The following is a 57671-nucleotide window of genomic DNA, read 5'->3' on the forward strand; positions in this document are numbered from 1 at the left end:
CGATCAGCCAGAAGGACCGGGTGATCGCCACCTCCGCCGGCAGGACCGGCACCAGCGCCGGCTCCTCCGCGGCGATGAAGGCCGGCAGCATGCACAGGCCGGCGCCGGACAGCGTCGCCTTCAACTGGGCGACGAGGCTGCTGCTCTTGATCCGCGGCACCACCTCGCCGATCGTCTCGGCATAGTCCAGTTCGGGGGCGAAGATCAGGTCGTCGATGTAGCCGATGAAGGCGTGGCCGCGCAGGTCGGCGCGGCTGCGGATCGGCGGCCGGGCGTCGAGATAGGCGGCGGTGCCGTACAACCCCAACCGGTAGTCGGTCAGCTTCCGCGCGAACAGCCGCCCTTCCTGCGGGCAGGACAGGCTGATGGCGATGTCGGCCTCGCGCTTCGACAGGCTGAAGACGCGCGGCATGGCGACCAGCTGCACCTCCAGCTCCGGATGGCGTTCGCACAAGCTCCCGATGCGCGGTGCCAGGAAGCAACTGCCGAAGCCGTCGGGCGCGCCGATGCGCACCGCGCCGGCCAGCGCCAGATCGCCGTCGGCGATCATGCCCTGGGCCAGGAAGGCGGCGCTCTCCATCACCTCGGCGGTCTGCTTCAGCCGTTCGCCCTGGGCGGTCAGGGTGAAGCCGCTGGGGCGGCGTTCGAACAGGGTGACGCGCAAGGCGTCCTCCAGCGCGGTGATCCGGCGGCTGACCGTGGTGTGGTCGGCGCGCAGGCGCTGGGCCGCCGTGGTCAGCGTGCCGGCGCGCGCCACCGCCAGGAAGAAGCGCAGGTCGTTCCAGTTGAAATCGGCCATGTCCGCTTTTGTGCCGCCATCCGTCCGTTTGCAAGACCCCAGCCCCGGGGCCGGTCGAAACCGGGCCGAACTGTCCCATCAAACCCGCCCGCCTGACAAGGGCATGGGCCGCCCACCCTCCCGCCTGCGGCGACGCGACGCCCCCGGCCTCATCGCCCGGAAGGAGCCCACCCCAAAGGGGTACCGCGCCTTTCGACCGACCGCCCCCATTTCGCGCGGACGAACCGACCGCCGATAGCGTTTATCTGTTGGGGAGCGTCATGCGACGAACGATAGGGACGAGCGATGCCGGGGAACGGCGGAGTGTGGGGGCGACGGAGGGCGGCGGCGGCATGGATGGCGGCGGCCATGATCCTTGGCCCGGCGGCGGCGCTGACCGGCGCCGCGGAGCCCCTGCTGTCCGCGCCCGACCTGTCGGCGCCAGCCACGGCCCCGATCCCTGCCCCGGTCCCTGCTCCCCTGCCCGCCCCAGCCCCGGCGCCACCGGTTCCGGTCGCGAGCGTCCCCGGCCCGGCCCGCACCGGCGCGGTGGATTGCTGGCTGCTCGACCAGAGCCGGTTGGAAACGGCGACCGACCACGGGCTGTGTGCCGACGCCTTCGCCCGCGGGCCGGAAACCGCAGCACTGCCGGAAGCCCCGGCCCTGCCCGTTCCCGCGGTGACGCCGCCGCGCAAGCCCACCCCAACGGAACAGCGCGTCCGCCGGTCAGGCCGCAGCGGGACCACCGCCACGCGCTCATCCCCGGCACGGGCCGGCAATGGCGATTTCGCGAGCAACTTCCGGCATGACTTCAACGCGCTGACCACCCTGCTGGGCAGCGGATCGGCGCCACGCCGGGTCGACAGCGTCATCGTGCCCGGTTCCCACAACTCGCACGGCCCCTGACCCCACAGCCCTCAGGCTTCGTCGCCGGCGGCGTCCGTGGTCGGGAACTGGTCGACATCCTCCGCCTCGACGTCGATGGTGACGCCGGTCCGGCCGGCGTGGTGGTCGGGGTCGACACCGTGATCGCGCCGCAGCTCGTCACGGATTTCCGCCATCCGGCTCTTCAGGCGGGCGTATTCGGCCAGCAGCTGGCGACGGCGGTCGTTCGGCGTCACACCCTTCGGCGGCCGCAGCGAGCGCTTGAAGTCGATCAACTGGCGCCGGGTCACGTCGGGACGGACCAGCCCTTGCGCCTTGGCGCGTTCCAGCTCGTCCGGCGTCATCGTCACGATCTGGTAGGCGACGCTCTCCGCCCCCGGCAGCACGTCCAGCGACAGCCGGCCGGTGTCCACCGCCTCCGCCACCGCGCGGAAACGGAAGGCGGTCTCGACCGAAAACGGCATGTCGCTGCCGATCATCGCCTCGAACTCGCCGTGCGGCAGGATTTCCTTGGCCTGGTTCAAATAGCGGCCGATCGACAGGAATTCCTTGCGGCTGCGGTTCCAGTGGTAGCGGATCTCCTGCGCGAATTCCTGCCGGGTGTGGCAGGGGACGATGGCGTCGCTGATGTCCGACGCCCGGCGGTCGGCCTTCGACGGCGCCACGATCCCGGCGGCCCCGGCGACCGGAACGGCCGCAGCGGCGACCGGTCGGGCAGGCGCCGGAGCGGCGGCCTTGCCCTGTTCCGCCGCCTTCTTCATGAAGGATTTGACGTTGGCCATGCTCAGATCCCCAGCTCGTGCCGGATGAAGTACCAGGCGCCCAGGCATTCGTCGGCACCATTCACCGCGCCGACATCAACAATGGAACAGCCGATGTCGTCGACACGGTGCATGTCCTCGATGTCCGGCACCTCGTGCGGGACCAGCCGGCCGACCCGCCCCAGCTCCAGCTTCGCCTCGCGCAGACTGACGGAGCGGCGCTTGACCCGGTTCAGCAGGAAGGCGGCGGGGCGGCCATAGTCGCGCAGGAACTCCATCCAGGGGATGACGCTCATCTTGTCGAAGCGCCCGACGCCGGTCGGCACCAGCACCAGATCGGCACGGCGCAGCAGGATCTTGGTCGCTTCGGGATAGAGTTCGACCGAAGGCGGGGTGTCGATGAAGACGACGTCGTAGAGGTCCGGGTGGATCTGGGCCAGCGCCGCGTCGATCGCGTCCAGCGAGCCTTCGAAATGGTCGATGCGGGCGACGTCGTGCGGGCGGCGCAGCTCGTGCCACTGGCCCAGCGTGCGCTGCGGGTCGAAGTCCAGCGTGGCGACGCGCATGCCGTCCTTGGCGGCGGCGACCGCGGTGTTCTTGCAACTCGTGGTCTTGCCGGTGCCGCCCTTCGGCGCGCTGTAGACCACCCAGCGGGCCGGCTTGCGGACAGTCTTCTGTACCGGAGTATCGGCGCGCTGGCCCAAGCGGGCGCCGGCTGCTTTACCCGAGGACTTGCCCGCAGACTTTTTCGTGGCGACGGCGGTCGGATCGGCCATCAGTTCCCCCTGCATCGCGTGACCGCCCTCTTCTTAGCGGATCGGCGGCTTGGTCGAAAGGTCAAAGACGGGACCTGGGCAATGGAAATAGACGGTTTCTGTACCGACGCAAGCGTTACCGGTAACGCTTGCGCGCCAATTCCGTTACCGGTAACGGATACGCCGCCGCAGCCGTCGGCCGTTCCGTTTCAAGGCCGTGACGGGACCGAAACAACCCGTCACCACTTTCGGATATCCGCCCGATATTTCCGCCCGACGGCGCCGGCAATAGACGGATGGTCACTCCGCGATCTACTGAACCGAGCCTGTCGGCGACCGAAATGCGGTCCAGGGCATGCGTCGGGGGCGTGTGTCGTGGCGTCCGGGGGGATCGGGTCGGTCCTGCGGGGAACGGGTGTGGGTTGCGCCGCACCACCGCGCTGGCGGGAACCGCCCGTCTGGCGATCCTGGCCGCGGCGCTGGCCCTGCCCGCGCCGGCTCTCGCCACCCCCGAAGGCGGCGTGGTGACGGAGAGGAGGGCGACCATCTGGCCCGGCGGCCCCAGCCGACTCGACGTCATCCAGTCGACGGCCGAGGCGGTGATCGACTGGCAACGCTTCGGCATCCGCGAGGACAAGCGCAGCCATTTCCAGCAGCCCGACACCAACACCATCACGCTGAAGCGCCATTCCCGCCCGTGGCGGCGTCGTGGGCGGCATCGGCGGCTTCATCGAAACCTGCGGCGCCCTCAGCCTGCAGGCGCGCGGAACGGCCGATGCGCGGGCGCCGGCGGGCAGGGCCGGGTCCTGGCTGCTCGACCCGTCCCGACATCACCATCGAAAGCGACGGGACCGCTTCGCTCTCCGGCTGGCTGTACGACCCGTCGGCCGCCACCGGCAGCACCGCCGCTTCGATGATCAAGTGCGCGCTGAACCTCGGCACCAGCGCCACCATCCAGACCGTTTCCGGCACGGCCGGGCAGGGCAGGGCAGGGCGACATCGCCGTCACGGTCCAGGCGGCGCTCCAGACGGTCGCGCCGATCGTGACCACGGCGACGATGGCAACGACGACGGGCTCGACCATCACGACGCCGGCCGGCGCCGACTCATCCGCCGGCGGGGCGACGGCGCAGGGCTTCCTGACGGCGCTTGAGCAAGGAATGCCGACAGCCGGGCAGGACCTCCAAGATCAGACAGTCGACTCCGCGGCGGCCCAACGGCTCCCTGTCGACCGGCTCCCAGGGCGCCCGTTCCCAAGCCACCGGAGGCACGGCCCCGCTGTTCACCCCGTCGCCGTCCGGCCCGGCGACGATCGCCCTCGCCTCCGGCCAGAGGGTCCGCTTCAGCGCCGCGGCGACCGCCGTCTGCGCGTCCGGCGGCTATGCCCAAGTACGGACGGCGGTGCCCCAGGCCACCCTGCCGCCGGAGGTCGCGCGCACCTACCTCGTCATGGTGCAGCGGATGCAGCGCGAACAGCGGACGCAAACCCTGGCGTCGGCTCTGCGCCAACTGATCGTCAACCCGTCGGCGGCGGACATGTTCGACCGGTCCAACGCCCCCTCGGCGTTGCCCAGCCTGCGGCAGGCGCATGGCGCCATGACGCTGCGCAGCATCGTCGCCGACAGCACCAACTTGGCGGAGGTGCGGGTGAACGGCCGCCGGGTCGTCATCGACGACCAGGGCCAGTTCCGCACCAGCATCCCGGTGGAACCGGGCGCCACCGAAACCACCCTGACCATGACGGACGAGCAGGGGGGTGATCACCGAACGGCGCATCACGCTCGACCCCATGGCCGCGGCGGCCGATCCGGCGGCGACGCTCAAGCCGCGCAAGATCGCCCTGATGATCGCGGTGGAACGCTACCGCGACGGCGCCATCCCGACGCTCGCCACGCTGGGGGCCGGACGTCGGCCAAGTCGGCAAGGCGCTGTCCGAACGGCTCGGCTACGAGACGCGGGTGCTGCGCAACCCGACCAAGGCGCAGACCGGCGGGGCGCTTGCGCACGCCGGGGCGCGAAGTGAACGAGCAGGACCAAGTGATGGTCAATTGCGCCGGTCACGGCTATAAGCTGGCGGAGACCGGCGCCGGCTGGCCATGGCGCTGTCGTCGGACGACGACTTCCTGCTGGACGCGCCGCGGCCGGCGGTGAACCGACCGGGAAGAGGGCAGGGAAAGAGGGCAGGGGAGCGCCGCTTTTTTGGCGGGCCATCGCACATTTCCGCTGGTATGTAGTTTCACAAGAAACTATATCAGCGACAAATGGTCGCGGCCGGCCCATGCGCCGGTCCTGGCCGCCCCATCATCGGGAGCAGCCTGCATGACGTCCCCCGCCTTCACCTACCAGTCCGGCTTCGGCAACGAGTTCGCGACGGAGGCGCTGCCCGGCGCGCTTCCGGTCGGCCGCAACTCGCCGCAGCGCCCGCCCTACGGCCTCTACGCCGAGCAGATCTCCGGCACCGCCTTCACCGCGCCCCGCGCGCACAACCGTCGGTCCTGGCTCTACCGCATCCGTCCGGCGGTGGTGCACGAGCCGTTCCAGCCGATGGCATCCGACCGCCTGACCAGCCGCTTCGACGATCCGCCGGCGCCACCGACGCAACTGCGCTGGAACCCGCCGCCGATGCCCGACGCGCCGACCGATTTCGTCGCCGGCCTCGTCACCATGGGCGGCAACGGCGGCCCGTCGGCGCAGACCGGCTGCGGCATCCACCTCTACACCGCCAACCGGTCGATGGAGGGCCGCTTCTTCTACGACGCGGACGGCGAGTTGCTGATCGTGCCGCAGCAGGGTCGCCTGCGCCTGTTCACCGAGCTGGGCGTGCTGGAGGTCGAACCGCAGGAGATCGCCATCATCCCGCGCGGCCTGCGTTTCCGCGTCGAGCTGCCGGACGGCGAGGGGCGCGGCTATGTCTGCGAGAATTTCGGCGCGCCGTTCCGCCTGCCCGACCTGGGGGTGATCGGCTCCAACGGGCTGGCCAACCCGCGCGATTTCCTGACGCCCGACGCGTGGTACGAGGATGTCGACGGTGATTTCGAACTGGTCGCCAAGTTCGACGGCCGGCTGTGGAGCGCCCGCATCAATCATTCGCCGCTCGACGTCGTGGCGTGGCACGGCAACCACGCGCCCTGCAAGTACGACCTGCGGCGCTTCAACACCATCGGCTCGATCAGCTTCGACCATCCCGACCCGTCGATCTTCCTGGTGCTGCAATCGCCCAGCGACACGCCCGGTGTCGACAGCATCGACTTCGTCATCTTCCCGCCGCGCTGGCTGGTGCAGGAGGACACCTTCCGTCCGCCCTGGTTCCACCGCAACGTCGCCAGCGAGTTCATGGGCCTGATCCATGGCGTCTACGACGCCAAGGAGGAAGGGTTCCTGCCCGGCGGCGCCAGCCTGCACAACTGCATGAGCGGCCACGGCCCCGACGCGGAGACCTTCGCCAAGGCGACGGAGGCCGACACCACCCGGCCGCAGCGTGTCGGCGACACCATGGCCTTCATGATCGAGACGCGCTGCGTCATCCGGCCGACCCGCCACGCCCTGGAGACGGCGGAACTGCAGCACGACTATCACCGCTGCTGGCAGGGGCTGGCGAAACGCTTCGACCCGACCCGCCGGTAGGGGGCAGCGCCCGGCCCGGCCCCCGCGTGCGGGAAAGGGGAGCCATCCCCAGTCCTGCGACATTTCGCCTCGACGTCCGCGCCGCCGCCTTCCACACTGCGGCGCGTTGCTTTCGGGATTTGGACGGGGAGGGCCGGTTATGGCCGATGTGGACGGACGGTCGCTGCTCGACCGCATGATCGACCGCATGACGGTCCAGCGCGCGGCGCTCGCCTGGGCGCGGGACGCGGTGGCCGGGCTGGACGGCATGGTGCTGGAGGTCGGGTTGGGCAAGGGCCGCACCTACGACCATCTGCGCACCCTGTTCCCGCCGCGCGACATCCTGGTCTTCGACATGTGGGTGCGGGTCCCGCCGGAGCTGACGCCGGACGAGGACCGGCTGTTCGTCGGCGACTTCCAGGCGACGCTGCCGGCGGCGGCGGAGCGGTTCGGCCGCTGCGCCCGCTTCGCCCATGCCGACTTCGGCAGCACCGACCGCGACCACGACGCCGGGCAGGCGGCGTGGCTGGCGCCGCTGATCGACACGATGATGCTGCCCGGCGGCCTCGTCCTGTCCGACCGCGCGCTCGACCGGCCGAACTGGACCCCCGTCGAGCTGCCGGTGACCGGACGCTGGACCTACCACGCCTGGCGGGTGGCCGGTTGACGCCGTCCCCCACCGCAAACCCCCATCGCAAACCCCCACTGGCAAACCGCCCGGTTGACGCCAATCTTCTTCCCTTCCCAACGCCGCCGGACCCGATGGCCGGGCGGACGACGCGCGTGACCAAGCCGGCCGGCGACGGCCGCGACGCTGAAGGATTTTGATGGATCGGAACATCTTTCAGTTCATCTGGAAATACAGCGGCCGACAGCAGATCCTGCTCGCCCTGTTGACGGTCGCCTCGTTCCCGGTGCTCTACGCCTCGCTGGAACTGCCGAAGATCATCATCAACCGCGCCCTGACCGAGCCGGCACCGGAACGCACCCTGCTGGGCGTCAGCATGGGCCCGGTCACCTACCTGATGGTGCTGTGCTTCACCTTCCTGGGGCTGGTGCTGGCCAACGGCGCCTTCAAGATGCGCATCAACACCTTCAAGGGCGTGGTGGGCGAACGGCAGGTGCGGCGCCTGCGCTTCATGCTGCTGGACCGCATGCTGCGCTTCCCGTTGCCGCACTTCTCGAAGGTCAGCCAGGGCGAGCTGATCTCCACCATCACGGCGGAGACGGAACCGCTGGCCGGCTTCATCGGCGACGCCTTCGCCCAGCCGCTCTACCAAGGCGGCACGATGGTGACGATCCTGCTGTTCCTGTTCATCCAGCAGCCGACGATCGGGCTGGTGTCGGTCGCGCTGATCCCGGTGCAGGCCTACATCATCCCCAAGCTTCAGATCAAGGTGAAGCAGCTCGGCAAGGAGCGGGTCCGCAAGGTCCGCCAACTGTCCGAACGGGTCGGCGAGAGCGTCGACAACATCCGCGAGATCCGCGTCAACGGAACCGTCCGCTACGTCCTGGCGGAATATTCAAAATATCTCGGCGCCATTTACTGGATTCGCCTGGAGATCTACAAGCGCAAGTATTTCGTCAAGTTCCTGAACAACTTCATCAACCAGATCACGCCCTTCTTCCTGTTCTCGATCGGCGGCTACCTGGTGCTGCACGGCGACCTGACCATCGGCGCGCTGGTGGCGGCGCTGTCGGCCTTCAAGGATCTGACCGCGCCCTGGAAGGAGCTGCTCGACTACTATCAGAACATGATCGACGCCCAGATCAAGTACGAGCAGATCTCCGACCAGTTCTCGCCGCCCTTCCTGTTCAACTGGCACCCGGCGACGCCGGAAACACCGCCCGACCTGCGGGCGCCGCTGCGGCTGGAGGCGGTGACCTGGGCCAACGAGTATGGCGACCGCATGCTGCAGCGGCTGTCGCTGGAGGTGCCGCCGGGCGCGATGGTCGGCATCGCCGGCACCAACGCGCTGGCGCTGCGCCGGCTGGCCGAGGTGCTGGTGCGCCTGTCGCCGCCGACCGCCGGCCGCATCCTGATCGGCAACCGCGCGCTGGAGGAGCTGCCGCTGGAGCTGCTGGGCCGCCGCATGGCCTACGCCGGCCCGGAGCCGCGCATGTTCTCCGGCAGCATGATGCAGAACATGACCTACGGGCTGCGCCACCGCCCGCCGGCCGATGATCCCGAGGCGATGGCGCCGGCCCGCCGGCGCGAGATCGTGGAGGCCCAGGCGTCGGGCAACTCCACCGACAGCATGGACGACATCTGGACCGACTTCGAGATGGCCGGCGCCAGCGACTGGAAGAGCCTGCGCCCCTGGTTCATGCAGTGCCTGGCGGCCACCGGCGGCGAGGCCCAGGTCTACCAGCGCGGCCTGCGCGAGGTCTTCGACCCCGACGACTATCCCTTCGTCGCCGAACCGCTGCTGCGGGCGCGGCGCTGGCTGCGCGACGCCATCGCCGAGCGGGGGATGGACCGGCTGCTGGCACGCTTCGACCGCGACCGCTTCAACCCCTACGCCAGCCTGGCGGAGAACATGCTGTTCGGCCTGCCCGACGGCAAGCGGCTGACCGTCGCCCGCATGGTCGCCGACCCGACCATCCGCGGCCTGATGGAGGCGCACGAGCTGTGGGAGCCGGCGGTGCGCATCGGCCGCCGCTTCGCCATGCGCGTCGTCTCGGTCTACCGTGACAGCGACGACGGCGACGTGATGATCATGCGCTACCCGCACATGGACGACGCCCTGTTCGAGGAGCTGGTGGAGGCGGTGACCCGGCTGAAGCGGCGCGGCGACCGGCTGCAACGCCGCCACCAGGAGGCCGACACGCTGCTGTTCGCCAGCATGTTCCTGATGATCGTGCCCAAGCGCGACGGCGCCGACCTCGTCCCGCTGCCGGAACGCGAGGCGGTGATGGCGATCCGCCGCAGCCTGCTGGACGACATGCCCCAGGACCTGCGCGGCAAGGTCGCCGTCTTCGACCCCGACCTGTACCACCCGCGCCTGAACGTGATGGACAACCTGCTGTTCGGCCGGATGACCACCGAGGACCCGCGGGCGATCACCAAGCTGCGCGCCCTGGTGGACGAGGCGCTGGAGCGCACCGATTCGCGCGCCTTCGTCCTGATCCTGGTGGCGCTGGGCGAGGTCGGCATCGGCGGCTCGCTGCTGCCGATCAGCGTGCGCCAGCGGGTGCAGCTGATTCGCGGACTTATGAAGAAACCCGATATTTTTGTGATATATCATGCCCTGAACAGCTACGATCCGGAGGAGCGCACGCAAATCTTCCAGCGGATGAAGGAGCTGCTGCCGGCGATGACCCTGATCGTTCTGGAGGAGCGGATCGGCGAGGACCCGATCTTCGACACCGTGTACGACCTGGAGGACGGCCGGCTGGTCCGCCGCGGCCAGGATGGCGACGCGGCCGAGGACGATTACGTCCCCGGCGAAGGCGACGACACCGACGAATCGGCGCTGCGCCTGCTGTCGCGGTCGACGGTCTTCTCCGACCTGCCGGAATCGGTGCTGCGCCGCCTGCTGACGGCGTCGGAATGGCGCACCGTCGCCGCCGGCGAGTTCATCTACCGCAGCGGCGAGTCGTCGGAGTTCGCCTTCGTCCTGGCCGAGGGCGAGGCCGAGCTGGTGCGGCTGATGCCGGGCGGCCAGCCGCCGCTGCACATCGCCTACATCAAGCCGCCCGAGGTGTTCGGCGACATCGAGCTGCTGTCCGGCGGCCGCCGCTTCTCGACCATCCGGGCGCGGACCGACCTGCGCCTGCTGCGGCTGGACGGCGCGACGGTGCTGCGCCTGCTGCCCTCGGTGCCGAACCTGCCGTTGCGCGTCATCCAGCAGGTCGGCCGGCGACTGACCAGCGAGGCGCCGCCATGACCGGGATGATCACCTTTTGCATGAACGCCCTCTCCCGCCCCGGGAGAGGGAGGGGGAGGGGTGTTCCAAGGATGCCGAACCGCATGGTTCCTTGGATCACCCTGTCGCCGTGACCGGGGCGGACTGACGAAAGCGGGGGTGGGAATGGCGGTGCCGCGATGCTGAAGGTGGAAGGGCTGTCGATCCGGTTCGGCCGCGCCGCCGGCCCCGTCGTCGACGGCGTCGACTTTTCCATCGGCGCCGGGCAGAGCGTCGCCCTGGTCGGCGAATCCGGATCGGGCAAGACGCTGACCTGCCGCAGCATCCTGCGCATCCTGCCCCGCGGGGCGGAGGTGTGCGGCGGCTCCATCCTGTTCAACAAGGGCGCCGGGAAGGGCGGCGAGACGGTCGACCTGCTGACCCTGTCGCGGGCCGGGCTGCGCAGCGTCCGCGGCAACTGCATCTCCATGATCTTCCAGGAGCCGATGAGCGCGCTGTCGCCGCTCCACACCATCGGCGACCAGACGATGGAGGTGCTGCGGCTGCACGGCCACTGCTCGCGCCTCACCGCCCGCGAGCAGTGCCTGAGCATGTTCGAGCGGGTCGGCTTTCCCGACCCCGACCGCGCCCTCCGCTCCTACCCGTTCCAGCTCTCCGGCGGCCTGCGCCAGCGCGCGATGATCGCCATGGCGATGGTCGCCCGCCCGCGCCTGCTGATCGCCGATGAACCGACCACGGCGCTGGACGTCACGCTCCAGGCCCAGGTGCTGTCGCTGATCAAGGCGTTGCAGGCCGAAACCGGGATGGCGGTGCTGCTGGTCACCCACGACCTCGGGGTGGTCGCCAACATGGCCGACGCGGTGGTGGTGATGCGGGCCGGGCGGGTGATGGAATCCGGCGCCTGCGCCGACGTGCTGGGCCGGCCGCTGCACGGCTACACCCGCAAGCTGATGGCCGCCGCCCCCTGCATCCCCGAAACCATGGCGCCGGCACCGCCACCGCCGTTCCTGGCCAACGAGCCGCAGGACGCCATCCTGGAGTTCCACGGCGTCGCCAAGACCTACGAGCGCGGGATGAAGCGGGTCCGGGCGGTGGCCGGCGTCGATCTTGCCGTCCGCCGCGGCCAGACGCTGGCGATCGTCGGCGAATCAGGGTCGGGCAAGACGACGCTGGCCCGGCTGGCCATGCTGGCGGAGCGGCCTGACGCCGGCGGCAGCCTGCTGTTCCGCCCCGATCCCGACCAGCCGCCGGTCGATCTGCTGGCCCTGACCGGCCCGGCGCTGACCGCCTACCGCCGCCGCGCCCAGATGGTGTTCCAGGATCCCTATGCCTCGCTCAGCCCGCGGATGAGCGTCGGCGAGATCATCGCCGAGCCGCTGCTGATCCACGGCGTCTGCAACAGCGGGGAGCGGCGCACCCGGGTGCGGGCGCTGATGGAACAGGTCGGGCTGGACCCCGGCTGGGCCTGCCGCTACCCGCACGCCTTTTCCGGCGGCCAGCGCCAGCGCATCGGCATCGCCCGCGCCCTGGCGCTCGACCCGCAACTGCTGATCTGCGACGAGCCGACCTCGGCGCTCGACGTGTCGGTGCAGGCGCAGGTGCTCGACCTGCTGGAATCGATCAAGCGGCGGCTGGGGCTCAGCCTGATGTTCATCTCGCACGATCTGGCGGTGGTCGCCCGGCTGGCCGACCGGGTGGCGGTGATGCGGGCGGGGCAGGTGGTGGAGGAGGCGCCGCCGAGTGCGCTGTTCTCCGCCCCGCTGCACCCCTACACCCGCGCGCTGATCGCCGCCTCGCCGGAACCGGACGTCGACCGCCCGATCGACATCGCCACGGTGGCGCTCGGCGCCGGCAAGCCAGACCTGTGGCCGGAGCCCTTCCGCCCCATGTCCGACGGCGCCGCGCCGCCGCTGGTGGAGGCGGCGCCCGGCCATTTCGTGCGGCGGGCGGCGTGATGACGGCCCGTCACATCCCGCGCGACCCTTGTGGCGGGGCCTTTGCGTCGATGCTGCAACGCCTCCTCGCCATCCTCCTGCTTCTGCTCGCGCTGCCCGACACGGCGGCGGCCTTCATCCCGCAGGACCCGCCGTTGCTGCGCGACGAGGTGACCTACGGCCTGCTTCCCCCGGTCATCCGCCGCATGCCGGAAGAGCCGCTGGTCGTCGATCCGCCGGCCAAGGGGCGGGAGTTCGGCCGGTCCGGCGGCTGGATCCGCAGCTTCATCACCCAGCGGCGCAACAGCCGCATCGCGGTGCTCTACGGCTACGCCCGGCTGGTCGGCTACAACGAACGGCGCGAGCTGGTGCCCGACATCCTGAAGGCGGTGACGGTGGAGGACGGGCGCGACTTCACCCTGACGCTGCGGGCCGGGCACCGCTGGTCCGACGGCGCCCCCTTCACCAGCGAGGACATCCGCTATTGGTGGGAGGACATCGCCAACGACGCGATGCTGTCGCCGTCCGGTCCGCCGCGCTTCATGCTGGTCAACGGCAAGCCGCCGCAGGTCAGCTTTCCCGACGCCGTCACCGCCCGTTTCCGCTGGGACACGCCCAACCCGTTCTTCCTGCCGGCGCTCGCCGCCGCCCGGCCGCCCTTCATCTACCGCCCGTCGCACTACCTGAAGCGCTTCCACGCCCGCTACACCTCCGAAGCGGAGCTGGCGCCGCTGCTGGCCAAGCACAAGGTGCGGAACTGGGCCGCCCTGCACAACGCCCGCGACGACATGTTCCGCATGGAGAACCCGGAGGAGCCGACGCTCCAGCCCTGGATGGCGATGTCGAAGGGCAGCGGCACCCACCTGCTGTTCCAGCGCAACCCCTACTACCACCGCTTCGACACGCGCGGCGTCCAGTTGCCCTACGCCGACGGGCTGGACGTGACGGTGATGGGCGCCGGGCTGATCCCGGCCCAGGTCGCCACCGGCAAGGCCGACCTCCAGGCGGAGGGGCTGACCTTCTCGCAGGTGCCGGTGCTGGTGGCGGGGGAGGAGGACGGGCGCTACAGCACCCGGCTGTGGCCGGAGGGCAAGGCGGCGGAGATCGCGCTCTACCCCAACCTGAACTACAACGACCCGGTCTGGCGCGCGGTCATGCGCGACGTCCGTTTCCGCCGCGCCCTGTCGCTGTCCATCGACCGGCGGATCATCAACCGCTCGCTGTTCTTCGGGCTGGCGCGCGAAAGCGGGGTCGGCGTGCTGCCCGCCAGCCCGCTCTACAAGCCGGAGCGCGACCGGCTGTGGACCGAATTCGACCCGCAGCGCGCGGCGGCGCTGCTCGACGAGATGGGGTTGAAGCGGCCGCGCGGTTCCCTCTACCGCCGGTTGCCCGACGGCCGCCCGCTGGAGGTGATCGTCGAAACCGCCGGCGAGAAGCCCGAGGTGGCCGACGCGCTGCAGATCATCGCCGAAACCTGGCGCGACATCGGCGTCCAGCTGCTGGTGCGCACCGCCGACCGCGACGTGCTGCGCAACCGCGTCTACGCGGGCCAAGCGATGATGGCGGTGTGGGGCGGCTGGGACAACGGCGTGCCCGACGTCGACAGCAGCCCGGAGGAGCTGGCGCCGATGACCCAGGAGAATTTCAGCTGGCCGAAATGGGGGCAGTATTACCAGACCTCCGGCAACGCCGGCGAACCGATCTCCATGCCGGTGGCCGAGACGCTGATGGCGCTGGCGCAGCGCTGGCGCCATTCCACCGACGAGGCGGAGCGGCGCGCCCTGTGGTCGCAAATCCTCGACATCCACGCCGACCAGGTGCTGGCCATCGGCGTCGTGTCGGAGGCGCCGCAGCCGCTGGCGGTCGGCAACCGGCTGCGCAACGTGCCGCAGAAGGGGCTGTGGCTGTGGGATCCCGGCGCCTATCTCGGCATCTACCGGCCCGACGAGTTCTTTTTCGCCGCCGCGCCGACCGCCGCCGCCTGGCCGGCCGGCGATCCGCGCCGGGAGGACTGACCGCCATGCTGCGCTTCATCCTGCACCGCCTGCTGGTCATGGTGCCGACCCTGCTGGTGGTGTCGATCCTGATCTTCGTCGTCATCAACCTGCCGCCCGGCGACTATCTGTCCAACCAGATCGCCGAGCTGCGGGCGACCGGGCAGGAGGCGGGGCTGGCCAAGGCGGAGTTCCTGCGCCACGAATACGCGCTCGACCGGCCGCTGGCCGAACAATACCTGATCTGGGTCGGCGTCTGGCCAGGACCGAACGGCTTCACCGGGCTGCTGCAGGGCGACCTGGGCTGGTCGTTCGAGTTCAACAAGCCGGTGGCCGAGGTGGTGGGGGAGACGCTGTGGTTCACCGTCATCCTCAACCTCGCCGCCGTGCTGTTCGTCTATCTGGTGTCCTTCCCGCTGGGGGCGCTGGCGGCGATCCGCGCCAACAGCTGGGTCGATTACCTCGCCGCCACCATCGGCTACATCGGCTTGGCGACGCCCAACTTCCTGCTGGCGCTGATCCTGCTCTATTACGGCCAGAAATGGCTGGGGCTGCCGATCGGCGGGCTGGTCGACGCCGGGTATGAGGACCAGCCGATGAGCTGGGCGAAGGCCGCCTCGGTGCTGGAGCATCTGATCGTGCCGACCATCGTCATCGGCCTGTCCGGCACGGCGGCGATGGTGCGCCGGCTGCGCGCCAACCTGCTGGACGAGCTGGGCAAGCCCTACGTCGTTACCGCCAAGGCCAAGGGCGTGCCGCCGCTGCGCCGGCTGACCCGCTACCCGTTGCGCATGGCGCTGAACCCCTTCGTCTCCGACATCGGCTCGCTGCTGCCGTCGCTGGTGTCGGGGTCGGTGCTGATCTCGGTGGTGCTCAGCCTGCCGACCATCGGGCCGGCCCTGCTGGAGGCGCTGCGGGCGCAGGACATCTTCCTGTCCGGCTTCATCCTGATGTTCATCTCGCTGCTGGTGCTGATCGGCATGCTGATCTCCGACATCATGCTGGCCCTGCTCGACCCGCGCATCCGGCTGGGCAAGGGGCGCCGGTCATGAGCGGCCAGCAGGACCATGGCGGGTGGGAGCATTACGTCGACCCGCGGCCCTATCCCGACCCGACCTCGCCGGGCTGGGGTGGCCTGTCCACCCGCTTCGACCCCGGCGCCTCGGCCGGGCGGCTGATGCTGCGGCGTTTCCTGCGCCACCGGCTGGCGGTGCTGGGGGCGCTGTTCCTGGGACTGTCCTACCTCAGCCTGCCCTTCGTCGATTTCCTGGTCCCCTACGGCGCCAACGACCGCGACGTCGAGCATCTCTACGCCCCGCCGCAGGGCATCCACCTGTTCCACGACGGCGCCTTCATCGGTCCCTTCGTCTACCCGACGACCGGGCGGCCCGACCTGAAGGACTATCGCTGGCGTTACGAGGCGGACGAGAGCCGGCCGCTGCCGCTCGGCTTCCTCTGCCCCGGCACGCCCTACCGCTTCCTCGGGCTGGTGGAGACGCGGCTCCGGCTGGTCTGCCCGCCGCCGGGGGCGTCGCTGCATCTGCTCGGCACCGACCGGCTGGGGCGGGACATGATGTCCCGGCTGGCGATCGGGGCGCAGTTGTCGCTGACCGTCGGGCTGCTGGGCATCGCGGTGTCCTTCGCCATCGGCATCACGCTGGGCGGCATGGCCGGCTATTTCGGCGGCTGGATCGACGCCGGCGTGCAGCGCCTGTCGGAGATCCTGAAGTCGCTGCCGGAGCTGCCGCTGTGGCTGGCGCTGTCCGCCGCGGTGCCGGCGCAGTGGAGCCCGGTGACGGTCTTCCTGTGCATCTCCGTCATCCTCGGCCTGCTCGACTGGCCGTCGCTGGCCCGCGCGGTGCGCTCGCGCTTCCTGGCGCTGCGCGAGGAGGATTTCGTCATGGCGGCGGAGCTGATGGGCGCCTCGCCGGCGCGGATCATCCGGCGCCACCTGCTGCCCAACTTCTCCAGCCACCTGCTGGCCAGCGCCACCCTGTCGATCCCGTCGATGATCCTGGGCGAGACGGCGCTGTCCTTCCTGGGGCTGGGGCTGCGCCCGCCGGCGACGAGCTGGGGGGTGATGCTGAACGACGCCCAGAACCTGATGGCGGTGGAAACCTATCCTTGGGTGTCATTGCCGATGCTGCCGGTGGTTCTGGTAGTCTTGTCCTTCAACTTCTTTGGCGACGGGTTGCGCGACGCGCTCGACCCTTATCACGGTGATTGATGCCGAACGGTTCAGCGCCTCCAGACGTCGGAGCCCCTGCGGTTCTTCATAGGCCGCAGGCCATAGGTGCGCTGCCAAGCCCTGGCCGGAAGGCAGCTTGATGCGCGGCGCGATCCATGTGAGGGGTTTCATCCAGGCTGGAGCGCCGCCGCTGGAGGTCATCGTCCCACCTGAGACACCAACCCCGGGACAACACCAAAGCCCAACGGCCGGGACGAAACCGGTTGTGCACCGAGACCAAAGATTGATCGGCAACGGATTTTCGGTTCCGACGCATTGCTGAAGCGGAGTGTCCGAGCATGCACCAGCCCCTGGCGGCGATCAGGTCTCCCCACGCCGACCGGACCTCGCCGCGCATCCTGCTCTACAGCCACGACACCTTCGGGCTGGGCCATCTGCGGCGATCCCGCACCATTGCCCAGGCGCTGGTGTCGGCGTTTCCCGACGCCTCGGCCCTGATCCTGACCGGCTCGCCGGTGGCCGGCCGCTTCGACTTTCCGGAGCGGGTGGACCATGTCCGGCTGCCCGGCGTGGTGAAGCTGCCCGACGGCGGCTACACCGCCCGCAACCTCGGCCTGCCGATCGAGGAGACCACGGCGATCCGGGCGGAGATCATCCGGGCGACCGCCCAGGCCTTCCGCCCGACGCTGGCCATCGTCGACAAGGAGCCGACCGGCCTGCACGGCGAGTTCCTGCCGGCGCTGGAGGAGATGCGGGCGGCCGGCCGCACCCGCGTGGTGCTGGGCCTGCGCGACGTGCTCGACGCGCCGGAGGCGCTGCAGCCGGAGTGGGAGCGCAAGGAGGCGATGGCCGCGGTCGAGCGCTATTACGACCAGCTCTGGATCTACGGCCTGCCGCAGGTCTACCGGCCGCTCGACGGGCTCGACCTGCCGGCGGAGATCGCCGCGCGGGTGCGCTACACCGGCTATCTGCGACGCGAGCCGCCGCCCCCGCGCACCGACCCGCCATCCTCCGCGGCGGCCCGCCCGCCCTATGTGCTGGTGACGCCCGGCGGCGGCGGCGACGGCGCCGCGCTGGTCGACTGGACCATCGCCGCCTACGAGGCCGATCCCGATCTCAACCCGCACGCCCTGATCGTCTACGGCCCCTTCCTGGACGACGCCCGCCGCCGCGGCTTCGCCCGCCGCATCCGCCGGCTGAAGGGCCGGGTCGAGACGATGGACTTCCATTCCCGCATGGAGGAGCTGTACGCCGGCGCCGTCGGCGTGGTGGCGATGGGCGGCTACAACACCTTCTGCGAGATCCTGTCCTTCGACAAGCCGTCGGTGCTGGCGCCGCGCACCCGGCCGCGGCTGGAGCAGCGCATCCGCGCCGAGGCGGCGGAGGCGCTGGGCCTGCTGCGCACCGTCGATTGCGACCGCGAGGGGGCCGACCCGCTGGTGATGGCCCGGGCGATCCGCGCGCTGGCGGTCCAGCCGCCGCCGTCGGCCAGCCCGCTGCCCGGCCTGCTCGACGGGCTGGACCGCATCGTCGACCTGACCCGCGACGTGCTGGACAGCGGGGCGCCCAAGGCCGCCGCGATCCGGCAGGCCGTCACCCGCTTTTCGGCGGCGAGCCGGCGCGCATGACGCCAGGAGAGCCGATGCCCTCCACCCCCGTGCCGAAGGGGCGCCCCCCCTTGCGTCTGGCGGTGGTGGTGAAGGGCTACCCGCGCCTGTCGGAGACCTTCATCGCCCAGGAGCTGCTGGCCTTGCAGGAGCGCGGGATCGAGCTGGCGATCTGGTCGCTGCGCCACCCCACCGACACGCGGCGCCACGCGCTGCACGACCGCATCACCGCGCCGGTGCATTACCTGCCGGAGTATCTGCGCGACGAGCCGCTGCGGGTGCTGCGGGCGCTGCTGCGGCTGAACCCGGCACGGCTGTGGCCGGCGCTGCGGCTGTGGCTGCGCGACCTGCGGCGCGACCGCACGGCGAACCGGGTGCGGCGCTTCGGCCAAGCGCTCGTGCTGGCGGCCGAACTGCCGGCGGGCACCCCCTTCCTCTACGCCCATTTCCTGCACACGCCGGCCTCGGTCGCCCGCTACGCCGCGCGGATCCGCGGCATCGGCTGGGGCTTTTCCGCCCACGCCAAGGACATCTGGACCACGCCGGACTGGGAGAAGCGCGAGAAGCTGGCCGACGCCCGCTTCGGCGCCACCTGCACCGCGGTGGGCGCCGCCCATCTGCGCGGGCTGGCGGCGGAGCCGGCGCGGATCGAGCTGGTCTATCACGGGCTGGACCTCTCCCGCTTCCCGCCGCCGCCGGACCGCGCGGCGGCACTGTCGCGCGACGGCTCGACACCCGACCGGGCGGTGGAGATCCTGTCGGTCGGCCGGCTGGTCGAGAAGAAGGGCTATGACCGGCTGCTCGACGCGCTGGCCCGGCTGCCGGACGGGCTGCACTGGCGGCTGGTCCACATCGGCTCCGGCGACCTGAAGGGAAGCCTGCGCGCCCAGGCCGAGCGGCTCGGGCTGGCCGACCGCATCGACTGGCGCGGCGCGCAGGACCAGGCGACGGTGGTGGCGGCGCTGCGGCGGGCCGACCTGTTCGTGCTGACCAGCGTGGTGGCCGGCGACGGCGACCGCGACGGGCTGCCCAACGTGCTGATGGAGGCGGCGAGCCAGCGGCTGGCCATCCTGTCGACCGCCGTCTCGGCCATCCCGGAATTCATCACCGACGGCGTCCATGGCGTGCTGAGCGACGGCACCCCGGCCGACATCGCCGCCCACCTGTCCCGCTTGGCCGCCGACCCGGCGCTGCGCCTGCGGCTGGGCGAGGCGGCGCACCGCCGGCTGTGCGACGCCTTCGGCATGACCGCCGGCATCGACCGCCTCGTCCGCCGGCTTGAGGCCGCCGCGGCATGACCCGCCCGCTTTCCGTGCCGTTGCGGGTGGCCTTCTACGCCCCGCTGAAGCCGGTCGACCACCCGGTTCCCTCCGGCGACCGCCAGATGGCGCGGCTGATCCTGCGCGCGCTCGGCCTTGCCGGCTGTGCCGCCGAGGTCGCCAGCGACCTGCGCGTCTACGATGGCGCCGGCGACGCGGCGGTGCAGGCCCGGCTGATGGCCGACGCCGCGGCGGAGCGCGACCGGCTGCTGCGGCTCTACGAGGCCGAACCGGAGCGGCGGCCGTCGCTGTGGCTCAGCTACCATGTCTATTACAAGGCGCCCGACCTGATCGGCCCGGCGGTGGCGCGGGCGCTCGGCATCCCCTACGTCGTGGTGGAGGCGACGCGGGCGCGCAAGCGGCTGTCCGGCCCCTGGGCCGGCTTCGCCGCCGCCGCCGAATCCGCCATCGCGGCGGCGGCCCTGGTGCTCTGCGTCAGCGCGCGCGACCGGCAGGCGGTGGAGGCTTACCGGCCGCCCGGCCAGCGGGTGGAAACCCTGGCGCCCTTCATCGAGCTGCCGCCGGTCCCGCCCCTCAGGGCAGCGGGGCACCCGCCGCGGCTGCTGACCGTCGCCATGATGCGGCCGGGCGACAAGCTGGCCTCCTACCGGCTGCTGGCCGACGCGTTGGGCCGGCTGACCGATCGGCCCTGGACGCTCGACGTCGTCGGCGACGGCACCGCGGCGGACGAGGTCGCGGCGCTGCTCGCCCCCTTCGGCGCACGGGTGCGCCGCCACGGCGCCTGCCCGGCGGAGGAACTGTCCGTCCATTACCGCGCCGCCGACCTGTTGCTGTGGCCCGGCCTGAACGAGGCGTTCGGCATGGTCTATCTGGAGGCGCAGGCGCACGGCGTCCCGGTGGTCGCGGTCGACAACGCCGGCACCGGCACGGTGATCCGCGACCGGGTCGGCGGCCGGCTGACCGGCCCGACGCCCGACGACTACACCGCAGCGGTGGCGGGGCTGCTGGCCGACCCGGCGGCGCTGCCGGCGCTCGGCCGCAGCGCCCGCGCCGACGTCGAGGCGCGGCACGGCCTGCCCGCCGCGGCGGAGCGGCTGCGCCGGCTGCTCGCCGAGCCGTTCGATGGGCTGGCCGACCGGGTGGCGGTATGATCCGGCTCGCCTTCCTGCGCCACGGTGTCACCGGCTGGAACCGGGAGGGGCGCATCCAGGGCCGCACCGACATCCCGCTGGACGGCGAGGGGCGGCAACGCCTCGCCCGCCTCACCCTGCCGGACGGCTGGCGCGACGCCGTCCTGCACGCCAGCCCGCTGTCCCGCGCGGTCGAAACCGCCGAACGGCTGGGCGGCGCCCGCCCGGTGCGCCGCGACGCCCGCCTGATCGAGATGGACTGGGGCGCCTGGGAGGGGCTGCGCGGCGTCGACCTGCGCGCCGACCCGGCCAGCGGCTACCGCGACCTGGAGGACTGGGGCTGGGACTTCCGCCCGCCCGGCGGCGAGAGCCCGGCCGACGTCCGCGACCGCCTGACCGGCTGGCTGGCCGAGCTGGCGGGAGGGGGCGTCGTTCCCTCTCCCGGGGCGGGAGAGGGACAGCCGCAACCCCACCTCGTCGTCACCCATGTCGGGGTGATGCGGGTGGCGCTGGCCTTGGCCTGGGGCTGGGATTTCCGCGGCCCGCCCCCGCTGCTGGTCAAGCGCGACCGGCTCTACGCGATGACGCTCGCCGCCGACGGGACGCTGCGCCCGGCCGGCGGCGTGGAGGGGGAGCGCTTGCCGTGCGTCTGATGCCATGCGCCTGATGATCGTCGTCACCCATCTGCTGGGCACCGGCCATCTCAGCCGCGCCCTGGCGCTGGCCGACGCGTTCGTCGGCGCCGGCTGGACCGTCGACGTCGTCAGCGGCGGGCGCCCGGCGCCCCATCTCGGCCAAGCCGGCGCGACGCTGCACCAGTTGCCGCCGCTGGCCAGTGACGGCGCCGACTTCGCGACGCTGCTGACCGCCGACGGCCGGACCGCCGACGCCGCGCTGTTCGAGGCGCGGCGGCGGATGCTGACCGGGTTGCTCGATGCGCTTCGCCCCGACGCGCTGATCACCGAGCTGTTCCCCTTCGGCCGCCGCGCGCTGGCCGCCGAGTTCGACGCGCTGCTGGAGCGCGCCCGCGCCCGTCCATCCCCGCCGCTGGTCCTCGCCTCCGTCCGCGACATCCTGGCGCCACCGTCCAAGCCGGCGCGGGTGGCGGAAACGGAAAAACGGCTGGCCCGCTTCTACGACGGCGTGCTGGTCCATTCCGACCCGGCGGTCATCCCGCTGGAGGACAGTTGGCCGCTGACCGCGGCGATGCTGCCCTTGTTGCGTTACACCGGCTTCGTCGTGCCGCCGCCGCCGATTGCCGACGATGGCGTGGACGGGCAGGGCGAAATCCTGGTCACCGCCGGCGGCGGCCCGGTCGGCCGCCCGGTGTTCGAGGCCGCCGCACGCTGCGCCGCCCTGGGGATTCTGCCGCAGCGCTGGCGGCTGCTGGTCGCCCACGGCGACGCGGCGCTGGCCGACGGGCTGCGGGCGCTGGCCCCGCCCGGCCGGCTGGTGGTGGAGCCGGTGCGGCCCGACTTCCGCACCCTGCTGGGCCGCGCCGCCGCCACGGTCGGGCGCTGCGGCTACAACACCGCGCTCGACTGCCTGACCGTCGGCGTGCCCAGCGTCTTCTGCCCGTTCGAGGACGGCCGGGAGGTCGAGCAGACCATCCGCGCCGCCATCCTCGCCCGCCGTCCCGGCATCGCCATGCTGCGCGAGGCGGAGCTGACGCCGGACAGCCTCGCCGCCGCGCTGGCCGGCGTGCTGGGCAGCCGTGGCCAGCCGCTCGACCCCGCCGCCCTGGCCGGCGCGGCGCGCAGCGTCGCCATCGTCGAAACCCTGCTGGCGGAGACACGGCGATGAGCGGCTGGACGGCGGTGGAGGAGGAACTGGCGCGCTGGGCCGATCGCGGTCGGCGCTGCCCGCTCTGGCTGCGCGACGACGACGCGGTCGCCGCCAGCCCGGCGCTGGACCGGCTGCTGCGCGGCTGCGCCGCGGCCGGCGTGCCGCTCGGCATCGCGGCGATCCCGGCCGACGCGACGCCCTCGCTGCCGGAGGCGCTGGCCGGGCAGGAGCACGCGGCGCTGCTGGTCCATGGCTGGGCCCACGCCGACCACGCCTCCCCCCACGGCAAGAAGTGCGAGTTCGGCCCGCAACGCCCGGCCGACGTCCGGCAGGCCGAGGCGGAGCGCGGGCTGGCCGCCCTGCGCGCCCTCTGTGGTCCCGGCGATGCTGGTCCGCGCGTGCTGCCGCTGTTCGTCCCGCCCTGGAACCGCATGGCCCCCGACATGCCGGGGCTGCTGGCCGCCGCCGGCTACCGCGCGGTGTCCGCCTTCGGTCCGCCGCCGCCGGGCGATGCGTCCGGTCTGCGCTGGCTCAACACCCACCTTGACCTGATCGACTGGCGCGGCAGCCGCTCGGCGGTGGCGCTGGACGCGCTGTTGGACGCCCTGTGCCGGGAGTTGCGCGACCGCCGCGAAGGCACGCGCGATCCCGACGAGCCCATCGGCCTGCTGACCCACCACCGCGTCCACGACGCGGCGATCTGGGACCTGCTGGACCACCTGCTCGACCGCTTGGCCGGGCACCGGTCGGTGTGCTGGCCGCCCGTGGCGACGCTGCTGCCACCCGCCTAATCGCCCTTCCCACAAACAACCCGCAGCCCGGCGGAGTCCCCCTCTCCCCCCGCCGCCTCAGCCGGCCGGCTCCCGGACGGGCTGGCGCGCCGGCGCCGGGCGCTCCACCGAAAGCCCCATCACCGGACCATCGTCCCCCAGCCGTTGGCCGAGCAGGCGGTTCAGGCTCCACAGGATGCCTTCGGCGAGGCCCAGCGCGGTCAGCAGGCGGGTGCGTTCGGCCAGCGGGATGCCGGTGTCGGTTTCCAGATAGCTCTGGCGTAGGCGGGCGGCGGCACCGCTGCGGTCGCCGGTCAGGCTCCGCATCAGCGCCAGATCCTCACGGTCGCCGCTCGACAGCGCGGCGAGGCTCTCCAGCACCACCGCCTCCAGCGCCTCCACCAGGATGCCGGCGAACTGGCGGCCGGCGGGGGAGAGCGGCGTACCGGCCGTCTCCTGCGCGAAGGCATGGAGCTGGGTTTCCAGCGCGCGGCTCTGGTCCTGGGCCTGCAGCACCCGCATCAGGATGGCGACCAGCGGCGCCGGCAGGGCGCGTTTGCACAGCCGGTCGGCGAAATCGCCGATCTCGCGGCCGAGCGAGCCCAGCGCCGCGTGGACCGTGGCGGCGGCGCGGATCCCCTCGCGGCCCCCCTTGCCGCCGTCCTCCGGCCTTGCGGCGGCGATCAGGCGGCCGAGCGCCTGCTGGTAGCGGTCCTGCTCCTTCTCCAGCATGCGGACGGCGGACTCCGGCTCGTCCAGCGCCTTGGCGAACAGGTAGCGGGGGAGCGACAGATCCTCCTGGTCGTCGGCCTTGCGCCCGACGCGGGAGAGCAGGCGCGCCATCAGCGGCACGAAGGGCAGCATCACCGCCGTGTTGAAGATGTTGAAGCCGGTCGAGTAGGTGGCGATGGCGATGGGGACCAGCGGATAGCCGGCGGTGCCGTCGGCGGCGGTCACCGCCGCGCCCGGATCGCCGCCCAGCGTCCAGGCGACCAGTTTAAGGCTCAGCGGGAACAGCGGCAGCATGACCAGCACGCCGATCACGTTGAAGGACATGTGGGCGTAGGCGGTGCGCCGGGCGTTGGGCGACAGGTTCAGCGCCGCGACGTAGGAGGTCGCCGTGGTGCCGACGTCGGCACCCAGCGTGAAGGCGAGCGCGGTGTGCCAGTCCATCACCCCCGACGCCCCCAGCCCCATGACGATGCCGATGGTGGCGGAGGAGGAATGGATGATCGCCGTCACCAGGGCGGAGATCGCGACGCAGACCAGGATGCCGCCATAGCTGTCGGCCGACAGCCAAGTGAAGACCTGCATCAGCTCCGGCGTCGAGCGGATCGGGCGGAAGCCGCTGGTCAGCAGGTCCAGCCCGTAGAAGATCATCCCGAGCCCGAGGACGGCGAGGGCGGAGTAGCGAACCTTGGGATTGCCGACGAACAGGTGGAGCAGCCCGGCGATGCCGATCACCGGCAGGCCCCATTTGGCGATCGGCAAGGCGACGAAGATGGTGGTCAGGGTGGTGCCGATGTTGGCGCCCATGATCAGGCCGATCGCCTGTTCCAGCGTGATGATGCCGCTGTTGACGAAGCCGACCACCATCACCGTCATCACCGTGCTCGACTGGATGACCCCGGTGACGAAGGTGCCGGTGGCGAGCGCGAACAGGCGGTTGGTGGTGAAGCGCTCCAGCACCTGGCGCATGCGCGAGACGGCCAGCGACTGGATGCCGTCCGACAGGAACTCCATGCCCAGCATGAAGAGCCCGAGCCCGCCCAGCACACGGAAGACCATGTCCTGGAGAATTGCCGCATCCATGCCGTCGTTCTCCCGCCGTTCCACCCCTTGAACGGTCGAGCATACGCATGGAAACAATCCCGACGGAAGGGCCGGGGACGCGAAAGGGGTAGGGGGTGACGGCGGCGGGGCGCCGGCCTTTCGACCGGCGCCCCCGCCAACTTCATGCCGCCAACATCATGCCGCCGGCGTCACGCCGACGGTCAGGCGGCGTGGTCGAGGATCGTGCCGGTGGCGGTGCCGATCGCCGTGTTGCCGTGGGTCAGGTGCAGCAGGAAGTTTTCCGTCCCCTCGGTGGTGTTGTCGCCGTTGATGTGGACGGACACCGTCTTGCTGGTCTCGCCCGCCGCGAAGTGCAGGTCGCCGGAGGCGGCGGTGTAGTCCGAACCGGCCTTGGCCGTGCCGTCTTCCGTCGCGTAGTGGATGGTGGTGGCCGTCGACAGCGCCTTGGTCAGCTGCACGGTGAAGACCGCCTCGTCGCTGCCGGCCGCGGTGGTGGCGTTGGTGGAGGCGAGGCCGGCCTTGATGATGTTCATCTTGGTCGGGTCGATGGTCTTGTAGTCGTTCTGCAGCAGGCCGCCGACGTCGCCCGATTCCGGCGTCCAGGCCCAGTAGGTCCAGTTCATGCCCTGCTGGCCGGCGGCCAGATCGCTCTTGCCGTCCAGGTTCCAGTCGCCGTTCATGTACTTGACCAGCGTGCTGGCCCAGGTCTGCTCGGCCTGGCTGTGCATCTGGCCGCCGAACTCGCCGATCAGCACCGGGGCGATGTTGTTCTTGTAGATGTAGCCCCACATGCTGTCGTACTGGGCCGGCAGGTTCTTCGGATAGGCCGGATCCGACAGCCAGCTGAACTGTCCGACGCTCTGGCCATAGGCGTGCGGCGAATAGACCAGCTTGTTCGGCACGTCGAACTCGACGGGATGGTTCTTCACGCCGGCCAGCGTGCTGCTCCACTCCGTGCCCTCGACCAGCATCAGCCAGTCCTTGTTGACCGACTGGATGGAGTTGCCGATGCGCTCCGCCGCGGCGGCCCAGTCGGTGGCCTTGTTGCCGTCACCCCAGGTGGCGGAGACGCTGGGCTCGTTGTGCAGGTCGGCGCCGATGACCGCCTCGTTGCCGGCGTAATGCTTGGCCAGCATCTTCCAGTCTTCGATCACCTTCGATTCGGGGTTCTTGTCGGTGTACCACAGCCCGTGCTCGTTGGTGCCGGCGCCGCCGTCGTTGCGGTGGTGGTCGAGGATCACCTTCATGCCGACCTTGCCGGCATAGTCGATGACCTTGTCATAGACCTCCAGCCGGGTCAGGCCCTTCAGGTCCGGGTTCTTCGCATAGTCGATGCCGTTGGTCACGGCGCTGCTGTCGAACATGTCGTCGGCCCAGGTCAGGCGGATGACATTGAAGCCCAGCCCCTTCATGCTGTCGACGTGGTGCTGGTAGCTGTCGGCCCACAGGCCGGAGGGCACGTAGTTGTAGCCCTCGCCGCCGAACCAGTTGACGCCGGTCAGGCGGACGTTGTGCCCGCTCTCGTCGACGATCTGGTTGCCGTTGGTGTGCAGGAAGCCGTTGATCGAGCCGGAGCTCTGGACCATGCCCGGGTCGGTCACCGTCACGTTGCCGACCTTGACCGTCGGGGTGGTGGAGCCGCTGCCGCTGTCGGTCGACCCCGTGGAGCCGCCGGTGGAGCCACCGGACCCCGTCGAGCCGCTGGAGCCGCCGGATCCCGTCGAACCGCTCGAGGTGCCGCCGCCGGTGCTGCCGGACGCGGTGAAGTGGCTGGCGTCCAGCTTGGCGGTCAGCGTGGCGTTCCAGTAGAGGTCGCTGGTCGCGCCGACGTCGGTGCCGCTGTCGTCGCGGTGCACCGACACGGCCGCGTCGGTCGCCGCCACGCCGTGGCCGTCGACGCTGACGCTGTGGACGTACAGGTTGCGGTCGCTGCCGTTGACGATGGCGTCGTTGTCGTACTTCACCTGCACCGCGTGGGCGGTGCCCTGGGTCAGGCTGGTGGTGAAGCTGTAATCCTTGGCGGCGGTGCTGTCGGCCGTGCCCTCGCCGATTTCCTTGCCGTCGACCAGCACGGTGAAGTGCGCGCCCTCGCCGCCCGCGGCGTTGCCGCCGGCGTTGACGGTGATGACGTTCTTCGCGGCGCCGGCGGCCGGGGTGGCGCCGGCGCTGGGGGCGGCGGCGCCCGGGGTGGCGGTGCCGGCGTAATAGCTGGCGGGGGTGCTGAAGGTCAGCGCGCCGTCCCACCACATGTTCTGCGGATCCGCCTGGGTCGCGGCCGTCGCGGCGCTGTCATGGCGGGTGTAGGTGGCGTCGGCGGTCTGCAGCGTATGGCCGTTGACCTCGATCGACTGGACGTAAAGATCACGATAGGCGCCGTTCACCGCGTCGTTGTCGTAGACGACCTGGACCGAATGCGCCGTGTTCGCCGCAAGGTCGGCAGAGAAGCTGTAGCCCTTGGACGCGTCGGAGGTCGTGCTGGCCTCCCCAACCTCTTGGCCATCCACCAGCAGCTTGAAATGCGGCGCGACGCTGTCCCCGGACTGGCCGTAGGCGTTGACGACGATCTTGCTCGACATGGTGGTTGTGGTCATGACTCTAATCCTATTTGCGTTTCGTTGGGCTCATGCTGACGCTCCAATGGTTAACGAAACCTTTCCAAAACCCGGTTAACTTTTCTCCATGCTTGTGGCAAATTTGGCCCAGTGGATCACAGGCGGCCACATTGGCTCGGTTGGCTTCGGACAATCATATCCCATCTTGGTCACAAGTCTCGGGACAGGCATCCCAATCATCCTTTCATGCCAATTGTATTGTTTCGCTTTTCCTTCCCAAGCAAAAATGAAGTCAGAAACACGAAAGGAGATGTGATCCATACCTCGTCCGATAGCATGAATTTTAGTTTCAATATCAGCCCCGGAAGCGACCGATCAGCAATGATGATACTTGGATGAAACGGGGAAAAATCTCATCATCATCTGTCGTTAGGGAGTACGCCCATCGGATGGCCACGATGACGGTTATCCCCCTATGCGCGCGCAAAAAGGTTAACGCGCGAGGCTGTCACCCCGCGATTCGACACCCCCCGGCCCCTGGTCGTAAATAGAATATATTCCTCTATGGCGGCAAATGGTTCAGTGACGATCATCACTGCCGGCCAAGCCGGCCTTCGCCGACACTCGGGCGGGTCGGGGCAAGGCCGAGAGGGGGGAAAGACGATGGCGACCGGATCGCACGCGACGTTTCTGAACCGCATCAAGGACGCCGCGCAGTCGCGCATCAAGGCGGGCGCCTTCGCCGACGCCGAAGCGTCGAAGGCCGAGATCGAGCAGGTCGGCCAGGGCATCGCCGCCAAACACCGCGGCGTCATCTCCGCCGCGCCGATCAAGAGCATGGACCGCGCGTCGCAGAAGGTCGGCATCGACTATGACGGCGACTGGCATTCCATCAAGGATCTGGCGCGGATGACCATCGTCGTGCCGACGCTGTCCGACTGCCGCTCCGTCCTGGTCGACCTCAAGCGCGCCTTCACCGCCAGCCAGGGGCGGGGCATCATCCAGGTGAAGGAGGTGACGGCGGACGCCGATCCCTGCGGCTATTCATCGACCACCGTCTTCGTGCGCACCTCGAACGGCCGCCCGGCGGAAATCCAGATCAACGTGCCGGAGATCATCTACGCCAAGCAGTCGGAGGACAGCGTGCGCCGCATCCTCGGACCGCAATGGTTCATGAACATCAAGATGAAGTACCAGCTCGACGGCGGGCTCGGCCACGCGCTGTACGAGATCCACCGCGTCGCCCCCGGCTCCAGCCGGGCGCAGAGCGCCGCCGCGCTGAGCCGCAGCTACTACGCCTTCTTCCGCCAGCGCGTCCCCAGCCCATCCGCCGCCGCCGGCCTGCGCAAGGCGTTGCAGGATCTCGGGGTGCAGAAACACTGAGCCGGACGGACGGCGCGCCTCGGCGCGCCACCATCCCGTTCAGCGCGCCTCCACCATGCCGATGAACTGGGCCAGTTCCGGGGTGGACGGCCGGTCGAACAGCTCGGCCGGCGGGCCCTGCTCGATGATGCGGCCGCCATGCATGAAGACCAGCCGGTCGCAGACCTCGCGGGCGAAGCGCATCTCGTGCGTCACCAGGATCAGCGTCATGCCCTCCTCCGCCAACCGCCGGACCACCCCCAGCACCTCGCTGACCAGCTCGGGGTCGAGCGCCGAGGTGATCTCGTCGCACAGCAGCACCTTCGGCGCCATCGCCAGCGAGCGGGCGATGGCGACGCGCTGCTGCTGGCCGCCCGACAGCTGCGACGGGTAGGCGTCGAACTTGTGGCCCAGCCCGACCTTGGCCAGCGCCGCTTCGGCGGCGGCGCGGGTGGCGGCCTTGTCCTGCTTCTTCACCACCTTCAGCGCCAGCATGACGTTCTGGCCGGCGGTCAGGTGGGGGAACAGGTTGAACTGCTGGAACACCATGCCGACCTTCAGCCGCAGCGCGCGCAGGTCGATCTGGCCGGGATCGACGCATTCGCCGTCGACCTCGATGACACCGCCGTCGATGCGCTCCAACCCGTTGATGCTGCGCAGCAACGTGCTCTTGCCGGAGCCGCTGCGGCCGATCATGGCGACGACCTGCCCCTCCTCCACCGTCATGTCGACGCCCTTCAGCACCTCCACCGGGCCGAAGGACTTGCGGAGTTCCGACAGTTTGACCAGCGGCTTCCTAACGGGCGACATTGAGTTTCCTTTCCAGCGCCTTGGCCGACAGCGACAGCGGGTAGCACAGCGCGAAATAGATCAGCCCGACCAGCCCATAGACCAGGAAGGGCTGGAAGGTGGCGTTGGTGATCATCGTCCCGGCCTTGGTCACCTCGACGAAGCCGATGATCGAGGTTACCGCGGTGCCCTTCACCACCTGGACCGAGAATCCGACGGTCGGCGGCACGGCGATGCGCAGCGCCTGGGGCAGGATGACGTGGCGCATCTGCTCGCCGAAATTCAGTGCCAGGCTGGCCGAGGCTTCCCACTGGCCCTTCGGCACCGCCTCGACGCAGCCGCGCCAGATCTCGGCAAGGTAGGCGGCGGTGAACAGCGTCAGCCCGACCGCGGCCGAGGTCCAGGCCGAGGTCTCGATGCCGATCAGCGGCAGGGCGAAGAAGACGATGAACAGCTGCATCAGCAGCGGCGTGCCCTGGAAAACCTCGATCACCAGCCGGGCGGCGACGCGCAGCGGCGGCAGCGGCGACACCCGGGCCAGCAGCAACAGCAGCCCGGCGACGCCGCCGCAGACGAAGGCGATCAGCGACAGCAGCACCGTCCAGCGCGCCGCCAGCAGCAGGTTGGACAGGATGTCCCACAGGGTGAACTCAAGCACGCGACACCCCCTTGGCGAACATCCGCTCGCCCATCCGGCTCAGGATCCAGCGCAAGCCCACCGCCAGCACCAGATACAGCGCGGTCGCCAGGAAATAGACCTCGAACGGACGGAAGTTGCGGGACTGGATGAAGTTGGCGGCGAAGCTCAGCTCCTCCGCCGCGATCTGCGAACAGACCGACGAGCCCAGCATGACGATGACGACCTGGCTGGTCAGCGCCGGCCAGATCTTGCCCATCGCCGGGCCCAGCACGACGTAGCGGAAGATTTGCGGGCCGGTCATGCCCAGGCTGGCCCCGGCCTCGATCTGGCCCCGGGGCGTCGCCTCGATGCCGGCGCGGATGATCTCGGTCGAATAGGCGCCGAGGTTGATGACCATCGCCAGCACCGCCGCCTGCCATTCGTGCAGCCGGATGCCCAGCGACGGCAGGCCGAAGAAGATGAAGAACAACTGCACCAGGAAGGGCGTGTTGCGGATCAGCTCGACATAGGCGCCGACGACGACCGCCAGCGGCTTGACGGTCGAGGTCCGCGCCGCCGCACCGCCGATGCCGATGGCGACGCCCAGCGCCGTGCTGACCGCGGTCAGCGCCACCGTGGTGACCACCCCGTCGACCAGCACAGGCGTGTAGTCCAGCAGGGACGAGAAATCGAAGCTGTAGGCCATTGAGGGGTCCGTGCGGTGGGTGTGCCCCCTCCCCATCCCTCCCCCGCCTTTGGCGGGAGAGGGGGCAGAACGCTTGTCGGCGTGGCGTTCCGGCGAGGCGGCGGCAGTCCCCTCCACCGCCAAAGGCGGGGGAGGGTTAGGGAGGGGGCAAAAAGCCGATCACAAATCCTTCGGCAGCGGCGCGTGCAGCCACTTCTTGGCGATGTCGTTCAGCGCGCCGTCGGTCTTGGCCTTGGCCAGGATGGCGTTGACCTTCTCCTGCAACGCCGGCTCGTTCTTGTTCAGGCCGACGAAGCAGGGGGAGTTCTTGACCAGGAACTTCAGGGTCGGCTGGCGCGGCGGGTTGCGTTCGACGATGGCGGCGGCGACCACGTTGCCGGTGGCGACCAGTTCGACCTGCCCCGACAGGAAGGCGGAGATGGTGCCGTTGTTGTCCTCGTAGCGGCGGACGGTCACCTTGTCCGACACGATCTTCGACAGCTCGATGTCCTCGACCGAGCCGCGGGTGACGCCGACGGTCTTGCCCGCCAGATCCTCGACCGTCTCGGCCTTGACGTCGGCAGGACCGAAGACGCCGTTGTAGAAGGGGGCGTAGGCGTCGGAGAAGTCGATGACCTTCTCGCGCTCCGCGTTCCTGCCCAGGCTGGAGATGACGAGATCGACCTTGCCGGTGGTCAGGTAGGGGATGCGGTTGGTGCTGCTGACGGGGACCAGCTCCACCTTGGCGCCCATCTCCTTGGCCAGCAGGGTGGCGGTGTCGATGTCGTAGCCGACCGGCTTCAGGTCGGTCCCGACCGAACCGAAGGGCGGGAAGTCCTGCGGCACCGCGACGCGCAGCACCTTTTCCTTGTTGATCCGCTCCAGCGCGTCCGCTTGTGCGGTGGCCGTGAAGCCGCCCGCCAGAACCGCCGTGGCAAGGCCGACCGCACCGAGTATCGTTGCAAACCGCATGGCACCTGATCTCCAACCGAAAGACGATGCCTCACCCCACTTCAAACGGCGTGCCACCTTGGTCGTAGCCGTTCCGATTGGCGCCAAGGCACGGCAATGTTACGGTTATCCCAGATGCGGCGCATTCTGTTACGTCTGTAACGCTACAGCGCCGCCGTTCACCCTGCCCACCAAACGCGCACAGGCTCGCTGACAGAGGCAACCCGCCCATGAATCAGGCACACCCCCCGGCCGACCCGGGCGCGGCGGAACCGGCGCTGACCACGCGCATCCGCGACCGCTACGGCGACCTCAGCCGGACGGAGCGGCAACTGGCCGACGTCATCCTCGCCTGCCCGGGGGAGTTGTCAGGCTATTCGGCGACCGAGCTGGCGCGGCGGGCCGGGGTGTCGAAGATGACGGTGTCGCGGCTGGTGCGCCGCCTGGGCTATCCCGGCTTCGAGGAGGCACGGATCGCGGCGCGGCGCGGCGGCGACTGGGGGTCGCCGCTGTTCCTGCTGCCACCCGACGGGGCCGGCGCGACGGCCGGCGGCGGTGGAGCGGTTCCACCGCCCGAGGCCCATTTCCAGCGCAGCGTCGAGGCGGTGGCCGCCACCGCGCGCCAGACCGACCCGGCGGCGCTGGCGGAGGCCGCCCGGACGCTGGCGGCGGCCCGGCGGGTCTGGGTCTGCGGCGCCCGCAACAGCGCCTTCCTGGCCGGCTACGCCCGCTGGCAGTTCATCCAGGTGCGGGGGGACGTCCACCAGATGGTCGCTGCCGGCGAGACGATGGCGGAAACGCTGGCCGACATCGGCGGCGACGACGCGCTGCTGCTGGTCGGCATCCGCCGCCGGCCGCCGGCCATCGTCCGGCTGCTGCGCACGGCGCAGGAGCGCGGCATCCCGACCATCCTGATCGCCGACAGCCATTCGGTGCTGGAGGGGCCGGCGCCGGCCCTGACCTTCCGCTGCGAAACGCGCAGTCTGGCGGCGCTCGACACCCACGTCGCGGTGATGGCGGTGATCCACGCCCTGGCCGCCGAACTGATCCGCCTGACCGGCGAGGCCGGACGCGCGCGCATCCGCCGCATCGAGAGCCTGCACGAGGAGTTGCAGGAACTGTAACCGACGCGTTCCGGGTTCAGCGCAGGGTTACCGCATTTGGCGTTCATGCCCTCTCCCGCCCCGGGAGAGGGCGCCAAAAGCGATTGCCTTGGGATTCACCGGCGGTTTGCCCGGACAGGCCGATCAATGATAGGAATAACAGCCTATCAATGTCCGCCGAGGCTTGACCATGCCGGCTGTCCACCGCTCCGTTCCACCCCACCGTGACCGCGAAACCGCGCTGCACCCCGCGGATGGAACAGTGGAACATCGCCCGGAAAGTGTTTCATCCTGTTCCAAACGTTCCACGACCGTTCGATCGACCGCTTCCAGGGCGATTGCCGTGGCCGCCAGCCAGCAGGGCGATCGCACAGGAAAACCGCATTCCTTCAAAGGGATTTTTTCGTCATCCCCGCGAAGGCGGGGATCCAGAGTTCGCCAAGCGGATCCGCTGGAAAGCCTGGATCCCCGCCTTCGCGGGGATGACGGACATCCTTGGAAAGAAACAGGTCCCTCAGGGCCGATCCCCGTGGGCCGGCCCGGCAGCCGCCTTGCATTCCGGTGGCAATGGCGACACCTTGTCCCTGTGTACGAACGTCACCCGCGCCGTCCCCACCGCGACCGCCCGCCTTCGGCCGGCGCGCCGGGCGGCCCAGCCCCAGAGGACGGCCCCCGCGGCCGAAACCATATGCGCCGTCATCGCCGCGCCAAGATCGTCGCCACCGTCGGACCGGCCAGCAACTCGCCCGAGATGCTGAAGACCCTGTTCCTGGCCGGCGTCGACACCTTCCGGCTGAACTTCAGCCACGGCACCCACGACGACCATGCCAAGGTCCACCGCGCCATCCGCGCGCTGGAGGCCGAGGTCGGCCGGCCGATCGGCATCCTGCAGGACCTCCAGGGCCCGAAGATCCGCGTCGGCACCATCCGCGACGGCAAGATCACCGTGACCGCCGGCGAGGCGATCCGCTTCGTCCTCCAGGGGACCGACGGCGACAAGCGCTCCATCCCGCTGCCGCATCCGGAGATTTTCGCCGCGGTGCTGCCGGGCCATCACCTGCTGATCGACGACGGCCGGGTGCGGGTCGCCGTCACCGAACTGGGCGACGACTGGATCGAGGCGCAGGTGGTGGTCGGCGGCACCATCTCCAACCGCAAGGGCGTCAACCTGCCGGGCACCGTGCTGGACCTGTCGCCGCTGACCGCCAAGGACCGCGCCGATCTGGCCTTCGGGCTGGAGTTGGGCGTCGACTGGGTCGCCATGTCCTTCGTGCAGAAGCCGGCCGACATCATCGAGGGCCGCGGCCTGATCGGCGACCGCGCCGGCCTGATGGCCAAGATCGAGAAGCCGCAGGCGCTCGACCGCATCGACGACATCATCCGCCTGTCGGACGCGGTGATGGTGGCGCGCGGCGACCTCGGCGTCGAAATCCCGCACGAGGAGGTGCCCGGCCGCCAGAAGGAGCTGGTGCGCGCCTGCCGTCTGGCGGTGAAGCCGGTGATCGTCGCGACGCAGATGCTCGACTCGATGGTGTCCGCCCCGACCCCGACGCGGGCCGAGGCGTCGGACGTGGCGACCGCCATCTATGACGGTGCCGACGCGGTGATGCTGTCGGCCGAATCGGCCTCCGGCCAGTATCCGGTCGAGGCGGTGACGATGATGGACCGCATCATCCGCTCGACCGAGCAGCACAAGCTCTACCGCTCGCTCATCGAGGCGTCGAGCCTGGGCGAGGAGCAGTCGCCGCCGCACGCCGTGGCCGCCGCCGCCGCCGATCTGGCCGGGGCGATCCACTCCTCGGCCATCGTCGCCTTCACCTCCAGCGGGACGACCGCGGCGCGCATCGCCCGCAAGCGGCCGGAGGTGCCGATCCTGGCGATCACCCCCGACCAGAGCGTGTCGCGCCGGCTGTGCCTGCTGTGGGGCGCCCACAGCGTGCTGTCGGACGACATCCGCACCTACGAGGAGATGGTCGACCGCGCCATCGCCACCGCCCGCCGCGAGGAGTTCGCCGGTGCCACCGGCACCATGGTGGTGGTCGCCGGCATCCCCTTCGCCCAGGCCGGCACCACCAACAACCTGCGCGTCATCCAGATGGAAAAGCCCTGAGCCGACGGGCTGCGGCGGGCCGGGAAGGATCCCGGACCGCCGCGGCCGCCGTCTCAGACGCCGGGGCTCGACAGCAGGAAGTTGTCCGCCGTCAGGGTCGAGCGGTCGACGTTCATCAGCTTCATCGTGCTGCTGGCACCGAAGTCGATGGTGGTATCGGCGCCGCTCTGGGCGGAGTGGCTCAGCACGTCGCTGAAGCTGGAAAAGCCGGCGATCGAGCGGATGTCGAGCACGTCGCCGCCGCTGCCGGCGGTGAAGTCGCCGATGCAGTCCCAGCCGTCGTTGGCGTTCTGGACGAAGGTGTCACGGCCGGCACCGCCGATCATGTAGTCGTTGCCGCCGTTGCCGGTGATGGTGTCGTTGCCGCTGCCGCCGGCCAGATACTCGCCGGCCGCGGTGCCGGTCACCGTCTTGCCGGTGGTGGTGCCGGTGCCGCCCCCGCTCGACCCGCCGCTTCCGCTGCCGGTCGCGGCGAAGGAGACGTTGGCGGCGGTCAGCGTGCTGCGGTCGACGTTGGCCAGCTTGACGCTGTTGTTGGCGTCGAAGCGCACGATGGTGTCGGCGCCCTCCTGCACGGTGACGGCCATCACCGCGTTGAAGCTGGTCAGCCCCGACCAGCCCGCCACATTCAGCACGTCGCCGCTGTTGCCGGCCTGGAAATCGCCGACATAGTCCCAGCCGTCGCCCGGCTTGAAGACGAAGGTGTCCTGGCCGGCACCACCGATCATATAGTCGTTGCCGCCGTTGCTGATGATGGTGTCGTTGCCGCTGCCGCCGGCCAGATAGTCGCGGTCGGCGGTGCCGGTCAGGGTCAGGCCGGCGGTGCCGCCGGTGGAGCCGCCCCCGGTGGAGCCGCCGCCGGTGTCACCCCCGCCGCTGGACCCGCCGGCCTGGCCCAGCGTGACCGTGCTGCCGGACAGGTGGATGTCCGACGCGGCGAAGCTGCCGGCGATCCGCAGCGTGGTGTCGGCGCCGGCCGTGCCGTCGAGCCCGATATGGACCAGCGTCACCCCGTTCACCGTCTCCGCCTGGACTTGGCCGGCGAGCAGTTGGCTGCCGGTGCCGGTGGTGACCGACCCGGCCAGCGCCGCCCCGGCGATGGCGAAGGCGTCGCCGGTCACCGCCCCGGTGATGCTGCCGAAGCCGTTCGCCTGCGCCGCCGTCATCGTCACGGTGTGGCGCTGGCTGCCAGTCAGCGCCAGCGTCTCGACGCTGGTCAGCGTCATGCCGCTGATGTCGATCTTGGGCGAGGCGACGTCGGTGTAGTATTCCAGGTCGTAGCCGTTGAGGCTGGTCAGGTTGTCGGACCGCAGTTCCAGCGTGTCGGTGCCGGTGCCGCCGTCGAAGGACACCGTGCCGGCGTCGATCTGGTTGACGACGATGTAGCGGTCGTTGCCGGCGTCGCCGAACAACAGGTCGGCCTGGGTCTGGGCATAGCCGCCGGAACTGACGATGCCGGCCAGGATGGTGTCGTCGCCGTCGCCGCCATGGACGGTGTCGACACCCCAGTCGCCCTTCACCAGATCGTTGCCGCCGTCGCCGAAGACCGCGTCGTCGCCGCCACCGCCGGCCACCGTGTCGTTGCCCAGTTCGCCATGCACCTGGTCATTGTCGGCGCGACCGTAGATCAGGTCGTTGCCGCCGCCGCCGAAGACGGTGTCGTTGCCGTCGCCGGCCTCCAGCGTGTCGTTGCCGGCGCCGCCATGCTCGATGTCGTTGCCGCCATGGCCCCAGAACCACACCGCACTGTCGCCGGCGGTCAGGCTGTCGGCGTATTCCGACCCGACCCAGCGCTGGATGTTGACGAAGGTATCCCCGGCCGCCTCGCCGGTGTTGTTGGCGCCGTTGGTCAGGTCCAGCGTCAGGCCGCTGGTCGCGTTCTCATAGGTGACGATGTTGAAGCCGGTGCCGCCGACATAATGGTCGGCGCCCAACCCGCCGTTCATGGTGTCGCCGGCCGACTGGCCGCTGTTGCCACCACCGACCAGCGTGTCGTTGCCGGCCCCGCCGATCAGGCTGTCGTTGCCGGTGCCGCCGGTGATGCTGTCGTTGCCGCCCAGCCCGTTGATCGTGTTGCCGCCATTGTCGCCGACCAGCGTGTCGTTGCCGTTCGTCGCGGTGCCGCTGTAGGCCAACCGGTGCGGCCAGGCGTCGGCCCCGGCGAAGGGGCGCGCGGTGGCGATCGGGCCGGTCACCACGTCGAGATCCCACGAGGCGCCCAGCGCCGCAGGACCGACCGGGTGGCTGGCGGCGGCGACGCGGGCGCCGGTGACGGCGGCCAGCCTCTCGACGAAGCGGCGCCCGTTGGTGCCGGCGCCGACGTCGCAGGCGTGGATCAGGATCTCGGTGCCGGTCGCGTCCGGCCAGCAGCGGTCGAGCAGCGCGCTGCTGTCGAGCGGCTGGGCGCCAAGCCGCACCTCACCCGGCGCGCCGTGGGCGATCAGGTGGATCGCCGCCGGCCGCGTCTCCAGCGCGTCGGCGAGCAGACCGAGGGCGTCCTCGTCGTCGGCGACCCGGATCACCGTCAGGTCCGAAGCGTGCCGACCGATCAGCGCGTCGATGTCGGCCAGACCGGCGTCGGCAAGAATGATCCCTTGCATGAAAACCCCTTTCTGGGGAGTTGTTGGAAACCGTTCAAGGTCTCCGTCATGTACGGAATCGGGTCTGTTGAACAACGCCGAATAAGATGATCATTCCTTCGGAAGCATTCACCCCGCTTGAGCGTCCTGTTTTCTCCGCACTGGCGAAATGAGTACGGACAGCGCGAGCGGCGATGGGCGGAGGATAATCCGCCTTCCTGTCGAATTGGCCAAGAGGGGTCGTCATCCGACGCAAACCGCCTATCGTTACCTCCTATTCGGTGGTGAAGCCCGGCGCGAACGGGCGGATCCTATTTGTTTGACCTATATGGGAATAGCCGGCATCGTTCCGGCCATCATCGCAGTGGAAGGGAGTGTCCCCCATGCCTGGTCCTGTGCCCGAAGCCGCCATCCCGCCGTCCTTCACCGCGTTCGTCATCGCCGACGAGGGCGGCAAGCCCAAGGGGGCGTTCACCAGCCTCGCCCCGTCGGATCTGCCCGACCATGACGTGCTGGTCGAGGTCGCCTTCTCGACGGTGAACTACAAGGACGGGCTCGCCGTGTCCGGCAAGGCGAAGATCGCCCGCAAGCTGCCGATGGTGGCGGGCATCGATCTGGCCGGAACGGTCGTCGAGTCGCGGTCGCCGGACTGGGCGCCGGGCGACCGGGTGGTGGTCAACGGCTGGGGCCTGTCGGAGACGCAGTGGGGCGGCTACAGCCGTTATCAGCGGGTGAAGCCGGAGTGGCTGATCCGCCTGCCCGACGCCTTCACGCTGGAACAGGCGATGGGCATCGGCACCGCCGGCTACACCGCGGCGCTGTGCGTCGACGCGCTGGAGCGCTGGGGCGCCCTTCAGTCCGGCGGCCGGGAGGTGCTGGTCACCGGGGCGGCCGGCGGGGTCGGCTCGGTCGCCGTCGCCCTGCTGGCCAAGCACGGCTGCACCGTCATTGCCTCCACCGGCCGCCCGGACACCCACGACTATCTGAGGGGACTCGGCGCCAGCGGCTTCATCGACCGCGCCACGCTGCTGGAGAAGGGGGCGCCGCTGCAGAAGGAGCGCTGGGCCGCCGGCGTCGATTCGGTGGGCGGCGTCACGCTGGTGAACGCGCTGGCACAGACGGTGTGGGGCGGCGCCATCGCCGCCTGCGGGCTGGCCGGGTCGTCCGACCTGCCGGGCACGGTCCTGCCTCACATCCTGCGCAGCGTGGCCCTGATCGGCGTCGATTCGGTGATGGCGCCGGCCGACCGTCGGGCGTCGGCCTGGGCGCGGCTGGCCCGCGACCTCGACCCCACGCATCTGGCGGCGATGTACCGGGTCCATCCCTTCGCCGATCTGCCGGACCTCGCCGGCCGCATCCTGGCCGGCCAGATCCGCGGCCGGGTGGTGCTGGACCTGCGCGCCTGACACCCGCATGAAAAACGGGCCGTCGGGGGATGCCCGACGGCCCGGCGGTTGCCGAACGAAAGAAGGGCCACGCGCGTGGCCCTTCCCGTCTCTTCCGATGCGTCCCCCGCTCTTACTTGAGCAGGTCGTGGACGAACATCGACACTTCCGGAACCAGCGTCACGACCAGCAGCGTGACCCACAGCGCCGCCATGAACGGCCACATGGAACGGACCACCTTGCTGACCGGCACCTCGCCGATGGCGCATCCGAGGTAGAAGGCGGCGCCGACCGGCGGCGTGTTCAGGCCGATGGTGCAGTTCAGCAGCACGATGATGCCGAACTGGACGGGGTCCATGCCGTAATGCATGACGATCGGCAGGAAGATCGGCGTGCAGACCAGGATATGGGCGGCCATATCGAGGAAGATGCCGAACAGGAACAGCGCGATGTCGACCATGATGAAGACGACCCAGGGGGTCGTGCTGATGCTGCTCAGCGCCTCGCCAGCGATTTCGGCGACACCGTAGATGCTCATCAGATAGCCGAACATCGTCGAGATGCCGATCAGCAGCAGAACGATGCCGGTGGTCTTGGTCGCCTTGGCCGCCGCCTTGAGGAAATCCTGCCAGCTCAAGCTGCGATAGACGAAGACCGTCAGCAGCAGGGCGTAGAGCACGGCCACCGCGCCGGCTTCCGCCGCGGTGAACACGCCGGACAGGATGCCGCCGACGATGATGACCATGATGAACAGGCCGGGAAGCGCCACCGCCAGGCTGCGGGCGACTTCGGTCCAGCCGGGGAACTTGCCCGACGGGTAGGCACGGGCGCGGGCGACGAAATAGGCCGTCAGCAGGTTGGCGATGGAGAGCATCACCGCCGGGACCGCGCCGGCCATGATCAGCGAGTTCATCGACACGATGCCGCCGGCGGCCAGCGAGTAGATGATCATGTTGTGGCTGGTCGGCATCACCGCGCCGACCAGCGAGGAATAGGTGGTGACGTTGACGGCGTAGTCGGCGTCGATGTTCTCTTTCTTCATCAGCGGGATGAGCGCCGAACCCATCGCCGAGACGTCGGCCACCGGCGAGCCGGACACGCCGCCGAACATCGTGCAGGCCACGACGTTGGTCATGCCGAGACCGCCGCGGACATGCCCGACCATCGCCTTGGAGCAGCGGATGATGCGGTCGGCGATGCCGCCGTACATCATCAGCTCGCCGGTGAAGATGAAGAAGGGGATGGTCAGGAAGGCGAAGACGTTCATGCCGGCGGCCATGCGCTGGAACACCACGGCGACCGGCAGGCCTTCGTACAACACGGTGGCGAGCGACGACAGACCGATGGCGAACACCACCGGCATTCCAACGATCAGCCCGAGCACGAAGGTCAGGCAGAGAATGGTCAGTGCCATGACGGGGTGACCTCCAGGTTCAGGACCCGAGCGACAATGCGCTCGATGGCGAAGACGATGATCAGGACCCCGCCGATCGCCAGAGGCAGATACGACCAGCCCTGCGAGATCGGCAGTCCGGGATTGACGTATTCCCACATTTCCCAGCTCAGGACCGACCCGCCCCAGGCCATGAACATGGCGAAGACGATCATGCCGAGATAGACGATGATCTCGGCGGCGTAGCGCACCCGCTCGGGAGCGAAGGTCAGCAGGGATTCCATGCCGATGTGCCGGCCGTCGCGAACGCCGACCGCGGCGGCGAAGCAGGTCACGTACAGCACCATCACGAGCGCGAGGATCTCGGTCCAGGCCGGCGAATCGTTGAGGATGTAACGGCCGTAGATCTGCGTCAGCACGGCGATCAGGATAATCATCAGCCCAAACACCGCCAGTTGCAGGCAGAGACGGGACAGTCTGGCGTTGAAGCGGAAATAGGCACCGAGCGCACCCGTAATCATGGACGTTTTCAGTCGGTGCTCTAGGGGCGGGGCCAGCGTTTGCTCAGCCATCCGGGTATCTCCTTATGTCCCCAAGGGTGAGGGTGATCGACACGGCATCGTGCTTCGACGTCGGAGTGGCTGCATTCCGGACATGGAGGTCGGAGTGCGTCGGCGGGCTCGGGATGTCGTCGTGACGAAGGGGCGCGTGGTGCGGAGTGGACCGGCCCGGCCGCCGTGGCGACCGGGCCGGCGGCTGTCACTTGGACTGCTGGATGCGGACGAGAAGATCCTTCAGCTTCGGATCGGTGAGGAACTGGTCGTAGACCGGCTTCATCGCCGCCTGGAACGGCGCCTTGTCGATGGTGATGACCTCGACGCCCGCCTTCTCGACGATGCTCCGCGACGACACCTCCATCTCCTCCCACAGCTTGCGCATGTGCGGGACGGAGTCCTTCGCCGCCTTGCGGACCAGGGCCTTCTCTTCCGGCGTGAAGCTGTCGTAGGTCTTCTTCGACATCAGCAGCACGTCGGGCGCCATGGAGTGCTCGGTGAGCGTGAAGTACTTCGCCGCCTCGTACTGGTGCGAGGACTGGTAGGTCGGCCAGTTGTTCTCGGCGCCGTCGATCAGGCCGGTCTTCAGGCCGGTGAACACTTCACCGGTCGGCATCGGCGTCGGGTTGGCGCCGAGCAGCTTCATCATGGCGACCCAGACGTCCGACTGCTGGACGCGGATCTTCAGACCCTTGAGGTCGTTGATGCTGCGGACCGGGGTCTTGGTGTAGAAGGAGCGCGAGCCGGAGTCGTAGAACGCCAGGCCGATCATGCCGTGCGCGTCGCAATCGCCCAGGATTTCGTCGCCCAGCGGGCCGTCGAGGACCGAGCGCATGTGCTGCGTGTCGCGGAACACGAAGGGCAGCACCGGCACCATCATGGCCGGGCAGATGGTGTTGAGCGTCCCGGCGTTGACCCGCAGGAACTCGATGGCGCCGAGCTTCACCTGCTCGATGGTGTCCTTCTCGGAACCGAGCTGGGAGCTGGGGAACACCTTGATGGTGTACTTGCCGTTGGTGGCCTTGCTGAGCTCATCGCTCATGTACTGCACGGCCTTGACGGTCGGATAGTCGGGCGGCTGAACGTCGGCGGATCGGAACTGACGAGCCTGCGCCTGGGCGACGGTCAGCGCCATCAGGCTGGCAACGCTGGCCAGAGCCAGTTTCTTCATAAAGCTCATGTGGGTCTGCTCCTGTATTGACGTCTTACGTAGAAGGAACTGGCTCGGCGATCCGTCCGGTTGGCGGCTCGCTTTGCGTGGAACTCGGTGTATTCACGGTGTCGCCCTGTGCCCATCGATCATGACAGCGCTGTTCGCAGCGCTATTATTTTCCGATCCGCACGATAAAGACCGTTCCGCGTTGTGCCGGCGCTTAAACAACTCCCTGGGTGCTGAAGCCCTGCACGGCGGCCGGGTGGCGATGCCAGCGTTCGGTCGTTCGATCCGAAGCACCCGACGGCGTAGTTATATTAATATATTACATTGCTTGGCAAGGCGGTTTTCTCGCTGTGCGTCGCGGCGGAGAAAATGTCGCACGACGCCAAGATCCGGTTCGACAGTACCGTCAAGCTTGCACCACATGCGACCCATTGCCGCAGCTTCCGGACTCACGACGCAGGACTGGACGCTTGAGGTCTTCTCATTGGTCCCTGTCGGAGATCTGTTCACTGGACTGGTGCCGTTGTTCGGAACGTGACTTGGCGGTGCAGGTTTTCCCGGTCTTTAGGATATTAGTATATCACTCGGCGCGCAACCCTGAAAGTTCGTGCCGGCAACAACGGCGCGGCGAGAGCCGGGACACCGCAGCGGAGGTTGGACGCGGGGTTCACCGGGGCACCGCCGGCCGGAGCCCGCGAAGCCGCCGCCACGGTCACGCCGTGGCGGCGATCGGGACAAGCGCGCCGGTGGCCGAGGCGGTCAGGATGGCCTCGATCAACCGGTGGACCTTCAGCGCCTCGCGCCCGTCCACCCGCGGCCGCCGCCCCTGGTCGAGGGCGTCCAGGAAGTCGCTCAGCACCGCGCGGTGGTGCTGGTGGGAGAAGGCCATGGGGTCGGCCCCGCCGCCCAGCGTGGCGCCGTCCTCACCAGCCACGATGCGCTCGCCGGTGCACAGTTGGACCTCCAGCCGATCACCGGCCAGCCGGGCGGAGCCGGCGGTCCCGGCGATCTCGATGCGCTCCGGATAGCCGGGGAAGGCGGCGGTGGTGGCATCGACCGTCGCCAGCAGGCCGTTGTCGAAGCGCAGGGCGGCGGCGACCACGTCCTCGGTGTCGATCCGGCGCAACGGGCTGGTCGCGGCGAATCCGGCCACCTGGGTGGGCAGGCCGAGCAGACCGACGAAGGCGTCCAGCGTGTGGATCGCCTGGGTCAGCAGCACGCCGCCGCCGTCGCGCGCCTTCATGCCGCGGCCGGGCTGGGCGTAATAGGCGGCGTCACGCCACCAGCGCACCGCCACCGCGGCCGACAGCGGCGTCCCGAGCGTGCCGTCGCGCAGCAGCGCCGCCAGCCGCTCCACCGCCCCGCGGAAGCGGTGCTGGAGCACGACGCCCAGCGTCAGCCCGGCGCGCTCCATCGCCGCCACCACGTCGCGCGCGCCGTCCGGCGTCGCGTCCAGCGGCTTTTCCAGCAGCACATGCTTGCCGGCGGCGGCGCAGCGCGCCACCAGCGCGGCGTGGGTGTCGGGCGGGGTCAGCAGCAGGACCGCCGACAGGCCGGGATCCTCCAGCAAGGCGTCGATCCGGTCGACGACCGGCAGGCCGAAACGGGCGGCGAAGGCGGCACGGCGGTCGGCCGACGGGCTGAAGCCACCCGCCACCTCGACCCGGTCGGCGAGGTCGATCAGGCTCTGCGCGTGCGGGGCCGCCGCCATGCCCAGCCCGATCACCCCGACGCGGCGCCGGGCCGGGGTTCCCGTCATGGCGTGGCCTTCGACGGCAGGCTGGCCGCTGCCGCACCGTCGAGGCTGTCGGAGAGGCTGCCGGAGAAGTAGAGCGGGGCGGCGTTGCGGACGTCGTCGACGGTGATCTGCAGATTGTCGAGATGCCGGACCAGGCTCTGTTCGGCGCGGTCGGGGTCGTGGCCGGCGATCGCGTCGACGATGGCCTCATGCTCGGCGATCACCGTGCTCATCCGGCCGGGCACCGGCAGGGTCAGGCGGCGGCAGCGGTCCAACTGCACCTTGGCCTGCTGGATGATCGTCCAGAAGCCGGGATAGCCGGCCATTTCGGTGATCTGCGCGTGGAACGCCTCGTCGGCCTGGTGGAAACCGTCGGCGTCGCCGCTCGCGTCCACCTCATGCTGATGCTCGACGCAGGCGCGCAGGGTGGCGATCTGGCTGCGGGTCGCCCGTTCGGCGGCGAAGCGCACCGTCGCGCGCTCCAACACCATGCGGATGACGCCGGCCTCGGGCAGGGCACCGAGCGGGATGCGGGCGACGAAGGTGCCGGACTGCGGGAAGATCTCGATCAGCCCTTCGTCGGCCAGCCGCAGCACCGCCTCGCGCACCGGGGTGCGGCTGACGCCGTAGGCCTCGGCGATCTGCTTTTCGGCGATCGGCTCACCCGGCTTGCGCTTCAGCGACACGATCTCCGCCCGCAGGTCGCGGTGGATGGCGTCCGCCGCGGTGGGACCGCGCCGAACATCCCGCCGCCCGGCTGGCGGAAGGGAAACGGGGTGCAGCGCGGCGGCGGGGGGTGGCCCCCTCAGGGGCGTCACGGTGGAGCCGGTCTTGACCGGCTGGTTGCCGGATGGCATGGCGTCCAGCCTCCTCTAAAACAGATCATCAAGAATATTAATATATCAGTACGGAAGGCAAGTGGTTTCGCCGCCCTATCGCAATTTAATTGAAAAACTTCGCGGCGGAGTATGAAGGCTGGGGGAATGGGGGAGGCCGGGAACGCGCATTGCGCTGCCCTCCCTCCCCCGCCAGGGGTGGGGGAGGGAGGGCAGCGGCGCCTACCGGTCCACCGCCACCGGGATGTTCAGCGCGTTGCGTTTCGCCACCGCCTCATAGACCGGGGGGAAGGCCGGGCGGTTGATGTAGCGGCCGGCGCCGCGCACCGCGCGGCTTTCGCCCAGCGCGTGGACGATGCGGCCCTGGCTCAGCGTGTAGGCCGGGGTGCCGGTGACGGTCATGCCTTCGAAGATGTTCAACCCCACCTTCTGCATCTGGGTCTTGGCCGAGATGGTCTTGGTCGCCTTCGGGTCCCACACCACCAGATCGGCGTCCGCCCCGACGTCGACCGTGCCCTTGCGCGGGTAGAGGTTGAAGATCTTCGCCGCGTTGGCCGAGGTCGCCGCGACGAACTCATTCATCGTCAGCCGGCCGGTGTTGACCCCGTGGGTCCACAGCGCGGTCATGCGATCCTCGATGCCCGCCGTGCCGTTCGGGATCTTGGTGAAGTCGTTGCGGCCCATCGCCTTCTGTTCGGCGCAGAAGCAGCAATGGTCGGTGGCGGTGGTGTGCAGGTGGCCGGCCTGCAGGCCGCGCCACAGCGCCTCCTGATGCTCCTTCGGGCGGAAGGGCGGGCTCATGACGTGGCCGGCGGCGACGTCCCAGTCGGGGTTGCGGTAGACGCTGTCGTCGATCAGCAGATGGCCGGCCAGCACCTCGCCAAACACGCGCTGGCCATCGTCCTGGCCGCGCTTGATCGCCTCCAGCGCCTCCTTGGCCGAGACATGGACGATGTAGACCGGGACGCCGAACACCTTCGCCACCTGGATGGCGCGGTTGGCGGCCTCGCCCTCCACCTCCGGCGGGCGGGACAGCGGGTGGGCTTCCGGACCGGTCAGCCCCTGGGCCAGCAGCTTCTTCTGGAGTTGGAAGACCAGCTCGCCGTTCTCGGCGTGGACGGTGGGGATGGCGCCCAGCTCCAGGCAGCGCTGGAAGCTGTTCACCAGCGTCTCGTCATCGGCCATGATGGCGTTCTTGTAGGCCATGAAGTGCTTGAAGCTGTTCACGCCATGGTCGGCGACCAGCGTGCCCATGTCCCGGCGCACACTCTCGTCCCACCAGGTCACCGCGACGTGGAAGCTGTAGTCGCCGGCCGCCTTCTCCGCCCAGCCGCGCCAGGTGTGGTAGGCCTCCATCAGGCTCTGCTTCGGGTTGGGGATGACGAAGTCGATGATCATCGTCGTCCCCCCGGCAAAGCCGGCGGCGGTGCCGCTGAAGAAATCCTCCGTCGTCACCGTGCCCATGAAGGGCAGCTCCATGTGGGTGTGCGGGTCGATGCCGCCCGGCATGACGTAGCAGCCGCCGGCATCGATCGTTTCCGCCCCGGCGGGGGCGTCGAGCGCGTCGCCGACCGCCGTGATGACGCCGTCCTGGCAGAGGACATCGGCGCGCTGCGTGCGCTCGGCGGTGACGACGGTTCCGCCGCGGATCAGGATCGGAGACATGCTCGGGCGCTCCCTCATGGAGTGGATGGGACGGGGTCGGGGGACGGTTCGGATGCTTGCGGTTCCGATGCCTGCGATTCGGGCAGGCCGGCGGCGCGCAGGACCAGCCGCAGGACCTCCGCGGTCATGGCGGCGAAGTCCTGCCGGGTCAGGCTGCGGCGGCCCAGCACCTTGCGGATCTGGACGTCGAAGTCGGCGTAATGCTGGGTCACCGCCCAGATCATGAACAGGAACTGGCGGGCGTCGACCGGGGCCATGCGGCCGGCGGCGACCCAGCCGTCGATCACCGCCGCCTTGGCATCGACCAGCGCCTTCAGGTCCTCGGCCAGGAAGCGTTCGACCTGGGTCCCGCCATGCAGGATTTCGTTGGCGAACACCTTGGAGGCGTGGGGCCGCGTGCGCGACGCTTCCATCTTGGCGGTGACATAGGCGGTCAGCGCCGCGGCCGGATCGGCGTCGGGGGCGAAGGAGCCGATCGGCGCCAGCCACATCCGCAGGATGTTGTCGAGCACCGCGCGGTAGAGGTCTTCCTTGGTGCCGAAATAGTAATGCAGGTTGGCCTTGGGCAGGCCGGACCGCTCGGCGATGTCGGCCATGGTGGCGCCGGCGCAGCCCGCCTCGGCGAAGACGCGTTCGGCCGCCTTCAGGATGCGCTCGACGTTCTCACGCCGGATGCGACCCTGGGGCGGGGCCTGGGGCGGGATGGTTTCCGCGGTGTCGGCGGCTGTTCGCGCCATTGTCCTTGCCATCGCTCGTCTTGACCGGGAACGATCCCCTCTCCCCCCTGGGGAGAGGGTCAGGGTGAGGGGGTTGCACGGCGTGGATCAGCGAGGAACCGACAAGTCCGGCTCCACCGCCGACTCCATGCCATGCGTCCCCCTCACCCAACCCTCTCCCCGGAGGGAAGAGGGCTGACCTGCTCGGCCATCGCATCGGCGCGGTCCAGCACGGCGTGCAGCAGCACCTCGCAGCCGGCGGTGGTCCATCCCGGCGTGGTTTCCTCGATCTCGTTGTGGCTGATGCCGTCGATGCAGGGGATGAAGACCATCGCCGTCGGCGCCACCTTCGACAGGTAACAGGCGTCGTGGCCGGCGCCCGACACGATGTCGCGGAAGCTGTGGCCGGTGCGCTCCACCCCCTTGCGGACGGCGGCGACGCAGGTCGCGTCGAAGGCGATCGGGGCGTAGTACCAGATCTGCTGGAAGTCGTTCTCCAGCCCGATCTCGCCGGCGATGCGCTCGACCTCGGCGCGCAGCTCGCCGTCCATGGCGGCCAGGATCGCGTCGTCGGGATGGCGGAAGTCGACGGTGAAGAAGACCTTGCCGGGGATGACGTTGCGGGAGTTCGGGTGGATCTGCATCAGCCCGACGGTGGCGCAGGCCAGCGGCCCGTATTTCAGCCCGATCCGGTTCACCGCGTCGACCACCCGCGCCGCGCCCAGCAGCGCGTCGCGGCGCCGGACCATCGGGGTCGGGCCGGCGTGCGCCTCCTGGCCGGTGAAGGTAATCTCGTACCAGCGCTGACCCTGGCAGTCGGTGACGACGCCGATGGTCTTGCCCTCCGCCTCCAGGATCGGACCCTGCTCGATGTGGGCCTCGAAATAGGCGCCGACCTTGCGGCCGCCCACCTCCTGGTCGCCGGCATAGCCGATGCGGGCCAACTCCTCGCCCATCGTCCTGCCGTCGAGGTCGGCGCGCGACAGGCCGTAATCGAGGTCGAACACCCCGGCGAAAACGCCCGACGACACCATGGCCGGGGCGAAGCGGGATCCTTCCTCGTTGGTCCAGACCGCCACCTCGACCGGGGCCTCGGTGACGTAGTTCATGTCGTTCAGGCTGCGCACCACCTCCAGCCCGGCCAGCACGCCATAGACGCCGTCATACTTGCCGCCGGTCGGCTGGCTGTCGAGGTGGCTGCCCATGATGACGGGGGGAAGGCTGTCGTCGCGGCCGGGGCGGCGGGCGAAGATGTTGCCCATCCGGTCGACCGTCACCGTGCAGCCGGCCTCCTCGCACCAGCGCACGAACAGGTCGCGGCCTTGGCGGTCGAGGTCGGTCAGCGCCAGCCGGCACACGCCGCCCTTGGGCGTGGCGCCGATCTGCGCCATGTCCATCAGGCTCTGCCACAGGCGGGAGCCGTTCACGGCGACATTCTGCGGGGTGGACATGTTTGCTCTCTCCTGAACGTCGTTATTCGGCGGCGGCTTCCGGAACGCGCATCGGGTTGCGGGCGTCGTTGGGCCAGGTGACGTAGGGCAGGTTGTTCTGCTCCGGCACCATGGTGATGCAGTCGGGCACCGGGCAGATGTGGCTGCACAGGTTGCAGCCGACGCACTCCTCGTTGACGACGGTGAAGACGCGGCGGCCTTCGCCTTGGTCAATGCGGATCGCCTGGTGCGAGGTGTCCTCGCAGACGATGTGGCAGCGGCCGCAGTCGATGCACAAGGCGGGGTCGATCACCGCCTTGGTCGAGAAGTTCATGTTCAGGTCGTTCCAATTGACGACGTTGCACACCGCACGGCCGCTCAACTGGTCCAGGGTCTGATAGCCCTTCTCGTCCATCCAGTTGGACAGGCCGCCGATCATGTCCTCGACGATCTTGAAGCCGTAGGTCATGGCGGCGGTGCAGACCTGGACGTTGGTGGCGCCCAGCGCCAGGAACTCCGCCGCGTCGCGCCACGTCGTCACGCCGCCGATGCCACTGATCGGCAGGCCGCGGGTGTCGGGGTTGCGGGCGATCTCCGCCACCATGTTCAGCGCGATCGGCTTCACCGCCGGGCCGCAATAGCCGCCGTGGCTGCCCTTGCCGTCGACCACCGGGGTCGGCGCCATGCTGTCGAGATCGACCGCGACGATCGAGTTCACCGTGTTGATCAGCGACACCGCGTCGGCCCCGGCGCGCTTCGCCGCCTCCGCCGACCACAGGATGTTGGTGATGTTGGGGGTCAGCTTGACGATCACCGGCATGCGGGTGGCGTTCTTCACCCAACGCGTCACCTGCTCCACCATCTCCGGCACCTGCCCGATGGCGGAGCCCATGCCGCGCTCGCACATGCCGTGCGGGCAGCCGAGATTCAGCTCCAGCCCGTCGGCGCCGGTCGCCTCGACCTTGCGGGCCAGCCCGGCCCAGGCCTCTTCCGCCATGCGGGCCATCAGCGACACCACCATGGCACGGTCGGGGAAGTCGCGCTTGACCTGGATGATCTCCTGCAGATTGACGTCGAGCGGCCGGTCGGAGATCAGCTCGATGTTGTTCAGCCCGATCAGCCGGCGGTCGGTGTCGAGATGCGCGCCGTAGCGGCTGGAGACGTTGACCACCGGCGGGTCCTCGCCCAGCGTCTTCCACACCACGCCGCCCCAGCCGGCCTTGAAGGCGCGGACGACGTTGGTGAGCTTGTCGGTCGGCGGGGCGGAGGCCAGCCAGAACGGGTTGGGGGAGCGGATGCCGGCGATGGTGCTGCTGAGATCGGCCATGATGGTCTGGCTCCCTTCCTCAAGCGGACAGGTGGCTGTGGATCGACAGGGCGGCGAGCTTGCCGTCCTGCACCGACTGGACGGTCAGGTCCTCGCCGCTGCCGACGCAGTCGCCGCCGGCCCACACCTTGGCCAGCGTGGTGCGGTAGGCGTCGTCGACGGCGATCTTGCCGCCGGCGAGCTGCAGGCCGTCCAGCGCCTCGGCCGACAGCTTTTGCCCGACCGCCTTCAGCACCATGTCGGCCTGGAGGGTGAAGGTCTCGCCGGTGCCGGCCAGCGTGCCGTCGACCAGCCGGGTCCGCTCGAAGGTGATGCCGTCCGCGCCGATATCCTTCGGAGCGGCGAAGGTCTTGAGCACGACGCCCTCGGTCTGCGCCAGCTCCTGCTCCCACGGCGTGGCGCCCATCTGGGCACGACCGCGGCGGTAGACCAGCGTGACGTCCTCGGCGCCCAGGCGCTTGGCCTGGATGGCGGCGTCGATGGCGGTGTTGCCGCCGCCGATCACCACGACGCTGCGGCCGACGGCCGGCGGCTGGCCGGGCGGCGCCTGACGGACCCGCTCGATGAAGGCGGTGGCGTCCTCCACGCCGGCACGCTCCTCGCCCGGGATGTTCAGCCGGTTGTTGCCGCCGAGCCCGAGCCCAAGGAACACCGCGTCGAAATCCCGGCGCAGCGCCTCCAGCGACAGGTCGGCGCCCAGCCTGCGGCCATGCTCCACCGTGATGCCGCCGACGCCCAGGATGAAGGCGACCTCGCGCTGGGCGAAGTCGTCGGCCATCTTGTAGGGGGCGAGGCCGTATTCGTTGAGGCCGCCGGACTTCGGCTTCGCCTCGAACACCGTCACGTCATGGCCCAGCGTGGCGAGCCGGTGGGCGCAGGACAGCCCGGCCGGCCCGGATCCCACCACCGCGACGCGCTTGCCGGTGCTGGCCGCGCGCGGGAAGGGGTGGGCCGGCTCGCCATCGATCAGACGATCGGTGGCATGGCGCTGCAGGCGGCCGATGGCGACCGGACGGTCCTCCGCCCGGTTGCGGACGCAGGATTGTTCGCACAGCGTCTCGGTCGGGCAGACGCGGCCGCAGGTGCCGCCCATGATGTTCTCCGACAGGATCGTCGTCGCGGCACCCTTCAGGTTGCCGGTCGCGATCGAGCGGATGAAGGCCGGGATGTCGATCCCGGTCGGGCAGGCCCGCACACAGGGCGCGTCGTAGCAGAACAGGCAGCGGTTCGATTCGGCGAGCGCCTGGACCGGCGTCATCGGCGGCGTCAGGTCGGCGTAGGGTGAAGCCGGACGGTCTTCGGTCGGAAGCGTAGCGATCAGGGTCATGGCGGATGGCTTCCCTTCGGTCGCAATGCGGCGTGGCTGCCGAAGCGTCAGCAACCCGCGTGCCAAGCGATCCGACCCGCTGGGACGAAGGGCGCGCACGGCAGAAAAGCTGACTGTTCGGTCAAGAGCTGACGGAATGGACAATCATGGTGGCATCATGCCAGTCATGCTGATTGCACGCAACGCGGCCTTTTGGCGCCTCTTTTGGCGGCGTTCGAGGGAGTTTCGTCCGTTCGGGAGAAGAACCGCGACAGGGAATCGCGTCAGGTCAATGGGTTGGCGTCGGCGCTGGGTGCCCACCAATGCGGCAGCCTCAAAAAGCGCCACCATGCCGATGGCGTTCGGATGCGGGGCGTGAGAGGCTGACGGCCATGCCGATTCTTCTGATCGACCGCACCGCCACGCCCATCGGCGAGTTGATCGTCGTCGCCGACGACGACGGCCATCTGCGCGCCGTCGACTGGACGGAGCACGAGGACCGGATGCGGCGGTTGCTGCGCCGTCAGGTGGGGGAGGGTTGCGTCTTGCGCCCGGCGCGCGACCCAGCCGGAGTGACGCGGGCGATGCAGGCGTATTTCGCCGGCGATCTCGCGGTGATCGACCGGCTGCCGGTGCGGACCGGCGGAACCCTGTTCCAGCGCGCGGTGTGGGCGGCGCTGCGCGGCGTCCCCTGCGGCACCACCATCACCTATCGCGAACTGGCGGCGCGGGCCGGCCGACCGCAGGCGGTGCGGGCGGCCGGCCACGCCAACGGTGCCAACCCGGTGGGCGTGGTGGTGCCCTGCCACCGGGTGGTCGGCTCGAACGGGACGCTGACCGGCTATGGCGGCGGCATCCAGCGCAAACGCTGGCTGCTGGCCCACGAAGGGGTGGCCGGGCCGCCCTGAAGCCGGTCGATGCGTCCTAGCGGATCGGGCGGCGGATTAGGCCGGCATCGCCGCGCGCGGGATGATGGCGCCACGGTGCTGGATGACGGTCGCGGCCAGCCGGTGGGCGGCGAGCGCCGCGTCCACCGGACCCTCACCACGCAGGCGGGCGGCGAGATAGCCGGCGCTGAAGCTGTCGCCGGCCGCGGTGGTGTCGACCACCCGGTCGACCTTCACCGCCGGCACCTCGACCGGGGTGCCGTCCTGGAGGACGACGCAGCCAGGCTGCTCCAGCTTCAGCACGATCTCGGCCGCGCCGGCGTCCCGCACACGGGCCAGCACGGCGTCGGCATCGGCGTCGCCATAGAGGTCGCGCAGATCGGTCACGCCGGGCAGGGCGATGTCGGTGTGGCGCAGCATGCGGTCGAAGGCGACCTGCGCCGTCGCGACGTCCGGCCACAGGCGCGGCCGCCAGTTGGTGTCGAAGGCGACCTTGCCGCCACGCGCCCGCACCCGCTCCAGCAGCTCGAACAGCCGCTCGCGGCCCTGCTCGCCCCAGATCGCCAGGCTGATGCCGGAGAGGTAGATCACCTCGTAGCCTTCCAGCGCGGCGCACAGCTCCGCCGACTGGGGCAGGGCGAACAGCTCGCGCGCCGGGGCGCGGTCGCGCCAGTAGAGGAAGCGGCGCTCGCCGGCCGCGTCGATCTCGATCAGGTAGAGACCGGGCAGGCGGTTGGGCACGCGCAGGACGTGGCCGGTGCCGACGCCCTCCGCCGCCCAGGCGGCGACCATGTCGTCGCTGATGCTGTCATCGCCGAGGGCGGTGACGTAGTCGACCGGCACGCCGAGGCGGGCCAGATAGACCGCCGTGTTCAGCGTGTCGCCGCCGAAGCCCTGGGTCAGCGAGCCGTCCGGCCGCCGGAACATCTCGATCATGCATTCGCCGAGCGCGGCGACACGGCGGGTGGAGCTGTCGGTCATGCTTCCTCTCTCTGCCCGGGCCGGATGCCCGGACGAAAACAGTCACGCCGCCGGCTGGCGGCTGTCGCGGCTCACGCCGCCCGTGGGCGGCTGCCACGGCTCACGCCGCGAGACGGCGTTCCCGCGCCCGCAGGCGTTCGCGATGCGCGGTGTAGAGACCGCTGGCGATGATCACCCCGGTCCCGACGAAGGTCCAATGATCGGGCACGGCGCCGAACACCAGGAAGCCCAGCGCCGTCGACCAGATCAGCTGGACGTAGGTGAAGGGCGCCAGCACCGACGCCTCGCCCTGGCGGTAGGCCAGGATCAGCAGCCACTGCGACAGCGTGTAGATCAACCCGATGAACACCCCCAGCAGCATCTGCCACGCCGTCGGCATCTGGAATTCCAGCGGCAGCAGGGCGGTCAGGGCGATGAAGCCGGTCAGCGCGCTCCACACCAGGGTGGTCAGCGGGTTCTCCTGCGCCGTCATCATCCGCGTCACCACCAGCCCGAAGGCCCAGCTCGCCGCGGTCAGCACCGGCAGCAGCGAGGTCGGATGGAAGCTGGCGCCGCCCGGCCGGATGACGATCAGCACGCCGGCCAAACCGACCAGCAGCGCCGCCCAGCGGCGGATGCCGACCGTCTCGCCCAGCAGCAGGATCGACAGCGCCGTTACGAACACCGGCGAGACGAAGCTGATCGCCGCCGCCTCGGCCAGCGGCAGGTGCCGCATCGCCATGATGAAGAACAGCGCCGACCCCAGCATGCCCAGGCCGCGCAGCACCTGCAGCCCCGGCCGCACCGTCCGCAGCACCCGCGTCGACCCGCCGCGCAGCGCCAGCGGCATCACCAGCGCGGTGAAGACGACGTAGCGCAGCCAGGCGATCTCGATCGGCGGCAGCGACTGGCCGAGATACTTGGCCGTCGCGTCGGAACAGGACAGGCAGGCCACCGCGGCGATCACCAGCAGGATCGCCCGGAACGGGTCCTCCGCCCGGCGGGCGGGCGAAGGAACCGTCGGTTCGATGGGCGTCTGCGGGGCGTTCGCCGGCAACGGGCCGGGGTCGCGTGATGAGCTGTCGGGCATGAGGTTCTGTCGGGTTGTGGAAGGGGCGTTCCCCTTACATAACCGCTCCCATCTGCCAAGGGGCGAACTCGTCGGCGCCGACGCCCAACTCCTCGCTCTTGGTCTTGCGGCCCGACGCCGTGTCGAGCACGAGCTGGAAGATGGCGCGGCCGACCTCCTCGATCGAGGCGTCGCCGCTGGCGATGGCACCGCAGTCGATGTCCATGTCGTCGGGCATCTTGCGGAACAGCGCGCTGTTGGTCGCCAGCTTCAGGCTGGGCGTCGGCTTGCAGCCGAAGACCGAGCCGCGGCCGGTGGTGAAGCACAGCACGTTGGCGCCGCCCGCCACTTGGCCCGTGGCCGACACCGGGTCGTAGCCGGGGGTGTCCATGAAGACGAAGCCCTTGTCGACGATCGGCTCGGCGTAGCGGTAGACCGCGGTCAGCGGGGTGGTGCCGCCCTTGGCGACCGCGCCCAGCGACTTTTCCAGGATGGTGGTCAGGCCGCCCTTCTTGTTGCCGGGCGACGGGTTGTTGTTCATCTCGCCGCCGGTGCGGCTGGTGTACTCCTCCCACCAGCCGATGCGGTCGACCAGAGCCTCGCCCACCTCGCGGCGGACGGCGCGGCGGGTCAGCAGATGCTCGGCGCCATAGACCTCCGGCGTCTCGCTCAGCACGGCGGTGCCACCGTTGCGGACCAGCAGGTCGACGGCGTAGCCCAGCGCCGGGTTGGCGGTGATGCCCGAATAGCCGTCGGAGCCGCCACACTGCAGCGCCAGCGTCAGGTGGCTGGCCGGCAGGGTCTGGCGCTTGACGTCGTTGATCTCCGGCAGCAGCGCCTCGATCCGGCGGATGCCCTCGCGGGCCGCCGCGGCGGTGCCGCCCATGTCCTGGATGCCGATCGGGATCAGCCGCGCGCCGACCTCGAGCCCGGTGGCCTCGATCAGCTTGTCGATCTGGTTCACCTCGCAGCCGAGGCCCAGCAGGATCACCGCGGCAAAGTTCGGGTGGCGGGCGTAGCCGGCGATGGTCCGGCGCAGGGTGTCCATCACCTCGCCGCTGCCGGCCATGCCGCAGCCGTAGCCGTGGGTCAGCGCGACGACGCCGTCGATGTTGGGGTAGGCGGCCAGCGCGGAGCCGCGGAAATGGTCGGCGATCATCCGCGCCGCGGTGGCGGAGCAGTTCACCGAGGTCAGGACGCCGATGTAGTTGCGGGTGGCGACGCGGCCGTCCGGACGGACATAGCCCAGGAAGGTCGCGCGCTCGGCCTCCGGCACCATCTCGACCGGGTGCACGTCGGCGCCGAAGGCGTAGTCACGCTCGAAATCGCTGCCCATGCCCATGTTGTGGACGTGGACATGCTCGCCCGGCTGGATCGCCGTGGTGGCGAACCCGATCACCTGGTTGTACTTGCGCACCGGCTCGCCGACCGCGATCGGCCGCACCGCGACCTTGTGGCCGGCCGGAACCGCGCCGCTGGTCGCGACCTCGGTGCCGGGAAGCGGCGTGCCGGGCTCCAGGTCGGCGCCGGCGACGACGACGTTGTCGGCGGGGTGCAGGCGGATGGTCAGCGATGCCATGGGAAGTGTCCTTGAAGAGACTTGCAGGTAATCCGAAGCGGCCTGAAAGCCCCTCTCCCCTGTGGAAGAGGGGCTTTTTGCCGTTACAGAGTGCCGATCACAGCTTGTAGGCGTTCTTAGCGAGGCGGTAGGCGAGGTCGACCGCCAGATCCGCCGCCTCGTCCTCCTCCAGCCGGTGTTCGGCCACCAGACGGGCGAGGAAGCTGCAATCGACGCGGCGCGACACGTCGTGGCGGGCCGGGATCGAGCAGAAGGCGCGGGTGTCGTCGTTGAAGCCGACGGTGTTGTAGAAACCGGCGGTCTCCGTGACCATCTCGCGGTAGCGGCGCATGCCCTCGGGGCTGTCGTGGAACCACCAGGCCGGGCCGACGCGCAGCGCCGGGTAATGGCCGGCCAGCGGAGCCAGCTCGCGGGAATAGCTGTCCTCATCCAGGGTGAACAGGATGATGGTCAGGTCGCGCTCGTTGCCGTAGCGGTCGAGCAGCGGCTTCAGCGCCCGCACATACTCGGTGCCGCTCGGGATGTCGGCGCCCTTGTCGCGGCCGAAGCGGTCGAACACCAGGTTGTTGTGGTTGCGGAAGCTGCCGGGGTGGATCTGCATGACCAGACCGTCTTCCAGGCTCATCCGTGCCATTTCGGTCAGCATCTGGGCGCGGAACAGCTCGGCCTCATCGGCCGTGGCGCCGCCGCGGCGGACGATGTCGAACAGCTTCTCGGCCTCGGGGCGCGCCAGGTCGGCGGTCGCCGCCGTCGGGTGGCCGTGGTCGGTCGAGGTGGCGCCGAAGCTCTTGAAATAGAGGCGGCGGTCGGCCAGGGCGGCGAGGTAGCCGTCCCAGGTCGCGGTGTCCTTGCCGGTGATGCGGCCCAGCTCGGCCAGATTGTCGCGGAAGCCCTCGAACTCGGGATCGACGACCGGGTCGGGACGGAAGGCGGTGATGACCCGGCCCTTCCAGCCGCTCTCGCGGATCGCCTTGTGATGCTCCAGCGTGTCGAGCGGCGACTCGGTGGTCGCCAGCACTTCGAGGTTGAAGCGCTCGAACAGGGCGCGCGGGCGGAATTCCGGCTTGCGCAGGCAGGCTTCGATCTGGTCGAAGATGCGGTCGGCGCTGGCGGCGCTCAGGCGCTCGGTGACGCCGAAGACCGTCTCGAAGGCGTGGGTCAGCCACATCGACGTCGGCGTGCCGCGGAACAGCTTCCAGTTGGAGGCCAGCAGGCGCCAGATCGCGCGCGAGTCGGACGAGGTCTCCCCGCCGTCCTTGCGCGGAACGCCCAGCTGCTCCAGCGGAATTCCCTGGCTGTACAGCATGCGGAAGGCATAATGGTCGGGCTTGACGAACAGGCTCGCGGGGTCGGGGAACGCCTCGTTCTTCGCGAACCAGGACGGATCGGTGTGACCGTGCGGGCTGATGATCGGCAGGCCGCTGACTTCGCCGTACAGGCGCCGCGCGATCGCGCGTTGCGTCGGGTCGCTCGGGAACAGACGGTCAGGGTGAAGCATCGGAAGCCTCTGCGCTGCAGGGAAAAGGGATGAAGCGGTGTGGGCGAGGGCCGTGTCCGTGCAGGGGACCGTCCATACCGGCTGGCCGTATAATATTAATATATCACTTTAGAATGCAAGCCCAATCGTACCGATCGGCCGCTTTCGATGCATTGGGACACGGCGCCGCGTTTGACCTCGGCAAAGCGGCGCGGGTAGATTGACTGTCAGCCTTACAAGGGGCCGGACGCGGCCCCCCGCCACGCTTTGCCGGAATGGAGCCATCGTTGAAGAAGGTCGCGACGAC

The 57671-nt window shown here is 69.7% G+C and carries 46 protein-coding genes (1 of these 46 cut by a window edge); 21 read left to right on the top strand and 25 right to left on the bottom strand.

Annotation, left to right across the window (positions count from 1 at the left end):
- On the bottom strand, positions 1-799 hold a 799-nt coding region (locus TSO352_RS19035; RefSeq protein ID WP_109110740.1), incomplete at its 3' end, for a LysR family transcriptional regulator.
- A gap of 348 nt (positions 800-1147) precedes the next feature.
- Between TSO352_RS19035 and TSO352_RS33575 the strand changes: the two genes are divergently transcribed.
- The gene (locus TSO352_RS33575) at positions 1148-1684 is read left to right on the top strand and encodes a hypothetical protein (RefSeq protein WP_199231656.1); all 537 of its coding nucleotides are present in this window, start codon (positions 1148-1150) and stop codon (positions 1682-1684) included.
- A gap of 11 nt (positions 1685-1695) precedes the next feature.
- On the opposite strand, the gene TSO352_RS19045 is transcribed toward TSO352_RS33575, so the two are convergent.
- The 3 genes from TSO352_RS19045 to TSO352_RS19055 all read right to left on the bottom strand — a co-directional run bounded on the left by TSO352_RS19045 (position 1696) and on the right by TSO352_RS19055 (position 4133).
- Positions 1696-2445: a DUF3102 domain-containing protein gene (locus TSO352_RS19045; RefSeq protein ID WP_109108851.1), complete on the bottom strand. Its 750-nt coding sequence runs from the start codon at positions 2443-2445 to the stop codon at positions 1696-1698.
- A gap of 2 nt (positions 2446-2447) precedes the next feature.
- Positions 2448-3200, bottom strand: coding sequence for a ParA family protein (locus TSO352_RS19050; RefSeq protein ID WP_247872256.1), 753 nt, complete (start codon positions 3198-3200; stop codon positions 2448-2450).
- 651 nt (positions 3201-3851) lie between these two features.
- The gene (locus TSO352_RS19055) at positions 3852-4133 is read right to left on the bottom strand and encodes a hypothetical protein (RefSeq protein ID WP_109108853.1); all 282 of its coding nucleotides are present in this window, start codon (positions 4131-4133) and stop codon (positions 3852-3854) included.
- Between the two features lie 195 nt (positions 4134-4328).
- On the opposite strand from TSO352_RS19055, the gene TSO352_RS19060 reads away from it, so the two are divergent.
- The 14 genes from TSO352_RS19060 to TSO352_RS19125 all read left to right on the top strand — a co-directional run bounded on the left by TSO352_RS19060 (position 4329) and on the right by TSO352_RS19125 (position 23360).
- On the top strand, positions 4329-5330 hold the full coding sequence (locus TSO352_RS19060) for a hypothetical protein (protein WP_199231657.1): 1002 nt from the start codon (positions 4329-4331) through the stop codon (positions 5328-5330).
- Between the two features lie 168 nt (positions 5331-5498).
- A complete protein-coding gene (hmgA, locus tag TSO352_RS19065) occupies positions 5499-6803 on the top strand; it encodes a homogentisate 1,2-dioxygenase (protein ID WP_109108854.1) in 1305 nt (434 codons plus the stop codon).
- Positions 6804-6942: 139 nt separating this feature from the next.
- Positions 6943-7449 (top strand): class I SAM-dependent methyltransferase, encoded by a 507-nt coding sequence (locus TSO352_RS19070; RefSeq protein ID WP_109108855.1) that lies wholly within the window; start codon positions 6943-6945, stop codon positions 7447-7449.
- A 160-nt stretch (positions 7450-7609) separates the two neighbouring features.
- Positions 7610-10672 carry an ABC transporter transmembrane domain-containing protein gene (locus TSO352_RS19075; protein ID WP_109108856.1) on the top strand — a complete coding sequence of 1021 codons (3063 nt, stop codon included), beginning with the start codon at positions 7610-7612 and terminating at the stop codon, positions 10670-10672.
- Positions 10673-10830: 158 nt separating this feature from the next.
- Entirely contained in the window at positions 10831-12606 is a 1776-nt protein-coding gene (locus TSO352_RS19080) for an ABC transporter ATP-binding protein (protein WP_109108857.1), read from the top strand.
- Positions 12607-12656: 50 nt separating this feature from the next.
- On the top strand, positions 12657-14600 hold the full coding sequence (locus TSO352_RS19085; RefSeq protein ID WP_247872257.1) for an ABC transporter substrate-binding protein: 1944 nt from the start codon (positions 12657-12659) through the stop codon (positions 14598-14600).
- Positions 14601-14605: 5 nt separating this feature from the next.
- On the top strand, positions 14606-15631 hold the full coding sequence (locus TSO352_RS19090) for an ABC transporter permease (protein ID WP_109108859.1): 1026 nt from the start codon (positions 14606-14608) through the stop codon (positions 15629-15631).
- The gene (locus TSO352_RS19095; protein WP_109108860.1) at positions 15628-16806 is read left to right on the top strand and encodes an ABC transporter permease; all 1179 of its coding nucleotides are present in this window, start codon (positions 15628-15630) and stop codon (positions 16804-16806) included. Before TSO352_RS19090 ends, TSO352_RS19095 begins: the two co-directional genes overlap by 4 nt.
- A 299-nt stretch (positions 16807-17105) precedes the next feature.
- Entirely contained in the window at positions 17106-18395 is a 1290-nt protein-coding gene (locus TSO352_RS19100; protein ID WP_247872258.1) for a hypothetical protein, read from the top strand.
- A gap of 14 nt (positions 18396-18409) precedes the next feature.
- On the top strand, positions 18410-19672 hold the full coding sequence (locus tag TSO352_RS19105) for a glycosyltransferase (protein ID WP_109108861.1): 1263 nt from the start codon (positions 18410-18412) through the stop codon (positions 19670-19672).
- Positions 19669-20805, top strand: coding sequence for a glycosyltransferase family 4 protein (locus TSO352_RS19110; RefSeq protein ID WP_109108862.1), 1137 nt, complete (start codon positions 19669-19671; stop codon positions 20803-20805). Before TSO352_RS19105 ends, TSO352_RS19110 begins: the two co-directional genes overlap by 4 nt.
- A complete protein-coding gene (locus TSO352_RS19115) occupies positions 20802-21437 on the top strand; it encodes a histidine phosphatase family protein (RefSeq protein WP_109108863.1) in 636 nt (211 codons plus the stop codon). Before TSO352_RS19110 ends, TSO352_RS19115 begins: the two co-directional genes overlap by 4 nt.
- 4 nt (positions 21438-21441) lie before the next feature.
- Entirely contained in the window at positions 21442-22587 is a 1146-nt protein-coding gene (locus TSO352_RS19120) for a glycosyltransferase (RefSeq protein WP_109108864.1), read from the top strand.
- Positions 22584-23360, top strand: coding sequence for a polysaccharide deacetylase family protein (locus TSO352_RS19125; RefSeq protein WP_109108865.1), 777 nt, complete (start codon positions 22584-22586; stop codon positions 23358-23360). The genes TSO352_RS19120 and TSO352_RS19125 overlap by 4 nt, the downstream gene beginning before the upstream one ends.
- A gap of 57 nt (positions 23361-23417) precedes the next feature.
- Here TSO352_RS19125 and TSO352_RS19130 read toward each other — a convergent pair whose 3' ends face one another.
- Both TSO352_RS19130 and TSO352_RS19135 read right to left on the bottom strand, forming a co-directional pair.
- On the bottom strand, positions 23418-25151 hold the full coding sequence (locus tag TSO352_RS19130; protein WP_109108866.1) for a Na/Pi symporter: 1734 nt from the start codon (positions 25149-25151) through the stop codon (positions 23418-23420).
- Between the two features lie 182 nt (positions 25152-25333).
- A complete protein-coding gene (locus TSO352_RS19135) occupies positions 25334-27724 on the bottom strand; it encodes a carbohydrate-binding domain-containing protein (protein ID WP_109108867.1) in 2391 nt (796 codons plus the stop codon).
- A 624-nt stretch (positions 27725-28348) separates the two neighbouring features.
- Between TSO352_RS19135 and TSO352_RS19140 the strand changes: the two genes are divergently transcribed.
- Complete coding sequence (locus TSO352_RS19140) at positions 28349-29068, top strand: hypothetical protein (RefSeq protein WP_109108868.1); 720 nt, start codon at positions 28349-28351, stop codon at positions 29066-29068.
- Positions 29069-29107: 39 nt separating this feature from the next.
- Here the strand turns inward: TSO352_RS19140 and TSO352_RS19145 are convergent, their stop codons facing one another.
- The 4 genes from TSO352_RS19145 to TSO352_RS19160 all read right to left on the bottom strand — a co-directional run bounded on the left by TSO352_RS19145 (position 29108) and on the right by TSO352_RS19160 (position 32112).
- Positions 29108-29857 (bottom strand): amino acid ABC transporter ATP-binding protein, encoded by a 750-nt coding sequence (locus TSO352_RS19145; protein ID WP_109108869.1) that lies wholly within the window; start codon positions 29855-29857, stop codon positions 29108-29110.
- On the bottom strand, positions 29844-30494 hold the full coding sequence (locus TSO352_RS19150) for an amino acid ABC transporter permease (protein ID WP_109108870.1): 651 nt from the start codon (positions 30492-30494) through the stop codon (positions 29844-29846). Before TSO352_RS19150 ends, TSO352_RS19145 begins: the two co-directional genes overlap by 14 nt.
- Positions 30487-31161: an amino acid ABC transporter permease gene (locus tag TSO352_RS19155; RefSeq protein ID WP_109108871.1), complete on the bottom strand. Its 675-nt coding sequence runs from the start codon at positions 31159-31161 to the stop codon at positions 30487-30489. Before TSO352_RS19155 ends, TSO352_RS19150 begins: the two co-directional genes overlap by 8 nt.
- A 159-nt stretch (positions 31162-31320) precedes the next feature.
- Positions 31321-32112, bottom strand: a complete 792-nt coding sequence (locus tag TSO352_RS19160; RefSeq protein ID WP_109108872.1) for a transporter substrate-binding domain-containing protein — start codon at positions 32110-32112, stop codon at positions 31321-31323.
- Positions 32113-32321: 209 nt separating this feature from the next.
- Between TSO352_RS19160 and TSO352_RS19165 the strand changes: the two genes are divergently transcribed.
- The gene (locus TSO352_RS19165) at positions 32322-33215 is read left to right on the top strand and encodes a MurR/RpiR family transcriptional regulator (protein WP_109108873.1); all 894 of its coding nucleotides are present in this window, start codon (positions 32322-32324) and stop codon (positions 33213-33215) included.
- 667 nt (positions 33216-33882) lie between these two features.
- Positions 33883-35304 carry a pyruvate kinase gene (pyk, locus tag TSO352_RS19170; RefSeq protein WP_109108874.1) on the top strand — a complete coding sequence of 474 codons (1422 nt, stop codon included), beginning with the start codon at positions 33883-33885 and terminating at the stop codon, positions 35302-35304.
- 53 nt (positions 35305-35357) lie between these two features.
- Here pyk and TSO352_RS19175 read toward each other — a convergent pair whose 3' ends face one another.
- Positions 35358-37904, bottom strand: a complete 2547-nt coding sequence (locus TSO352_RS19175; protein ID WP_109108875.1) for a DUF4347 domain-containing protein — start codon at positions 37902-37904, stop codon at positions 35358-35360.
- Between the two features lie 362 nt (positions 37905-38266).
- Between TSO352_RS19175 and TSO352_RS19180 the strand changes: the two genes are divergently transcribed.
- Positions 38267-39289 carry an MDR family oxidoreductase gene (locus TSO352_RS19180; RefSeq protein ID WP_247872259.1) on the top strand — a complete coding sequence of 341 codons (1023 nt, stop codon included), beginning with the start codon at positions 38267-38269 and terminating at the stop codon, positions 39287-39289.
- Positions 39290-39401: 112 nt separating this feature from the next.
- Here the strand turns inward: TSO352_RS19180 and TSO352_RS19185 are convergent, their stop codons facing one another.
- The 10 genes from TSO352_RS19185 to TSO352_RS19230 form a co-directional block, all read right to left on the bottom strand.
- On the bottom strand, positions 39402-40682 hold the full coding sequence (locus TSO352_RS19185) for a TRAP transporter large permease (protein ID WP_109108876.1): 1281 nt from the start codon (positions 40680-40682) through the stop codon (positions 39402-39404).
- Entirely contained in the window at positions 40673-41233 is a 561-nt protein-coding gene (locus TSO352_RS19190; RefSeq protein ID WP_109108877.1) for a TRAP transporter small permease, read from the bottom strand. The genes TSO352_RS19185 and TSO352_RS19190 overlap by 10 nt, the downstream gene beginning before the upstream one ends.
- 187 nt (positions 41234-41420) lie before the next feature.
- On the bottom strand, positions 41421-42395 hold the full coding sequence (locus TSO352_RS19195; protein WP_199231659.1) for a TRAP transporter substrate-binding protein: 975 nt from the start codon (positions 42393-42395) through the stop codon (positions 41421-41423).
- A 691-nt stretch (positions 42396-43086) separates the two neighbouring features.
- Positions 43087-44133 carry a Gfo/Idh/MocA family oxidoreductase gene (locus tag TSO352_RS19200; RefSeq protein ID WP_109108879.1) on the bottom strand — a complete coding sequence of 349 codons (1047 nt, stop codon included), beginning with the start codon at positions 44131-44133 and terminating at the stop codon, positions 43087-43089.
- Positions 44130-44969 (bottom strand): GntR family transcriptional regulator, encoded by an 840-nt coding sequence (locus TSO352_RS19205; protein WP_109108880.1) that lies wholly within the window; start codon positions 44967-44969, stop codon positions 44130-44132. The genes TSO352_RS19200 and TSO352_RS19205 overlap by 4 nt, the downstream gene beginning before the upstream one ends.
- 201 nt (positions 44970-45170) lie before the next feature.
- Positions 45171-46613, bottom strand: a complete 1443-nt coding sequence (hydA, locus tag TSO352_RS19210) for a dihydropyrimidinase (protein ID WP_109108881.1) — start codon at positions 46611-46613, stop codon at positions 45171-45173.
- Between the two features lie 14 nt (positions 46614-46627).
- Positions 46628-47350: a TetR/AcrR family transcriptional regulator gene (locus tag TSO352_RS19215; RefSeq protein WP_247872260.1), complete on the bottom strand. Its 723-nt coding sequence runs from the start codon at positions 47348-47350 to the stop codon at positions 46628-46630.
- A gap of 143 nt (positions 47351-47493) precedes the next feature.
- Positions 47494-48780: a Zn-dependent hydrolase gene (locus TSO352_RS19220; protein WP_109108882.1), complete on the bottom strand. Its 1287-nt coding sequence runs from the start codon at positions 48778-48780 to the stop codon at positions 47494-47496.
- Positions 48781-48802: 22 nt separating this feature from the next.
- Complete coding sequence (preA, locus tag TSO352_RS19225) at positions 48803-50086, bottom strand: NAD-dependent dihydropyrimidine dehydrogenase subunit PreA (protein WP_109108883.1); 1284 nt, start codon at positions 50084-50086, stop codon at positions 48803-48805.
- 19 nt (positions 50087-50105) lie between these two features.
- On the bottom strand, positions 50106-51413 hold the full coding sequence (locus TSO352_RS19230) for an NAD(P)-dependent oxidoreductase (protein WP_109108884.1): 1308 nt from the start codon (positions 51411-51413) through the stop codon (positions 50106-50108).
- 371 nt (positions 51414-51784) lie between these two features.
- Here TSO352_RS19230 and ogt point away from each other — a divergent pair, with 371 nt between their 5' ends.
- A complete protein-coding gene (gene ogt / locus TSO352_RS19235; protein ID WP_109108885.1) occupies positions 51785-52300 on the top strand; it encodes a methylated-DNA--[protein]-cysteine S-methyltransferase in 516 nt (171 codons plus the stop codon).
- A gap of 36 nt (positions 52301-52336) precedes the next feature.
- Here ogt and TSO352_RS19240 read toward each other — a convergent pair whose 3' ends face one another.
- The 4 genes from TSO352_RS19240 to uxaC form a co-directional block, all read right to left on the bottom strand.
- Positions 52337-53260, bottom strand: coding sequence for a sugar kinase (locus TSO352_RS19240; RefSeq protein ID WP_109108886.1), 924 nt, complete (start codon positions 53258-53260; stop codon positions 52337-52339).
- 100 nt (positions 53261-53360) lie between these two features.
- On the bottom strand, positions 53361-54329 hold the full coding sequence (locus TSO352_RS19245) for a DMT family transporter (RefSeq protein WP_109108887.1): 969 nt from the start codon (positions 54327-54329) through the stop codon (positions 53361-53363).
- A 34-nt stretch (positions 54330-54363) separates the two neighbouring features.
- Positions 54364-55887 carry an altronate dehydratase family protein gene (locus TSO352_RS19250; protein ID WP_109108888.1) on the bottom strand — a complete coding sequence of 508 codons (1524 nt, stop codon included), beginning with the start codon at positions 55885-55887 and terminating at the stop codon, positions 54364-54366.
- Positions 55888-55984: 97 nt separating this feature from the next.
- Positions 55985-57385, bottom strand: coding sequence for a glucuronate isomerase (uxaC, locus tag TSO352_RS19255; protein WP_109108889.1), 1401 nt, complete (start codon positions 57383-57385; stop codon positions 55985-55987).
- Between the two features lie 254 nt (positions 57386-57639).
- On the opposite strand from uxaC, the gene TSO352_RS19260 reads away from it, so the two are divergent.
- Positions 57640-57671 carry the beginning of a GntR family transcriptional regulator gene (locus TSO352_RS19260; protein WP_109108890.1) on the top strand. The gene runs 751 nt beyond the window's last position, so 32 of the gene's 783 nt are visible here — the first part of the coding sequence; its start codon is at positions 57640-57642; the stop codon falls past the right edge of the window.

Source organism: Azospirillum sp. TSO35-2 (genome assembly GCF_003116095.1).
Lineage (GTDB): Bacteria > Pseudomonadota > Alphaproteobacteria > Azospirillales > Azospirillaceae > Azospirillum.

Coding starts and splice junctions, on each gene's coding strand:
- TSO352_RS19045 (WP_109108851.1), bottom strand. CDS start 2,445: ATGGCCAACGTCAAATCCTTCATGAAGAAGGCGGCGGAACAGGGCAAG.
- TSO352_RS19180 (WP_247872259.1), top strand. CDS start 38,267: ATGCCTGGTCCTGTGCCCGAAGCCGCCATCCCGCCGTCCTTCACCGCG.
- TSO352_RS33575 (WP_199231656.1), top strand. CDS start 1,148: ATGATCCTTGGCCCGGCGGCGGCGCTGACCGGCGCCGCGGAGCCCCTG.
- TSO352_RS19190 (WP_109108877.1), bottom strand. CDS start 41,233: ATGGCTGAGCAAACGCTGGCCCCGCCCCTAGAGCACCGACTGAAAACG.
- TSO352_RS19090 (WP_109108859.1), top strand. CDS start 14,606: ATGCTGCGCTTCATCCTGCACCGCCTGCTGGTCATGGTGCCGACCCTG.
- TSO352_RS19130 (WP_109108866.1), bottom strand. CDS start 25,151: ATGGATGCGGCAATTCTCCAGGACATGGTCTTCCGTGTGCTGGGCGGG.
- TSO352_RS19185 (WP_109108876.1), bottom strand. CDS start 40,682: ATGGCACTGACCATTCTCTGCCTGACCTTCGTGCTCGGGCTGATCGTT.
- TSO352_RS19135 (WP_109108867.1), bottom strand. CDS start 27,724: ATGACCACAACCACCATGTCGAGCAAGATCGTCGTCAACGCCTACGGC.
- TSO352_RS19055 (WP_109108853.1), bottom strand. CDS start 4,133: ATGGTGGCGCTGGTGCCGAGGTTCAGCGCGCACTTGATCATCGAAGCG.
- TSO352_RS19165 (WP_109108873.1), top strand. CDS start 32,322: ATGAATCAGGCACACCCCCCGGCCGACCCGGGCGCGGCGGAACCGGCG.
- TSO352_RS19070 (WP_109108855.1), top strand. CDS start 6,943: ATGGCCGATGTGGACGGACGGTCGCTGCTCGACCGCATGATCGACCGC.
- TSO352_RS19075 (WP_109108856.1), top strand. CDS start 7,610: ATGGATCGGAACATCTTTCAGTTCATCTGGAAATACAGCGGCCGACAG.
- TSO352_RS19250 (WP_109108888.1), bottom strand. CDS start 55,887: ATGGCATCGCTGACCATCCGCCTGCACCCCGCCGACAACGTCGTCGTC.
- uxaC (WP_109108889.1), bottom strand. CDS start 57,385: ATGCTTCACCCTGACCGTCTGTTCCCGAGCGACCCGACGCAACGCGCG.
- TSO352_RS19155 (WP_109108871.1), bottom strand. CDS start 31,161: ATGGCCTACAGCTTCGATTTCTCGTCCCTGCTGGACTACACGCCTGTG.
- TSO352_RS19105 (WP_109108861.1), top strand. CDS start 18,410: ATGCCCTCCACCCCCGTGCCGAAGGGGCGCCCCCCCTTGCGTCTGGCG.
- TSO352_RS19160 (WP_109108872.1), bottom strand. CDS start 32,112: ATGCGGTTTGCAACGATACTCGGTGCGGTCGGCCTTGCCACGGCGGTT.
- TSO352_RS19230 (WP_109108884.1), bottom strand. CDS start 51,413: ATGACCCTGATCGCTACGCTTCCGACCGAAGACCGTCCGGCTTCACCC.
- TSO352_RS19140 (WP_109108868.1), top strand. CDS start 28,349: ATGGCGACCGGATCGCACGCGACGTTTCTGAACCGCATCAAGGACGCC.
- TSO352_RS19145 (WP_109108869.1), bottom strand. CDS start 29,857: ATGTCGCCCGTTAGGAAGCCGCTGGTCAAACTGTCGGAACTCCGCAAG.
- pyk (WP_109108874.1), top strand. CDS start 33,883: ATGCGCCGTCATCGCCGCGCCAAGATCGTCGCCACCGTCGGACCGGCC.
- TSO352_RS19125 (WP_109108865.1), top strand. CDS start 22,584: ATGAGCGGCTGGACGGCGGTGGAGGAGGAACTGGCGCGCTGGGCCGAT.
- TSO352_RS19050 (WP_247872256.1), bottom strand. CDS start 3,200: ATGGCCGATCCGACCGCCGTCGCCACGAAAAAGTCTGCGGGCAAGTCC.
- TSO352_RS19100 (WP_247872258.1), top strand. CDS start 17,106: ATGCACCAGCCCCTGGCGGCGATCAGGTCTCCCCACGCCGACCGGACC.
- TSO352_RS19205 (WP_109108880.1), bottom strand. CDS start 44,969: ATGCCATCCGGCAACCAGCCGGTCAAGACCGGCTCCACCGTGACGCCC.
- TSO352_RS19115 (WP_109108863.1), top strand. CDS start 20,802: ATGATCCGGCTCGCCTTCCTGCGCCACGGTGTCACCGGCTGGAACCGG.
- hydA (WP_109108881.1), bottom strand. CDS start 46,613: ATGTCTCCGATCCTGATCCGCGGCGGAACCGTCGTCACCGCCGAGCGC.
- TSO352_RS19085 (WP_247872257.1), top strand. CDS start 12,657: ATGCTGCAACGCCTCCTCGCCATCCTCCTGCTTCTGCTCGCGCTGCCC.
- TSO352_RS19120 (WP_109108864.1), top strand. CDS start 21,442: ATGCGCCTGATGATCGTCGTCACCCATCTGCTGGGCACCGGCCATCTC.
- TSO352_RS19175 (WP_109108875.1), bottom strand. CDS start 37,904: ATGCAAGGGATCATTCTTGCCGACGCCGGTCTGGCCGACATCGACGCG.
- preA (WP_109108883.1), bottom strand. CDS start 50,086: ATGGCCGATCTCAGCAGCACCATCGCCGGCATCCGCTCCCCCAACCCG.
- TSO352_RS19200 (WP_109108879.1), bottom strand. CDS start 44,133: ATGACGGGAACCCCGGCCCGGCGCCGCGTCGGGGTGATCGGGCTGGGC.
- TSO352_RS19110 (WP_109108862.1), top strand. CDS start 19,669: ATGACCCGCCCGCTTTCCGTGCCGTTGCGGGTGGCCTTCTACGCCCCG.
- TSO352_RS19215 (WP_247872260.1), bottom strand. CDS start 47,350: ATGGCGCGAACAGCCGCCGACACCGCGGAAACCATCCCGCCCCAGGCC.
- TSO352_RS19245 (WP_109108887.1), bottom strand. CDS start 54,329: ATGCCCGACAGCTCATCACGCGACCCCGGCCCGTTGCCGGCGAACGCC.
- hmgA (WP_109108854.1), top strand. CDS start 5,499: ATGACGTCCCCCGCCTTCACCTACCAGTCCGGCTTCGGCAACGAGTTC.
- TSO352_RS19240 (WP_109108886.1), bottom strand. CDS start 53,260: ATGACCGACAGCTCCACCCGCCGTGTCGCCGCGCTCGGCGAATGCATG.
- TSO352_RS19080 (WP_109108857.1), top strand. CDS start 10,831: ATGCTGAAGGTGGAAGGGCTGTCGATCCGGTTCGGCCGCGCCGCCGGC.
- TSO352_RS19195 (WP_199231659.1), bottom strand. CDS start 42,395: ATGAGCTTTATGAAGAAACTGGCTCTGGCCAGCGTTGCCAGCCTGATG.
- ogt (WP_109108885.1), top strand. CDS start 51,785: ATGCCGATTCTTCTGATCGACCGCACCGCCACGCCCATCGGCGAGTTG.
- TSO352_RS19095 (WP_109108860.1), top strand. CDS start 15,628: ATGAGCGGCCAGCAGGACCATGGCGGGTGGGAGCATTACGTCGACCCG.
- TSO352_RS19220 (WP_109108882.1), bottom strand. CDS start 48,780: ATGTCCACCCCGCAGAATGTCGCCGTGAACGGCTCCCGCCTGTGGCAG.